The 55567-nt window shown below is 60.1% G+C and carries 60 protein-coding genes (2 of these 60 only partly in view); 31 read left to right on the top strand and 29 right to left on the bottom strand.

What is annotated here, in order from left to right; translation table 11 throughout:
• A protein-coding gene (locus C2846_RS12425) for a DNA-3-methyladenine glycosylase I (protein WP_373279476.1) crosses the window boundary here: on the bottom strand, nt 1-61 show its 5' end (the start). 524 nt of this gene lie to the left of the window's left edge; 61 of the gene's 585 nt are visible here — the first part of the coding sequence; it begins with the start codon at nt 59-61; its stop codon lies beyond the left edge, outside the window.
• A 71-nt stretch (nt 62-132) separates the two neighbouring features.
• On the bottom strand, nt 133-687 hold the full coding sequence (locus tag C2846_RS12420) for a YfaZ family outer membrane protein (protein ID WP_119701570.1): 555 nt from the start codon (nt 685-687) through the stop codon (nt 133-135).
• Between the two features lie 201 nt (nt 688-888).
• Between C2846_RS12420 and glyQ the strand changes: the two genes are divergently transcribed.
• The 5 genes from glyQ to C2846_RS12395 all read left to right on the top strand — a co-directional run bounded on the left by glyQ (nt 889) and on the right by C2846_RS12395 (nt 6448).
• Nucleotides 889-1836 carry a glycine--tRNA ligase subunit alpha gene (gene glyQ / locus C2846_RS12415; RefSeq protein ID WP_119701569.1) on the top strand — a complete coding sequence of 316 codons (948 nt, stop codon included), beginning with the start codon at nt 889-891 and terminating at the stop codon, nt 1834-1836.
• A complete protein-coding gene (gene glyS, locus C2846_RS12410) occupies nt 1836-3890 on the top strand; it encodes a glycine--tRNA ligase subunit beta (protein WP_119701568.1) in 2055 nt (684 codons plus the stop codon). Before glyQ ends, glyS begins: the two co-directional genes overlap by 1 nt.
• Before the next feature lie 106 nt (nt 3891-3996).
• Nucleotides 3997-4533, top strand: coding sequence for a D-glycero-beta-D-manno-heptose 1,7-bisphosphate 7-phosphatase (gene gmhB, locus C2846_RS12405; RefSeq protein ID WP_240638200.1), 537 nt, complete (start codon nt 3997-3999; stop codon nt 4531-4533).
• Between the two features lies 1 nt (nt 4534).
• Complete coding sequence (locus C2846_RS12400) at nt 4535-5281, top strand: lysophospholipid acyltransferase family protein (RefSeq protein ID WP_119701566.1); 747 nt, start codon at nt 4535-4537, stop codon at nt 5279-5281.
• Between the two features lie 12 nt (nt 5282-5293).
• Nucleotides 5294-6448: a PilT/PilU family type 4a pilus ATPase gene (locus C2846_RS12395; protein WP_119701565.1), complete on the top strand. Its 1155-nt coding sequence runs from the start codon at nt 5294-5296 to the stop codon at nt 6446-6448.
• A gap of 189 nt (nt 6449-6637) precedes the next feature.
• On the opposite strand, the gene C2846_RS12390 is transcribed toward C2846_RS12395, so the two are convergent.
• The 5 genes from C2846_RS12390 to dnaA are packed head-to-tail and all read right to left on the bottom strand — an operon-like array spanning nt 6638 to nt 13183.
• Nucleotides 6638-6988, bottom strand: a complete 351-nt coding sequence (locus tag C2846_RS12390) for a hypothetical protein (protein WP_080048946.1) — start codon at nt 6986-6988, stop codon at nt 6638-6640.
• Between the two features lie 15 nt (nt 6989-7003).
• The gene (gyrB, locus tag C2846_RS12385; RefSeq protein WP_080048947.1) at nt 7004-9418 is read right to left on the bottom strand and encodes a DNA topoisomerase (ATP-hydrolyzing) subunit B; all 2415 of its coding nucleotides are present in this window, start codon (nt 9416-9418) and stop codon (nt 7004-7006) included.
• A gap of 16 nt (nt 9419-9434) precedes the next feature.
• A complete protein-coding gene (gene recF, locus C2846_RS12380; RefSeq protein ID WP_119701564.1) occupies nt 9435-10529 on the bottom strand; it encodes a DNA replication/repair protein RecF in 1095 nt (364 codons plus the stop codon).
• Nucleotides 10530-10536: 7 nt separating this feature from the next.
• Nucleotides 10537-11640 carry a DNA polymerase III subunit beta gene (gene dnaN / locus C2846_RS12375; protein WP_080048949.1) on the bottom strand — a complete coding sequence of 368 codons (1104 nt, stop codon included), beginning with the start codon at nt 11638-11640 and terminating at the stop codon, nt 10537-10539.
• Nucleotides 11641-11686: 46 nt separating this feature from the next.
• A complete protein-coding gene (gene dnaA / locus C2846_RS12370) occupies nt 11687-13183 on the bottom strand; it encodes a chromosomal replication initiator protein DnaA (RefSeq protein WP_080048950.1) in 1497 nt (498 codons plus the stop codon).
• Nucleotides 13184-13773: 590 nt separating this feature from the next.
• Here dnaA and rpmH point away from each other — a divergent pair.
• From rpmH to mnmE, 5 genes are all read left to right on the top strand, one after another.
• A complete protein-coding gene (gene rpmH, locus C2846_RS12365; RefSeq protein WP_080048951.1) occupies nt 13774-13908 on the top strand; it encodes a 50S ribosomal protein L34 in 135 nt (44 codons plus the stop codon).
• Between the two features lie 15 nt (nt 13909-13923).
• Nucleotides 13924-14322 (top strand): ribonuclease P protein component, encoded by a 399-nt coding sequence (gene rnpA / locus C2846_RS12360; RefSeq protein ID WP_080048952.1) that lies wholly within the window; start codon nt 13924-13926, stop codon nt 14320-14322.
• The gene (gene yidD, locus C2846_RS12355) at nt 14315-14566 is read left to right on the top strand and encodes a membrane protein insertion efficiency factor YidD (RefSeq protein ID WP_080048953.1); all 252 of its coding nucleotides are present in this window, start codon (nt 14315-14317) and stop codon (nt 14564-14566) included. Before rnpA ends, yidD begins: the two co-directional genes overlap by 8 nt.
• Nucleotides 14563-16242 (top strand): membrane protein insertase YidC, encoded by a 1680-nt coding sequence (gene yidC, locus C2846_RS12350; RefSeq protein ID WP_080048954.1) that lies wholly within the window; start codon nt 14563-14565, stop codon nt 16240-16242. Before yidD ends, yidC begins: the two co-directional genes overlap by 4 nt.
• 69 nt (nt 16243-16311) lie before the next feature.
• Nucleotides 16312-17679: a tRNA uridine-5-carboxymethylaminomethyl(34) synthesis GTPase MnmE gene (gene mnmE / locus C2846_RS12345; protein WP_119701563.1), complete on the top strand. Its 1368-nt coding sequence runs from the start codon at nt 16312-16314 to the stop codon at nt 17677-17679.
• Between the two features lie 3 nt (nt 17680-17682).
• Here the strand turns inward: mnmE and codA are convergent, their stop codons facing one another.
• The 3 genes from codA to codB are packed head-to-tail and all read right to left on the bottom strand — an operon-like array spanning nt 17683 to nt 20973.
• Nucleotides 17683-18939, bottom strand: coding sequence for a cytosine deaminase (gene codA, locus C2846_RS12340; protein WP_080048956.1), 1257 nt, complete (start codon nt 18937-18939; stop codon nt 17683-17685).
• Nucleotides 18923-19690 (bottom strand): PucR family transcriptional regulator, encoded by a 768-nt coding sequence (locus C2846_RS12335; RefSeq protein ID WP_205890201.1) that lies wholly within the window; start codon nt 19688-19690, stop codon nt 18923-18925. The genes codA and C2846_RS12335 overlap by 17 nt, the downstream gene beginning before the upstream one ends.
• Nucleotides 19687-20973, bottom strand: a complete 1287-nt coding sequence (gene codB, locus C2846_RS12330) for a cytosine permease (RefSeq protein WP_080048958.1) — start codon at nt 20971-20973, stop codon at nt 19687-19689. Before codB ends, C2846_RS12335 begins: the two co-directional genes overlap by 4 nt.
• Before the next feature lie 609 nt (nt 20974-21582).
• Here codB and mnmG point away from each other — a divergent pair.
• From mnmG to C2846_RS12250, 16 genes are all read left to right on the top strand, one after another.
• Nucleotides 21583-23481, top strand: a complete 1899-nt coding sequence (mnmG, locus tag C2846_RS12325) for a tRNA uridine-5-carboxymethylaminomethyl(34) synthesis enzyme MnmG (protein WP_080048959.1) — start codon at nt 21583-21585, stop codon at nt 23479-23481.
• A 5-nt stretch (nt 23482-23486) separates the two neighbouring features.
• Nucleotides 23487-24131 (top strand): 16S rRNA (guanine(527)-N(7))-methyltransferase RsmG, encoded by a 645-nt coding sequence (gene rsmG, locus C2846_RS12320; RefSeq protein WP_080048960.1) that lies wholly within the window; start codon nt 23487-23489, stop codon nt 24129-24131.
• A gap of 9 nt (nt 24132-24140) precedes the next feature.
• Nucleotides 24141-24938, top strand: coding sequence for a ParA family protein (locus C2846_RS12315; protein ID WP_080048961.1), 798 nt, complete (start codon nt 24141-24143; stop codon nt 24936-24938).
• A gap of 27 nt (nt 24939-24965) precedes the next feature.
• Complete coding sequence (locus tag C2846_RS12310) at nt 24966-25829, top strand: ParB/RepB/Spo0J family partition protein (RefSeq protein ID WP_080048962.1); 864 nt, start codon at nt 24966-24968, stop codon at nt 25827-25829.
• A gap of 206 nt (nt 25830-26035) precedes the next feature.
• On the top strand, nt 26036-26440 hold the full coding sequence (locus tag C2846_RS12305) for a F0F1 ATP synthase subunit I (RefSeq protein ID WP_080048963.1): 405 nt from the start codon (nt 26036-26038) through the stop codon (nt 26438-26440).
• A gap of 14 nt (nt 26441-26454) precedes the next feature.
• Nucleotides 26455-27333, top strand: a complete 879-nt coding sequence (gene atpB / locus C2846_RS12300; RefSeq protein WP_080048964.1) for a F0F1 ATP synthase subunit A — start codon at nt 26455-26457, stop codon at nt 27331-27333.
• Nucleotides 27334-27401: 68 nt separating this feature from the next.
• Nucleotides 27402-27641: a F0F1 ATP synthase subunit C gene (gene atpE / locus C2846_RS12295; protein WP_080048965.1), complete on the top strand. Its 240-nt coding sequence runs from the start codon at nt 27402-27404 to the stop codon at nt 27639-27641.
• A 91-nt stretch (nt 27642-27732) separates the two neighbouring features.
• Nucleotides 27733-28203: a F0F1 ATP synthase subunit B gene (locus C2846_RS12290; protein WP_080048966.1), complete on the top strand. Its 471-nt coding sequence runs from the start codon at nt 27733-27735 to the stop codon at nt 28201-28203.
• Between the two features lie 12 nt (nt 28204-28215).
• Nucleotides 28216-28752, top strand: coding sequence for a F0F1 ATP synthase subunit delta (locus C2846_RS12285; protein WP_080048967.1), 537 nt, complete (start codon nt 28216-28218; stop codon nt 28750-28752).
• A 17-nt stretch (nt 28753-28769) separates the two neighbouring features.
• Nucleotides 28770-30314 carry a F0F1 ATP synthase subunit alpha gene (gene atpA / locus C2846_RS12280; RefSeq protein ID WP_080048968.1) on the top strand — a complete coding sequence of 515 codons (1545 nt, stop codon included), beginning with the start codon at nt 28770-28772 and terminating at the stop codon, nt 30312-30314.
• A 71-nt stretch (nt 30315-30385) separates the two neighbouring features.
• On the top strand, nt 30386-31246 hold the full coding sequence (gene atpG / locus C2846_RS12275; protein ID WP_080048969.1) for a F0F1 ATP synthase subunit gamma: 861 nt from the start codon (nt 30386-30388) through the stop codon (nt 31244-31246).
• Nucleotides 31247-31279: 33 nt separating this feature from the next.
• The gene (gene atpD, locus C2846_RS12270; RefSeq protein ID WP_080048970.1) at nt 31280-32659 is read left to right on the top strand and encodes a F0F1 ATP synthase subunit beta; all 1380 of its coding nucleotides are present in this window, start codon (nt 31280-31282) and stop codon (nt 32657-32659) included.
• A 43-nt stretch (nt 32660-32702) separates the two neighbouring features.
• On the top strand, nt 32703-33146 hold the full coding sequence (locus C2846_RS12265; protein ID WP_080048971.1) for a F0F1 ATP synthase subunit epsilon: 444 nt from the start codon (nt 32703-32705) through the stop codon (nt 33144-33146).
• Nucleotides 33147-33273: 127 nt separating this feature from the next.
• Complete coding sequence (gene glmU, locus C2846_RS12260) at nt 33274-34638, top strand: bifunctional UDP-N-acetylglucosamine diphosphorylase/glucosamine-1-phosphate N-acetyltransferase GlmU (RefSeq protein WP_080048972.1); 1365 nt, start codon at nt 33274-33276, stop codon at nt 34636-34638.
• Between the two features lie 116 nt (nt 34639-34754).
• Entirely contained in the window at nt 34755-35939 is a 1185-nt protein-coding gene (gene cfaB / locus C2846_RS12255) for a C17 cyclopropane fatty acid synthase CfaB (RefSeq protein WP_080048973.1), read from the top strand.
• A 49-nt stretch (nt 35940-35988) separates the two neighbouring features.
• Nucleotides 35989-36453 carry a DUF192 domain-containing protein gene (locus tag C2846_RS12250; protein WP_165443816.1) on the top strand — a complete coding sequence of 155 codons (465 nt, stop codon included), beginning with the start codon at nt 35989-35991 and terminating at the stop codon, nt 36451-36453.
• 64 nt (nt 36454-36517) lie between these two features.
• Here C2846_RS12250 and C2846_RS12245 read toward each other — a convergent pair whose 3' ends face one another.
• Nucleotides 36518-36880 (bottom strand): hypothetical protein, encoded by a 363-nt coding sequence (locus C2846_RS12245; RefSeq protein WP_080048974.1) that lies wholly within the window; start codon nt 36878-36880, stop codon nt 36518-36520.
• Between the two features lie 27 nt (nt 36881-36907).
• Nucleotides 36908-37858 (bottom strand): CobW family GTP-binding protein, encoded by a 951-nt coding sequence (locus C2846_RS12240; protein ID WP_119701562.1) that lies wholly within the window; start codon nt 37856-37858, stop codon nt 36908-36910.
• Between the two features lie 96 nt (nt 37859-37954).
• On the opposite strand from C2846_RS12240, the gene folE2 reads away from it, so the two are divergent.
• On the top strand, nt 37955-38851 hold the full coding sequence (folE2, locus tag C2846_RS12235) for a GTP cyclohydrolase FolE2 (protein ID WP_080048976.1): 897 nt from the start codon (nt 37955-37957) through the stop codon (nt 38849-38851).
• 3 nt (nt 38852-38854) lie between these two features.
• Here the strand turns inward: folE2 and C2846_RS12230 are convergent, their stop codons facing one another.
• The 12 genes from C2846_RS12230 to C2846_RS12175 all read right to left on the bottom strand — a co-directional run bounded on the left by C2846_RS12230 (nt 38855) and on the right by C2846_RS12175 (nt 49031).
• Complete coding sequence (locus tag C2846_RS12230; RefSeq protein WP_119701561.1) at nt 38855-39202, bottom strand: MmcQ/YjbR family DNA-binding protein; 348 nt, start codon at nt 39200-39202, stop codon at nt 38855-38857.
• Nucleotides 39199-39570, bottom strand: coding sequence for a DUF3301 domain-containing protein (locus C2846_RS12225; RefSeq protein WP_119701560.1), 372 nt, complete (start codon nt 39568-39570; stop codon nt 39199-39201). The genes C2846_RS12230 and C2846_RS12225 overlap by 4 nt, the downstream gene beginning before the upstream one ends.
• A gap of 96 nt (nt 39571-39666) precedes the next feature.
• On the bottom strand, nt 39667-40359 hold the full coding sequence (gene tsaA, locus C2846_RS12220; RefSeq protein ID WP_080048979.1) for a tRNA (N6-threonylcarbamoyladenosine(37)-N6)-methyltransferase TrmO: 693 nt from the start codon (nt 40357-40359) through the stop codon (nt 39667-39669).
• A complete protein-coding gene (locus C2846_RS12215) occupies nt 40356-41285 on the bottom strand; it encodes an alpha/beta hydrolase (RefSeq protein WP_119701559.1) in 930 nt (309 codons plus the stop codon). The genes tsaA and C2846_RS12215 overlap by 4 nt, the downstream gene beginning before the upstream one ends.
• A gap of 84 nt (nt 41286-41369) precedes the next feature.
• Nucleotides 41370-41894, bottom strand: coding sequence for a DUF3299 domain-containing protein (locus C2846_RS12210; RefSeq protein WP_080048981.1), 525 nt, complete (start codon nt 41892-41894; stop codon nt 41370-41372).
• A 90-nt stretch (nt 41895-41984) separates the two neighbouring features.
• Entirely contained in the window at nt 41985-43070 is a 1086-nt protein-coding gene (locus C2846_RS12205) for a 5-(carboxyamino)imidazole ribonucleotide synthase (RefSeq protein WP_119701558.1), read from the bottom strand.
• Nucleotides 43071-43080: 10 nt separating this feature from the next.
• Nucleotides 43081-43572 carry a 5-(carboxyamino)imidazole ribonucleotide mutase gene (purE, locus tag C2846_RS12200; protein WP_080048983.1) on the bottom strand — a complete coding sequence of 164 codons (492 nt, stop codon included), beginning with the start codon at nt 43570-43572 and terminating at the stop codon, nt 43081-43083.
• A 98-nt stretch (nt 43573-43670) separates the two neighbouring features.
• Nucleotides 43671-43973 (bottom strand): P-II family nitrogen regulator, encoded by a 303-nt coding sequence (locus C2846_RS12195; RefSeq protein ID WP_080048984.1) that lies wholly within the window; start codon nt 43971-43973, stop codon nt 43671-43673.
• 10 nt (nt 43974-43983) lie between these two features.
• On the bottom strand, nt 43984-44916 hold the full coding sequence (locus tag C2846_RS12190) for a sodium-dependent bicarbonate transport family permease (RefSeq protein ID WP_080048985.1): 933 nt from the start codon (nt 44914-44916) through the stop codon (nt 43984-43986).
• A 58-nt stretch (nt 44917-44974) separates the two neighbouring features.
• Nucleotides 44975-45682 carry a carbonic anhydrase gene (locus tag C2846_RS12185; RefSeq protein WP_119701557.1) on the bottom strand — a complete coding sequence of 236 codons (708 nt, stop codon included), beginning with the start codon at nt 45680-45682 and terminating at the stop codon, nt 44975-44977.
• A gap of 33 nt (nt 45683-45715) precedes the next feature.
• Nucleotides 45716-47518, bottom strand: coding sequence for a sodium-extruding oxaloacetate decarboxylase subunit alpha (gene oadA, locus C2846_RS12180; protein ID WP_119701586.1), 1803 nt, complete (start codon nt 47516-47518; stop codon nt 45716-45718).
• Between the two features lie 97 nt (nt 47519-47615).
• Nucleotides 47616-49031 (bottom strand): acetyl-CoA carboxylase biotin carboxylase subunit, encoded by a 1416-nt coding sequence (locus C2846_RS12175; RefSeq protein ID WP_080048987.1) that lies wholly within the window; start codon nt 49029-49031, stop codon nt 47616-47618.
• A gap of 139 nt (nt 49032-49170) precedes the next feature.
• Between C2846_RS12175 and C2846_RS12170 the strand changes: the two genes are divergently transcribed.
• Nucleotides 49171-50109, top strand: a complete 939-nt coding sequence (locus tag C2846_RS12170) for a LysR family transcriptional regulator (protein WP_119701556.1) — start codon at nt 49171-49173, stop codon at nt 50107-50109.
• An 8-nt stretch (nt 50110-50117) separates the two neighbouring features.
• Here C2846_RS12170 and C2846_RS12165 read toward each other — a convergent pair whose 3' ends face one another.
• Nucleotides 50118-50315 (bottom strand): hypothetical protein, encoded by a 198-nt coding sequence (locus tag C2846_RS12165; RefSeq protein WP_080048989.1) that lies wholly within the window; start codon nt 50313-50315, stop codon nt 50118-50120.
• Between the two features lie 115 nt (nt 50316-50430).
• Between C2846_RS12165 and C2846_RS12160 the strand changes: the two genes are divergently transcribed.
• The 3 genes from C2846_RS12160 to C2846_RS12150 all read left to right on the top strand — a co-directional run bounded on the left by C2846_RS12160 (nt 50431) and on the right by C2846_RS12150 (nt 54209).
• Nucleotides 50431-51522 carry a sugar diacid recognition domain-containing protein gene (locus C2846_RS12160; RefSeq protein ID WP_119701555.1) on the top strand — a complete coding sequence of 364 codons (1092 nt, stop codon included), beginning with the start codon at nt 50431-50433 and terminating at the stop codon, nt 51520-51522.
• 189 nt (nt 51523-51711) lie between these two features.
• On the top strand, nt 51712-53070 hold the full coding sequence (locus C2846_RS12155) for a GntP family permease (protein WP_080048991.1): 1359 nt from the start codon (nt 51712-51714) through the stop codon (nt 53068-53070).
• Between the two features lie 5 nt (nt 53071-53075).
• A complete protein-coding gene (locus C2846_RS12150) occupies nt 53076-54209 on the top strand; it encodes a glycerate kinase (protein ID WP_080051623.1) in 1134 nt (377 codons plus the stop codon).
• Nucleotides 54210-54212: 3 nt separating this feature from the next.
• Here the strand turns inward: C2846_RS12150 and dksA are convergent, their stop codons facing one another.
• The 4 genes in view from dksA to cobN are tightly spaced (at most 24 nt apart) and all read right to left on the bottom strand, a layout consistent with a single transcriptional unit that may run on beyond the window.
• Nucleotides 54213-54632, bottom strand: coding sequence for an RNA polymerase-binding protein DksA (dksA, locus tag C2846_RS12145; RefSeq protein WP_080048992.1), 420 nt, complete (start codon nt 54630-54632; stop codon nt 54213-54215).
• Nucleotides 54633-54638: 6 nt separating this feature from the next.
• Nucleotides 54639-54944, bottom strand: a complete 306-nt coding sequence (locus C2846_RS12140) for a DUF2149 domain-containing protein (RefSeq protein WP_080048993.1) — start codon at nt 54942-54944, stop codon at nt 54639-54641.
• On the bottom strand, nt 54944-55447 hold the full coding sequence (locus C2846_RS12135; protein WP_080048994.1) for a MotA/TolQ/ExbB proton channel family protein: 504 nt from the start codon (nt 55445-55447) through the stop codon (nt 54944-54946). The genes C2846_RS12140 and C2846_RS12135 overlap by 1 nt, the downstream gene beginning before the upstream one ends.
• A gap of 24 nt (nt 55448-55471) precedes the next feature.
• Nucleotides 55472-55567: the final stretch of a cobaltochelatase subunit CobN gene (gene cobN, locus C2846_RS12130; protein ID WP_119701554.1), read on the bottom strand. 3780 nt of this gene lie beyond the right edge of the window; the window shows 96 of its 3876 coding nt (coding positions 3781-3876); its start codon lies off the right edge, out of view — the gene reads right to left on this strand; it ends in the stop codon at nt 55472-55474.

Below are 55567 nucleotides of genomic sequence, written 5' to 3'. Positions count from 1 at the left end.
TCGGGTCACTCGAACACCAACGGCAACGAACCGGCAAATCAACAGCCTGTGACGCGGACATGGGGCCTCCTGGCTAATGGTTACAGGTCCACCAGCCTAGCCCGAAGGCCCCGTTTTGTCTTGCCCGATCGCTCAGAAGCCGACACTCACACCCAGCACCGGACCGCTGTCCAGGGTACGGTTACCTCGCCGATCGAAGTCGGTACGCAGATAGCGATAACCGGCGTAGGCATAGCTCTGAGCAAACAGCTTGGCCCGAACCTGAGCACCGTATTCGTAACTCTCGTTGACATTGCCATGGGTCAGGCCTTCTGGCGTGTAGAAGCCATAACCACCCAGTGACACTCGCGGTAGCGGGGTATCGACGAACAACGAGCCCCCCAGCCCCAGGCCACCGCCGTTACCGTAATCGGTATCCTGGTACTGGTAACGGCCACCGACACTGAGATCCACCAGCGGGGTAGGCAATGAAATCATCAGTGAGCCGCTGTAGAGGCGGGCGTCGCGGCCGCTGTCATCGGTCTTCAGATAGCCAACACCGGCACGTACACCAGGCACCAACGTCTGGGTGGCCTCCAGGCCATACGAATTGCTGCTGGCGCTGGCTCCCAGGCTTAGCGCCTGGGCTTGGGTAGCGCCTAGGGCCAGCACGGTGGACAGGGCCAAAACGCCACAGGACTTGTTCATGATCAGGGTTACTCCTTGCAACAGATCTGGAAAAGAAAGAGGTATTGGGCAATGTTCCCTCCCGGTTCTGACCCCGTAAAACCCCAAGAGTGCCGGAGCAACATCCTGCAACCTTGTGCTTGTGCGACGGCTCAGCCTGTATGTCCCCCTTATCTGACGGTATACTCCGGCTTTTATTTTCAGCCTGACCGGGTGAACCACGTGACACAAACTACGCCAGACGTGCGCACATTCCAGGGCCTGATCCTGGCCCTGCAAAGTTACTGGGCCGAGCAGGGCTGTGTGATCCTGCAACCCTATGACATGGAAATGGGTGCCGGAACCTTCCATACCGCCACCTTCCTGCGCGCCATCGGCCCGGAAACCTGGAATGCCGCCTACGTGCAACCCTCGCGCCGCCCGGCCGACGGTCGCTACGGCGAAAACCCCAATCGTCTGCAGCATTACTATCAGTTCCAGGTAGTGCTCAAGCCCAACCCGGACAATATCCAGGAGCTGTACCTGGACTCGCTGCGGCATATCGGCGTCGACCCGCTGGTACACGATATCCGCTTTGTTGAGGACAACTGGGAATCGCCAACCCTGGGCGCCTGGGGGTTGGGCTGGGAAGTCTGGCTCAACGGCATGGAAGTCACCCAGTTCACCTACTTCCAGCAGGTCGGCGGGGTCGAGTGCTATCCGGTGACCGGCGAGATCACCTATGGTCTGGAACGTCTGGCGATGTACTTGCAGGGCGTCGACTCGGTCTACGACCTGGTTTACTCCGACGGCCCGTTCGGCACGGTGACCTATGGCGATGTGTTCCACCAAAACGAAGTGGAGCAGTCGACCTACAACTTCGAGCACGCCAACGTCGACAAGCTGTTCGAACTGTTCGACCACTACGAGGGCGAAGCCAACCGGCTGATGGAGCTGCAACTGCCGCTGCCCGCCTACGAAATGGTGATCAAGGCCTCGCACAGCTTTAACCTGCTCGACGCCCGTCGGGCAATTTCGGTGACCGAGCGTCAACGCTACATCCTGCGGGTGCGGGCCCTGGCGCGCAACATTGCCCAGAGCTATCTGCTGGCCCGCGCCCGTCTTGGCTTCCCGATGGCCAGCCCCGAATTGCGTGATGAAGTACTGGCCAAACTGAAGGAGGCCGAATAATGCAGGCGCAGGATTTTCTGGTTGAACTTGGCACTGAAGAGCTGCCTCCCAAGGCCCTCAAGCGTCTGGCGGAAGCCTTCCTGGAAGGTGTTGAAAAGGGCCTGGCTGACGCTGGGCTGAGCTATCAGGCCGCCCGTTACTACGCCGCGCCCCGACGCCTGGCCGTGCTGGTTGAACAACTGAGCACCCAGCAGCCGGACCGCAGCAGCCAGATCGACGGCCCGCCGCTGCAGGCTGCCTTCGACAAAGACGGCAACCCGACCCAGGCCGCCCTGGGTTTTGCCCGCAAGTGCGGGGTTGAACTGACCGAGATCGATCAAAGCGGGCCCAAGCTGCGCTTCGTTAAATCCGAGCCAGGCCAGCCGGCCACCAGTCTGCTGCCTGGCATCGTCGATGCCGCTCTGGCGCAGCTGCCGATTCCCAAGCGCATGCGCTGGGGTGCGCACAAGACCGAATTCGTCCGCCCGACCCAGTGGCTGGTGATGCTGCTCGGCGATCAGTTGGTGCCCTGCGAGATTCTCGCCCAGAGCGCTGGCAACCAGTCGCGCGGCCATCGATTCCACCACCCGGATCAGTTGACCATCAGTGCCCCGGCCGAATACGCCGACCGCCTGCGCCAGGCTTTTGTGGTCGCCGATTTCAGCGAACGCCGGGAACTGATTCGCCAACGGGTCGAGCAACTGGCCGCCGAGCAGCAGGGCAGTGCGATCATTCCCGATGACTTGCTCGATGAAGTGACCGCTCTGGTCGAATGGCCGGTGCCGCTGGTCTGCTCGTTCGAGGAACGCTTCCTCGAAGTGCCGCAGGAAGCCCTGATCAGTACCATGCAGGACAACCAGAAGTACTTCTGCCTGCTCGATGCCAACGGCAAGCTGCTGCCGCGCTTTATCACCGTAGCCAACATCGACAGTGAAGACCCGGCGCAGATCATCAGCGGCAACGAGAAGGTGGTGCGCCCGCGACTGACCGACGCCGAATTCTTCTTCAACCAGGACAAGAAACAGCCACTGGAAACCCGCAACGAACGACTGGCCAAGGTGGTGTTCCAGGCCCAGCTCGGCAGCGTGCTGGACAAGGCCGAGCGGGTTTCCAGCCTGGCCGCCTTCATCGCCGCACAGATCGGTGGCGACACCAGTCACGCCGCCCGCGCCGGACTGCTGTCCAAGTGCGACCTGGCCACCGAAATGGTCGGCGAGTTCCCGGAACTGCAAGGCATTGCCGGCTACTATTACGCCCGCCATGACGGCGAGCCCGAGGACGTGGCGCTGGCACTGAACGAGCAGTACATGCCGCGCGGTGCCGGCGCCGAGTTGCCTAGCACTTTGACTGGTGCCGCCGTGGCGCTGGCCGACAAGCTCGACACCCTGGTTGGCATTTTCGGCATCGGCATGCTGCCGACCGGCAGCAAGGACCCCTATGCCCTGCGCCGCGCTGCGCTGGGCGTGCTGCGGATTCTGATCGACAAGCGCCTGGAGCTGGATTTGACCAGCGCCCTGACCAGCGCGATCGCCCAGTATGGCGACAAGATCAAGGCCGAGGGGCTACTGGCTCAGGTTCAGGACTTCATCTTCGACCGCCTGCGCGCCCGTTACGAGGACGAAGGCATCGACGTTGCCGTATACCAGTCGGTACGGGCGCTGAACCCGGCCTCACCGCTGGACTTCGATCAGCGCGTGCAGGCGGTGCAGGCCTTCCGCCGGCTGCCCGAAGCTGACGCCCTGGCCGCCGCCAACAAGCGGGTGTCAAACATTCTGGCCAAGGCCGAGGGTGAAGTCAGCACCGTGGTCAACACCAGCCTGCTGCGGGACGCCGCCGAACAGGCCCTGGCCAGCGCCATCGACAGTGCCGAGCAGGACAACGCTCCGCTGGCCGCCAGCCGCGATTACCAGCGCAGCCTGGAGCAGCTGGCCAGCCTGCGGACCCCGGTTGATGCGTTCTTCGATCAGGTACTGGTCAACGCCGAAGACCCGGCCGTGCGCGCCAACCGCTACGCTCTGCTGGCGCGGCTGCGTGGACTGTTCCTGGGCGTGGCGGATATTTCACTGCTGGGTTGATGCTCTGGCACCGATACAGGCCATGAAGCCTCTAACCAACCAGCCCAACGGCAGGTTAGTCAGAGGCTTATCGGGGCTGGCACTGGGTTTATCTGGGAATACTGACGTGAAACTGATCATCCTCGACCGTGACGGCGTCATCAACGAAGACTCCGACGCCTACATCAAGTCACTCGACGAGTGGATTCCGCTGCCAGGATCGATCGAGGCCATGGCCCGCCTCAGCAAGGCTGGCTGGCGCATTGCTGTGGCCACCAACCAGTCAGGTCTGGCACGCGGTTATTTCACCCAGGAAATACTCGAAGCCATGCACGCCAGACTGGCCGAACTGGTGGCCGAGCAGGGCGGTCAGGTCGAGCTGATTCGTTACTGCCCACACGGCCCTGACGACGGCTGTGACTGCCGCAAGCCACGTCCCGGGTTGTACCGCCAGATTGCCGATTACTTTGGCCTGGACAGTCTCTCAGGAGTACCCACTGTAGGCGACAGCCTGCGTGATCTGGAGGCCGGCGTTGCCGTCGGTTGCAAACCCTATCTGGTACGCACCGGCAAGGGCAACAAAACCGCCAATCAGGCGTTGCCCACCGGCACACTGATTTTTGACAACCTGGCCGCTGTGGTCGACTCATTGCTGGAACCCTGACATGCGCCTGCTCATGCCTCTGCGGATCACCCTGTTCTACCTGTTGCTGGCCTCCAGCGCCTGCCTGTGGAGCATCCTGATGCTTGTGCTGGCACCGCTGTTGCCGTTCCGCTGGCGCTTCGGCCTGGTGGTCGAATGCTGGACCCGTTTCGCCATCTGGCTATGCAAGGTCATGGTTGGCATTCGCTATGAAGTCAGCGGTCTGGAAAATATTCCGGACCAGGCCGGGGTCATTCTGGCCAACCATCAGAGCACCTGGGAAACCTTTTTCCTGCAGCAGATCTTCCGTCCGCAGAGCCAACTGCTGAAAAAGGAACTGCTGTATGTACCCTTCTTCGGCTGGGCTCTGGCCTTAATGAAACCGATCGCCATCGATCGCAGCAAGGCCCGCGATTCGCTCCAGCAACTGACCCGCATCGGCGGCCAGCGCCTGCGTGACGGAATGTGGATTCTGGTATTTCCCGAAGGTACCCGCAAAGCCCCCGGTACTCCAATCAAGTTCAGCCGTGGCGGCGCGGCCCTGGCGGTCAGCACTCAGGTACCCGTGGTACCGGTTGCCCACAATGCCGGTGAACACTGGCCCCGGCATGGCTGGAACAAACACCCTGGTACCATCAAGGTCATGATCGGCCCTGCGATCTATCCCAAGGGTTCAGACCCGCGCGCCATCATTGAGGTCAATCGCGAGGCCGAGGCCTGGGTCAATCAGGCCCTGAGCGCCATCAACCCGGGCAGTTCCGGGCACTGACAAGGAACGGATATGGATATTCACGACTACTTGCGTACGCTGGCCGAGCAACAGGGTTCTGACCTGTTTTTCAGCGTGGGGGCACCGGTCACGCTCAAGCGCGAAGGTGAGTTCGTCCGCCTTAACGAGACTCAGGTACTGGAGAAAGGGCAGGTCAAAACCCTGGCTTACGCCCTGATGAGCGCCAAGCAGATCGAGGAATTTGAAACCCAGCTGGAAATGAACCTTGCCCTGGGGATTGCCGGGGTAGGGCGCTTTCGGGTCAACGTTTACTGGCAGCGCGGTGAAGTGACCATGGTCGTGCGCTTTATCAGTGACCGGATCGCCAGCTTTGCCGAACTTGGGCTACCGCGGGTGCTGGAAAAACTGTCACTGCTTGATCGTGGTCTGATTCTGGTAACCGGGGCCACCGGGTGCGGAAAATCAACAACCCTGGCAGCGATGATCGATTACCGCAACCGCTGCCGCTCGGGTCATATTGTCTGCATTGAGGATCCGATCGAGTTTCTGCATCACCATCAATGCTCGATCGTCGATCAGCGCGAGGTCGGCCTGGACACCCACAGTTTCAAGGCCGCGCTGCACAATGTCCTGCGTGAATCCCCAGACGTGATCATGATTGGTGAAATTCGCGACCGGGAAACCATGCAGCATGCCCTACATTACAGTGAAACCGGGCACCTGGTACTGGCCACTCTGCATGCAACCAATACCGTGCAGGCAGTGGAGCGCATCGCCAACCTGTTTCCGGAAGAGGCGCGGGCTCAGGTACTCAATGACATCTCCATGAATATGGTGGCTATTATCGGCCAACGCCTGGCAAATGGCGTAAAAAAGCAGCGATTGCCGGTTGTTGAAATGCTCTTGCGCACACCCTATATCGTCAACCTGATCGCCCGCGATGAGCTTCACGATATCAAGGCAGTGATGAGTCGCGGTACCGATGACAAGGCTCTGCAGACCTACGATCAACATCTGTTCCGACTGCTCAAGGCCCGGGAAATTACTCTCAAGGAAGCCCTGCGCCTGGCCGATTCACGCAACGACCTGATGCTACGCGCCAAGCTGGAAGACCAGGCCAAGGACAATAGCGAGTCAGCAGCACCGGCTGAGCCGACCAGCGACGCGGCAGGGTTTGATAGTGACCTGACTGAAGACTTTCGTTAAGGAAGCACTGATTATATCCGTTCAGCGTTAGCCCAATTGTCGCTGACCTGTTCTGGACACGCCGTGAACCCATCCCTGGGGGCTTGACGATGCCCGTCCAGGGCATCGACAGTCCAGAACAGGTCAGCGCCAACCGGGCAACCGGGCTTACGTGCAATTAATCAGTACTTCCTTAAGCGTTTACCACACTCAGTTGAGAATCGACCAACGGCCATCCTTAAGCCGGACAAACTCCATCTGCGTGACCTCGCTCTTGCGCCCGATCATCGGCCGCGTAGCGTCGATTTCCAGATCACAGCGATATACGTTCTGGCGTACTTCCTCGCAGCCGATTACATGAACACTGTGCACTTCAGGGGTGATCGCCCGTGCCAGATCACCGCCAAAGGCCCCACCCAGCGCTTCCATTTGCTGGGTGATATTCTCACTTTCGGCCCTGATCAAGGCCTCAACATCCGCACTTGAAGGCCCCTTGGAGCAGCCGGCCAGCACCAGCGCCAGTGCCGCAGCGCCCAACAGCTTAAAGCTCACCACGCTCATCTCAGGGCCTCCGAATCAGACGTCGAGGTTGGATACCGCCAGGGCATTGCTTTCGATGAACTCGCGACGCGGCTCGACGTGATCACCCATCAGGGTGTTGAAGATCTGGTCGGCAGCAATAGCATCCTCGATATTGACCCGCAGCATCCGTCGGCTTTGCGGATCCATGGTGGTCTCCCACAACTGCTCGGGGTTCATCTCACCCAGCCCCTTATAGCGCTGAATGCTGTGCCGGCGTGCAGTCTCATTCATCATCCACTCCAGCGCTTCCTTGAAGGTGCTGATCAGCCTCTTCTTCTCGCCGCGCTGAATATAGGCGCCGTCTTCGAGCAGGCTTTGCAGCTTTTCACCCAGCTCGGCCATGGTCCGGTAATCGTTACTGGCAAACAGGTCGCGGTTGAAGGTGAAGTAGCTCGACAGACCGTGACTGATCGACTCGACTTCCGGCAACCACAAATGCCGCTCGCGGTCTTCACGCAGGTTGACCCGGTATTCCTGACCCGATTTCTCACCCTGTTTGACCCGCTGTTCGAAGCCAACCAGCCAGTTTTCCATGAACGGCTTGTCGGCCAGGTTGTCCAGACTCAGACGCGGCAGGTAGATGAAGTGCTCCATCAACTCTTCCGGATACAGGCGCGACAGGCGCTTGAGGGTCTTCATTACCGAGCGGAATTCCTGCACGATTTTTTCCAGACCTTCACCGGTAATACCCGGGGCATGTTCGTTGACGAACAGGTAAGAGTCTTCCAGTGCCGACTGGGTCAGATACTCTTCCAGCGCCTCATCATCCTTCAGGTACTGCTCCTGCTTGCCTTTCTTGATCTTGTACAGCGGCGGCTGGGCAATATAGATGTAACCCTTTTCGATCAGTTCCGGCATCTGCCGGAAGAAGAAGGTCAGCAGCAGGGTACGAATGTGCGAACCGTCGACGTCAGCATCGGTCATGATGATGATGTTGTGGTAACGCAGCTTGTCGATATTGAATTCTTCCCGACCGATACCGCAGCCCAGGGCGGTGATCAGCGTGCCGACCTCAGCCGAGGACAACATCTTGTCGAAGCGGGCCTTCTCGACGTTGAGGATCTTGCCCTTGAGCGGAAGAATGGCCTGGGTTCTGCGGTTGCGGCCCTGTTTCGCCGAGCCACCCGCAGAGTCACCCTCCACTATGTAGAGTTCGGACAGGGCAGGATCCTTTTCCTGACAGTCAGCCAGTTTGCCCGGCAACCCGGCAATATCCAGTGCACCCTTGCGCCGGGTCATTTCCCGGGCCTTGCGTGCCGCTTCACGGGCGCGAGCGGCATCAATCATCTTACCAACCACTGCCTTGGCCTCACCGGGGCTTTCCAGCAGATAATCGGCGAAATATTTGTTCATTTCCTGCTCGACCGCAGTCTTCACCTCAGACGAGACCAGCTTGTCCTTGGTTTGCGAGGAGAACTTGGGATCCGGCACCTTGACCGAAATGATCGCGGTCAGGCCTTCACGGGCGTCATCACCGGAGGTGTTGACTTTCATCTTCTTCAACAACCCTTCCTGCTCGATATAGGCGTTCAGCGAGCGGGTCAGGGCGCTGCGGAAACCGGCCAGGTGGGTGCCGCCATCGCGTTGGGGAATGTTGTTGGTGAAACACAGGATGTTTTCGTTGAAGCTGTCGTTCCACTGCAGCGCCACCTCAACACCGATTCCATCCTCACGCTGGAGGTCGAAGTGGAACACGCTGTTGACCGCACTCTTGTTCTGGTTCAGGTATTCGACAAAGGCCCGCAAACCACCTTCGTACTTGAAGGTTTCAACCTTGCCACTGCGCTCATCTCGCAGGTTGATGCCGACCCCGGAATTGAGGAACGACAGCTCGCGCAAGCGTTTGGCGAGAATATCCCAGCTGAAACTGATACTGCTGAAGGTCTCGGCCGAGGGCTTGAAATGGATCTGGGTGCCGGTGGTCTCGGTGTCGCCTACGGCCTTCAGCGGCTCCTGAGGGACGCCATGACGGTACTCCTGCTCCCAGACCTTGCCCTGGCGACGAATGGTCAGGGTAAGCACCTCTGACAGGGCGTTGACTACCGAGACCCCGACACCGTGCAAACCGCCGGATACCTTGTAGCTGTTGTCGTCAAACTTACCGCCGGCATGCAGGACGGTCATGATCACTTCAGCAGCAGACACTCCTTCCTCGTGGATATCCACAGGAATACCACGGCCGTTGTCGCGTACAGTGATCGATTCGTCGGTATGAATGATGATATCGATGTCGCTACAGTGGCCGGCGAGTGCCTCGTCAATGGAGTTATCGACCACTTCGAACACCATATGGTGCAGGCCGGTACCATCATCCGTATCACCGATATACATACCGGGGCGTTTACGGACCGCATCCAGGCCCTTCAAGACCTTGATACTGGATGAATCATAGGCATTGTTGTCGGTCATTTCGTCACTCCAGACATTAACCAGTCTGCACAATTCGGCCATGTTCCACGTGGAACATGGACACCGGTGTTTCAGTTTTCCAGCTACCAGCCAACTGCTCAGCCTCAACACAGCTAATGAACACTTGGCAATTCAATCCTTCAAGCAGGCGACACAGAGCTTCGCGGTGCCGGCCATCCAGTTCAGAGGGCAGGTCATCGACCAGGAAAACACAGTCCTGTTGCCGTCCACTGGCCTTGAGCAAATGCCCTTGGGCGATTTTCAAGGCGCATACCACCAGCTTCTGCTGGCCACGGGACAATACGTCGACAGCATTCATACCGCGTACTCGCAAACGCAGGTCAGCACGCTGCGGCCCGGACTGGGTATGGCCCAATTGACAATCTCGCTCGAACTGCTGATCAAGCACTTCAGCCAGCCCACGCTCTTTGTCCCAGCCGCGGTAATAGCTCAGGCTGAGTTCATCAAGGGTTATCAACTGACCCAGCACCGTTTCAAACTCGGGCTTGAGCTGCTGTATATAGCCGCGCCGATAGTGGTCAATGCGTTCCCCCATTTGTACCAGCTCGGTTTCCCACGGGGCGAGCATGGAACGTTCCATTCTACCACGACGCAGCAGTGAATTCCGTTGCTTGAGGCTTTTTTGCAGTCGCTGCCAACTGGGCAGAAATTGATGTTCCACGTGGAACACACCCCAATCAAGAAATTGCCGGCGCTGCTTCGGTGCTCCCTCAAGCAAACGAAAACTCTCGGGGTTAATCAACTGCAGTGGCAGGGTTTCGGCCAATTGCGCCGTGCTGCGCACGCTCTGGCCATCAATCCGAATCTGATAATCCGCCTCTTTGCCCCGGGTAATGCCCATCGAGCGTTGAGCACCGGCATGCAAATTCAGGTCAGCAAAAACCGTGCACTGTTGCTGTTCATACTGAATCACTGGATTGAGGCGAGTACTGCGGAACGAACGGGCCAGGCCCAAAATATGAATGGCTTCGAGCAAACTGGTTTTGCCGCTGCCGTTGGCGCCGGAAATGATGTTGATGCGTGGGGAGGGATGGAGAGTCACCGGGTGCAGATTACGCACCGCGGTGACTGACAGACGCTTTAATGGCATCGAGCGTTCAGAGACGCATAGGCATGACAACGTAGAGGCTGTCGTCAGACTCGGACTCCTGGATCAGGGCACTGCTATTGGCATCGGACAGGATCATCTTGATCTGCTCGTTGCTCAGGACGTTCATTACGTCCAGCAGGTAGCTGACGTTGAAACCGATCTCCAGCGAATTACCGCTGTAGTCGACCACGATATCTTCTTCAGCCTCTTCCTGCTCCGGGTTGTTGGCCTGGATTTTCAGCTGCGCTTCGCTGAGCATCAGACGAATACCACGGTACTTTTCGTTGGACAGAATCGCCGTACGGCTGAAAGCATTACGCAGCGTCTGGCGATCAGCCAGGATAATCTTGTCGCCACCGCGCGGCAGGACCCGCTCGTAATCAGGGAATTTGCCATCGACCAGCTTCGAGGTGAAAGTGAAGTCGCCGGTAGTGGCGCGGATATGATGGGTACCCAACACGATATTGACCAGATCGTCAGCCTCACCGAGCAGCCGCGCCAGTTCAAGAATCCCCTTGCGCGGAACGATCAGTTGATAACGTTCCTGGTAGTCGATACCAGCATCGACAGTACACATGGCCATCCGGTGACCATCAGTTGCTACTGCGCGCAGTTGGCCCTTGTTGATTTCCAGCAACATGCCGTTGAGGTAATAACGCACGTCCTGCTGGGCCATGGCGAAACTGGTCCGCTCAATCAGCCGACGCAGTTTGCTTTGACCAATGGCAAAGCTCATGGCCCCCGGGCCGTCTTCAACATTGGGGAAATCGCTGGCAGGCAGGGTAGCCAGGGTAAAGCGGCTGCGCCCGGCCTTGATCAGGGCCTTGTTGTCTTCAACCTTAAGAGTCAGTACAGAGTCATCAGGTAGCGACTTGCAGATATCCATCAGCTTGCGCGCCGGCACGGTGATTTCGCCGTCGACTGCTGCCTCTTCCAGATTGATGCGGCCAACCAGTTCGACTTCCAGATCGGTCCCGGTCATCGACAGGGTATTGCCGTCAACCACCAGCAAAACATTGGACAACACGGGCAGGGTCTGTCTGCGTTCGACAACACCGGCCACCAGTTGCAGGGGCTTCAACAGGGCTTCGCGCGGGATGGTGAATTGCATAGTCTTCCTTCGACCTCGTGCAGGTTAGCAGGTTGCCGACGTGACCTCAGGTGGTCAGCGTCCTCAGCAAGTTCTTGTAATCTTCGCGGATATCAGCATCGGTTTCACGCAGCTCGGCAATCTTGCGCGTGGCGTGCAGCACAGTGGTGTGATCCCGCCCACCAAAAGCATCACCGATTTCCGGCAGGCTGTGGTTGGTCAGTTCCTTGGACAGAGCCATGGCTACCTGACGCGGCCGCGCCACCGAGCGCGAACGGCGCTTGGAGAGAATATCGGCGATCTTGATCTTGTAGTACTCAGCCACAGTGCGCTGGATATTGTCGATACTCACCAGCTTGTCCTGCAGCGCCAGCAAATCCTTGAGCGACTCACGAATCAGCTCGATGGTGATATCGCGCCCCATGAAATGGGCACTGGCAATCACCCGCTTGAGCGCACCTTCCAGTTCGCGGACATTCGAGCGAATGCGCTGGGCAATGAAGAAGGCGGCATCATGCGGCAGATCGATCCGCGACTGCTCGGCCTTCTTCATCAGAATAGCGACCCGGGTTTCCAGCTCCGGCGGCTCAACCGCTACCGTCAGGCCCCAGCCGAAACGCGACTTTAGCCGCTCTTCCAGGCCGTCAATTTCCTTGGGATAACGGTCACTGGTCAAAATCACTTGCTGCCCACCTTCAAGCAGAGCATTGAAGGTATGAAAGAACTCTTCCTGCGAGCGTTCCTTCTTAGCGAAAAACTGAATGTCGTCGATCAGCAGGGCATCGACCGAACGGTAGTAGCGCTTGAAGTCATTGATCGCATTCATCTGCAGCGCCTTGACCATATCTGCCACGAAGCGCTCAGAATGCAGGTAGACGATCTTGGCTGCCGGGTTCTTTTTCAACAGGTGGTTGCCAACCGCATGCATCAAGTGGGTTTTACCCAGGCCCACCCCGCCATACAGGAACAACGGGTTGTAACCATGCTTGGGGTTATCGGCGACCTGCCAGGCTGCCGCCCGAGCCAGTTGGTTCGACTTACCCTCGACAAAGTTTTCGAACGTGAAGCTGCGGTTCAGGTAACTGGTGTGCTTGATCAAAGCCGGCGCGGAGTTGTCACTGGCCTGACCAGGCAAGGGCGTGGCCACTTCGGCATCGGACAATGGTGCGCCTTCTGGCTCAAAGCCCTGGGCACTGACCTGGGCCCGAGGGCGCACTGGTTCAGCTATCCGTTCCGGGGCTGGGGCGCTGGGGGCCGGTGTGGCCGCGGGCACTGGCGCTGGTTGAGTCCTGACAGGGGCCTGGACCGCCGCCGCGCTCCTGCGACTGCCAATCAGCAATGAAACCAATGGGGCCTGGCCCTGGGACAAATCATCGAGCAACTCCTGAATACGATTCAGGTACTTGTCATTGACCCAGTCCAGCACGAAACGGTTGGGCGCGTACAAACGCAGCTCGGTCTGATCCCCATCAACCTGCAGAGGGCGAATCCAGGTATTGAACTGTTGAGATGGTAGCTCATCACGCAAGAAGTCGATGCATTGCTGCCAGAGTGCAACAGACACAATATCCCCCGGTACTTGACCTTATACAACACGTTTCTGGGAGACGGAGGCGGCACATCGTGTGCGGCGTTTCTCGTCCTGACAAGCCACCCATTCTAGCGGTTCACCTCCGACTTATCCACACCAATCAAGCATTTACTGTAATTGGGCCAGAGCGTCGCAACACCACTTCGATAATCGTTCAATGCATCTGTGAACCACGAAATACGGGGCTCTTAAACCCTGTGGAAAACCCTTGATCAAGCCTGTGCCAATTTCCTTGAAGGGTTGTGCACAAAACCGCCCTGTGGATATCAGTCGCATTTATCCACAGAACAGTCACAAGCATCCAACCCGTGCCCCAACACCCTATCAACAACCTTATCCCTTGCCCTAAACCTGCATCCCCCCTGAGCCAGGGCAATCTATCCACAGTTCTAGCAGCTACTAAGAACAATATTTATATTCATCTTTTAAACACATAGATTTTCTATTCTTTTTCTTTACTCACAACCACCGAATGAAATTGACCTGGGCGGGCGAATTCTCTAGAATTGCCGGTCCCTTGAAAGGGCTCATTGGCTCTTGTTGAACCACTCAGGTATCTGAAGATGAAAAGAACTTTCCAACCCAGCGTTTTGAAGCGCAAGCGTAACCACGGTTTCCGTGCTCGTATGGCCACCAAAAACGGTCGCCAGGTTCTGGCCCGTCGTCGTGCCAAAGGCCGCAAGCGTCTGTCAGCCTAAGACCCGGTTATCCAGGTGGATCTCGGGTTTGGCCCTGAATACAGGTTATTGACGCCTGGCCAGTTCAAGGCCGTTTTCGATGGAGCCACCTGCAAAGCCTCAGGACCCAGTCTGTTGTTGCTCGCTCGATTCAATGAGCAAGAGCATGCACGGCTGGGTTTGGTCATAGCCAAAAAAAATGTCCGGCGTGCCGTAGACCGTAACAAGGTCAAACGCGTGGCACGTGAGTCCTTCAGGCATCACCGTGCTGAACTGGGCAATCTGGATATTGTCGTTCTGGCCCGCCGCGGCCTGGGCGACCTTGACAGTCAGGCGCTGCACGCCCTGTTTCGGGACATGTGGCGCCGACTGATCAAATCGGCTGACAAGCACAAACGAACTCGCGAATCTGGACCCCCGTCATCCCATGCGTAGAGTCGCGCTCGGACTGATCAAGGTTTACCGCTACGCTATCAGTCCGCTGATGGCCAATCATTGCCGTTTCTACCCAAGCTGCTCCTGTTATGCCCAGGAAGCCATCGAACAACATGGCTTGCTCAAGGGCAGTCTGCTCAGCGCCCGTCGCCTGAGCCGTTGCCACCCCTGGAATCCCGGTGGCTACGATCCTGTTCCACCAGCGTCTGACAACCCTTCTTCCCAGATGGCCAACAAACCATGAACATGCAACGAAATATCCTTATTGCTGCCTTGCTCGTGATCACCTACCTCATGGTTTTGCAGTGGAACAAGGACTACGGTCAACCCGAACTGCCGCCGGCCGAAGCCGCTACCAGCCCGCTGCAGGGCAACGACCTGCCGGATCTGGCCACGGCTCAGGTTGATGGCGACGTACCCGAAGTCATCGAGCCCTCCGCCAACGAAGTGCCCAGCACCCCGGCAGTGCCTGTAGCCACCAGCAACGAATTGATCCAGGTACGCACCGACAGCATGCTGGTCAGCATCGACCCGCGCGGCGGTGATATCGTCGCCGTGGCCTTGCCGCAATACCCGCAGCGCAAGGACCGGCCCGACCTGCCGTTCCAATTGCTGGAGCAGAGCAGTGCCCGCACCTATGTCGCCCAGAGTGGCCTGATTGGCCCCAACGGCCTGGACGCCCGTGCCTCTGGCCGACCGCAGTTCAGCAGTGCCCAGACCCAGTACGAACTGGGCGACGCCGAAACCCTGGTGGTTGACCTCAACTATCAAGAGGGTGAGGTCAGCTACATCAAGCGCTTCACCTTCACCCGTGGCGACTATCTGGTCGGCGTCGAATACCTGATCGACAACCAGAGCGATGCAACCTGGACCGGCAACCTCTACGGTCAGATCAAGCGTGACCAGAGTGGTGATCCCTCCAGCACCGGTGCCACCGGCATGGCCACCTACCTGGGCGGAGCCTATTGGAGTGCTGACCGTTCCTATACCAAAGTCAGCTTCAAGGACATGGACAAGTCGCGGCTGAGCGAAACCGTTACCGGCGGCTGGGCAGCCTGGCTGCAGCACTACTTTGTCAGCGCCTGGATTCCCAGTGCTGAGCAGAACAATGTCTACCAGACCCGCAAGGATAGCCAGGGCAACTACATCATCGGCTTTATCAGCCCGGCCACCAGTATTGCCGCAGGCGAGCAAGCCAGCCTGAAAGCCGATTTCTACGCCGGCCCGAAAATCCAGGACCGCCTGGGGGAAATTTCCCAGGGCCTGGAACTGACCGTCGACTATGGCTTCCTGTGGTGGATTGCCCAGCCGCTGTTCTGGGTGCTGAGCATCATCCATGGCTTCGTCGGCAACTGGGGCTGGAGCATTATCCTGCTGACCATTCTGATCAAACTGGTGTTCTTCCCGCTGTCAGCCACCAGTTACCGTTCGATGGCCAACATGCGCCGGGTGTCGCCGAAGCTGCAGGCGCTGCGCGAGCAGCATGGCGATGACCGGCAGAAAATGTCCCAGGCGATGATGGAGCTGTACAAGAAGGAAAAGATCAACCCGCTGGGTGGCTGTTTGCCGATTCTGGTGCAGATGCCGGTGTTCATCGCCCTGTACTGGGTACTGATGGAAAGCGTGGAAATGCGTCAGGCCGAGTGGCTGGGCTGGATTGGTGATCTGTCGCTGAAGGACCCCTACTTCATCCTGCCGATCCTGATGGGTGTGACCATGTACATCCAGCAGTTGCTCAATCCGACTCCGCCGGATCCGATGCAGGCCAAGGTGATGAAGATGCTGCCGATCATCTTCACCTTCTTCTTCCTCTGGTTCCCGGCCGGTCTGGTGCTGTACTGGGTGGTCAACAACATCCTGTCGATCGCGCAACAGTGGTACATTACCCGGCAGATCGAGGGGGCGGCCGAGAAGGCCTGAAGCTGAACCCCGCGCCACGCAAACGCCCCGATCCCGGGGCGTTTTGCTTTGAGTCGCACAGAGGATGCCATGAGCCGTTACCATGCCGATACCATTGCCGCCATCGCCACTCCGCCGGGGCAGGGCGGCGTCGGCATCATCCGCCTGTCCGGCCCGGCGGCACTTACGGTCGCCCGGCAACTCAGCCGGATCGAGCCCAAACCCCGCTATGCCCACTACGGCCCGTTCTGGCATCAGGACCTGGTGCTCGATCAGGGGCTGACCCTGTTCTTTCCCGGGCCACACTCATTTACCGGCGAAGATGTGCTGGAGCTGCATGGCCACGGTGGCCCGGTGGTCATGGATATGCTGCTCAAGGCCTGCCTGGATTGTGGCGCGCGGCTGGCCCGCCCGGGCGAGTTCAGTGAACGGGCCTTTCTCAACGACAAGCTTGACCTGGCCCAGGCCGAAGCCATCGCCGATCTGATCGAAGCCAGCTCCGAGCAAGCCGCGCGCAATGCCGTGCAATCGCTGCAGGGGGCCTTCTCCCGGCGGGTAGATGAGCTGACCGAAGCACTGATCCAGTTGCGCATCTATGTCGAGGCGGCGATCGACTTTCCCGAAGAGGAAATCGATTTTCTCGCCGATGGTCACGTACTCGGCCAGCTACACGCGATCCAGAACCAACTGACCCAGGTCCAGCGCGAAGCCGGGCAGGGAGCCTTGCTGCGCGATGGCATGACTGTAGTGATCGCCGGTCGACCCAATGCCGGCAAGTCCAGCTTGCTCAATGCCCTGGCCGGCAAGGACAGCGCGATTGTCACCGACATAGCCGGCACCACCCGCGACATCCTGCGTGAACATATCCACATTGACGGCATGCCGCTACATATCATTGATACTGCCGGCCTGCGCGCCACTGATGATGTTGTCGAGCGGATCGGGGTGGAACGGGCGATGAACGCGATTGCCGAAGCCGACCGCATTCTGCTGGTGGTCGATGCCAGTCAGCCGGAAGCCGGCAACCCGGACAGTCTGTGGCCGGAGTTTCTTGACCAGCACCCGGACCCGGCGAAAATCACCCTGATCTACAACAAGGTGGATATCAGCGGTGAACCGGTTGGCCTGCAGAGCGCCGATGACGGTAGCGTAAGCCTGCGTCTGAGCGCCCGCAACGGCGAAGGGATCGAGTTGCTGCGCGAGCACCTGAAAAGCTGCATGGGCTTTGAGCAGACCGCCGAAAGCTTGTTCAGCGCCCGCCGCCGACACCTGCAGGCACTGGAACAGGCGGCCGAATTCCTCAGCCATGGCCACCAGCAACTGACCGTCCTGGGCGCCGGCGAACTGCTGGCTGAAGACCTGCGCATGGCGCAACAGGCACTGGGCGAGATCACCGGCCAGTTCAGTGCCGATGATCTGCTGGGGCGGATTTTTTCCAGTTTCTGTATTGGCAAGTAAGCCTTACTCCCAACCAGCCACTGCCGGCTGGCTGATCTGCCGCTGAACCAGGCAGCGACCATCACGCACCGAGGCCAGCACCGGCGACTGGTTGAGCAGCACCTGGTAGGGGTTGTGGCCATGGAGCACCATGCAACGGGCCGGCCGGCCAACGGCAATGCCATAGTCACTCAGGTTAAGCGCCGCTGCGCCGTTATCGGTCACCAGCTCAAGCGCGCTTTCGATTCGTTCTATGCCCAGCATGTGACAGGCATGCAGACCAACATCCAGAGTGCGCAGCAGGTTGCCATTGCCCATCGGGTACCAGGGGTCGCGGATCGAGTCCTGGCCAAAGCAGACCTTGAGTCCGGCATCCAGCAGCTCCGGCACCCGGGTGATGCCCCGGCGCTTTGGATAACCATCGAAGCGTCCTTGCAGATGCAGGTTCTCGGTCGGCAGCGCGACAAACCGCAACCCGGCCTTCTGCAGCAGGCGGAATAGGCGGCTGCAATAGGCCTGGTCATAGGAGTGCATGGCGCAGGTGTGGCTGGCGGTGACCCGGCTACCGTAATCACGGCTCAGGGCTTCGGCTGCCAGCACTTCGAGAAAGCGCGATTGCGGGTCGTCGATTTCGTCGCAGTGCACATCTACCAGACAATCGTGGGCCTGGGCCAAATCCATCAACAGCTTGACCGACTCGACCCCATAATCACGGGTAAACTCGAAGTGCGGGATTCCACCGATCACATCGGCGCCCAGCTCCAGCGCACGGCTCATCAGTTCCGGGCCCTTGGGAAAGGACAGAATGCCTTCCTGGGGAAAGGCCACAATCTGCAGATCGACGAAATCCCGGACGCGCTCGCGCACCTCGACCATGGCCTGTAGGGCCGTCAGTTGCGGGTCGGTGACATCGACATGGGTGCGTACATACTGAATGCCATGCGCAGCGAACAGTTTGAGGGTCTGCTCGGCACGCCCTATCACGTCCTCACGGCTGAGCAGCGCCTTGCGCTCAGCCCAGCATTCGATACCTTCGAACAGCGTACCACTGCGGTTCCAGCGCGGCTCACCAGCGGTCAGCGCCGCATCCAGATGAATATGCGGCTCAACAAAGGGCGCACTGACCAGATTGCCCCTGGCGTCCAGTTGCTCTGCACTGGCGTTCAGCTCGCCAACCTGGGATTCGATGGCGCTGAAACGGCCGGAGGCCATGCGCAGGGTATACAGGCCGTCGGCACCAACCAGACGGGCATTGACGATGGCTTCAAGATGCGGGGTCATGCGGGGTCTCCAGATTCAGGCGTGGTGACGCCGGCTCGCGCAGCAGAGCCAGAGCCAGCGTCAGGGTGTAGATATCATCGATATTGCCGGGCTCAAGCCCGGTCAGGGTAAACAGCTTGTCCAGCCGATAGCGCAGCGAGTTGCGGTGACAACCTAAGGCATCGGCCGCCGCCGTCAGGTTGCCCTGGTGCGCCAACCAGGCTTCCAGACTGCTGGCCAGTTGTTTCAGCAACTCCAGATGCTGGCCAATAAAAGGGTCGATCAGGGCCAGGCGCTCCTCAGGCTCGCCCACCCGCAACTGCAACCGCTCGAGCAACGAGCCGGCCTGCTGCTCGGCCAGACGCCGGGCCTGCTGTTCGCGCTGCACGATTGCCCGGCTGATGGCTTCGGTCACAGTCACCATGGGCAGCGAGTATGGCTGCTCCAACAGCGGCATCTGCAACTGATCGGCCAGGCGCAACAAAGCCAGCGGCAACTGGCCGATATAGACATCACCGGTCAGAATCACCAGGCCTGCGATCTCGGTACGCGCCGCCTCATACAGCAGCTCAAACAGGTTGCTCTGATTGTGGTGCCGACCAATCCCGGTAATGAATACCAGTTCCCCTCCTTTGATCCAGGGGCCAAAGGAGCGATTCTCGGCAACATAGGGCCAGCGTACCAGCCGCTCGCTGCCGGCAGCCCCAGCGCGCAGGCGGATCCCCCCTAGGCCAGGCAACTGCGACACTTCACGACAGCGCAGACCCATCATCCGGCACTGCGCAGCAACGCGGCACGACGTTCACGCACCCCGGCCACTGCCAGTTCGATCAGGACATAAGACAACGCCGCAACCAGCACCCCAACCAGTGGCGCGATCCAGGCTGAAGCATAGGCAACCAACGAACCCAACGCATAGGCTGTCAGCCCGACCAGATTGAAGGCCGGCAATCGGGCTGTGCCAATCTCCGGATAGCGCCCCCGCCAGGACACGAAATAATTGGCCATGATTACCCCACCGACCGGCGGAATGAAGGTGCCGAGCAGAATCAGAAAGGGAATCAGCCAGGCGTACATCCCCAGCACCGCCAGCAGAGTACCGATAGCCGCACCGACCAGGGTAATGGTTCTGCGCCGCTCGGTACGCAACAGATTGCAGCCGGCCACGGCAAAGTTGTAGACGGTATTGTCCTGCGTGGTCCACAGATTGAGAAACAGCATCAGGATCCCCAGCGTTGCCAGCCCCTGGGCCACCAGAATATCGACGATATCAGCCTGTTGATAGACCAGTGCGCCAAAGGCCCCCACCAGCGTCATCAAGCCATTGCCCAGGAAAAAGGCAGCCAGGGTTGCCAGTACCGCGGACTTGCCCGAACGGGCGAACCGGGTCCAGTTGGTAGCCTGGGTACCGCCGCTGACGAAGGTACCGAACACCAGGGTAATGGCGGCAGCCACACTCATCTCGGTACTGGGGATCACACTGCTAAGCCCTGACAGCCCGCCAGCATCGGAGGCAGCAATCGTCAGACTGACGGCAACCAGAATGATCATCGCCGGCACGGCAAAACGCGATAGCAGGTCCAGGCCCCGGTAACCAACAAAGGCACTGACACAGAATCCAAACCCGAACAACACCATCAACGGCAGGGTCAGCCCCTCAGGCAAACCGGTCATCTTGACCAGCAGCAAGGCCATGGTAGCGGTCCCCCAGGCATACCAACCGATCTGGGTGAAACCAAGAAGCACATCAGACAACTTGCTGCCCAGTTCGCCAAAGGCGAACCGGCTCATCAAGGCGGTGTTCAACCCAGAGCGGGCGGCAATATAGCCCAGCACCGCCGCGTAACAACCCAGCAACAGGTTGCCGATCAGCAGAATCCACAACATGGTGGAAAAGTCGAAGGCCGTGCCAATACTGCCGCCAGCCCACATGGTGGCGGTAAAGAAGGTAAAGCCCAGCAGCACAAAGCCCATCGACCACAGGCTTTTTCTGGCCTGAGCCGGCACAGGCTCCAAGGGGTAGTCCTGGTCTGCAGTCACATGCGTATCAGTCATCACGGTATCTCCCTATTCTAAAAGGGGCATGGGTTGCGTCAGCGCCCCGCCACGGTTCAGTCCCTTGGGCATTTGCAATGGCTGTGCCACGGGCCAGTTTAGGTTGCCCTCACGCCGTTGGCTGAACCAATGAGCTGTGCAAACTGCACAAATAGCCATAACCCTCCCGCCTGTATAGGTTAATAACGCCCCAAAATGATGCGGATTGGTCGAATAAACCCTGTGGAAAACCCACCCTGAGCCAGGTCGATAACCCTGTGCATGGACTGAGGGCAAACCCGCCTGTGGATAAGCCAACTGGTTACCCACAGCTTTACCCAAGGATTCACCCCTGTCTGTCCCCCTATCGCCAACAACCTTATGCTTTCTCTAACCGAATGAAGATATTGGATTTTTTATGCTTATCCACAGAAAATGGGCTGATCATATACAGTCATATAAACTAAGTTTTTAAACATGTTTTCCTTTTCTCTATGTAATTTCCTTCACCTTCTTGGCTTACCCCGGTTGATCAAAAAACGTTCAACCGCTGGCTGCAATTTTTTCGCTCTGGGCCTATAATCAGCCCCTTTTCCCAAAATCAGCCTGAACCGGGCAATGAGGTGAGCGGTGGACTATCCAAGTCGTTTTGACGTGATCGTGGTAGGTGGCGGCCATGCCGGTACCGAGGCCGCGCTGGCGGCTGCACGCATGGGTGTGAAGACTCTGCTGCTCAGCCACAACGTCGAAACCCTGGGACAGATGAGCTGCAACCCGGCCATTGGCGGGATTGGCAAGAGTCACCTGGTCAAGGAAATCGATGCGCTGGGTGGTGCCATGGCTCGGGCGACCGACCAGGCCGGGATCCAGTTCCGGATTCTCAATAGCCGCAAGGGCCCGGCGGTGCGTGCCACCCGCGCTCAGGCCGACCGGGTGCTGTACAAGGCGGCGATCCGCCAGATGCTGGAGAACCAGCCGAACCTGTGGATCTTCCAGCAGGCCTGCGATGACCTGATCGTCGAACAGGAGCAGGTACGCGGTGTCGTGACCCAGATGGGCCTGCGCTTTCTCGCCGACAACGTGGTGCTGACTGCCGGTACCTTCCTTGGCGGGCGCATTCACATTGGTCTGGACAACTATTCCGGTGGCCGCGCAGGCGACCCGCCGGCGATTGCCCTGGCCCAGCGCCTGCGCGAACTGCCGCTGCGGGTCGACCGGCTGAAAACCGGCACCCCGCCGCGGATCGACGGCAAGAGTGTGGATTTTTCCCAGATGACCCCGCAGCCCGGCGATACCCCGTTGCCGGTCATGTCGTTCATGGGCTCGGTCGACGAGCACCCCGAGCAGGTCAACTGCTGGATCACTCACACCAACGAGCGTACCCACGAGATCATCCGCAACAACCTCGACCGCTCGCCGATGTACACCGGGGTGATCGAGGGCATTGGCCCGCGCTACTGCCCGTCGATCGAGGACAAGATTCATCGCTTTGCCGACAAGAACAGCCATCAGGTGTTCATCGAGCCGGAAGGCCTGACCACCCATGAGCTGTATCCCAACGGCATTTCCACCTCGCTGCCGTTTGACGTGCAGCTGGAGCTCGTGCGCTCGATCAAGGGCATGGAAAATGCCCATATCCTGCGTCCGGGGTATGCCATCGAATACGACTACTTCAACCCGCAGGATCTGAAGTATTCGCTGGAAACCAAGGTCATCGGCGGGCTGTTCTTCGCCGGGCAGATCAACGGCACCACCGGTTACGAAGAGGCCGGCGCCCAGGGGTTGCTGGCCGGCCTCAACGCCGCCCGCCGCGCCCAGGGCCAGGACGCCTGGTGCCCGCGCCGTGACGAAGCCTACATCGGCGTGCTGGTCGACGACCTGATTACTTTGGGCACCCAGGAGCCCTATCGGATGTTCACCTCGCGGGCCGAATACCGTCTGGTACTGCGTGAAGACAACGCCGACCTGCGCCTGACCGAACAGGGCCGTGCCCTGGGTCTGATCGACGACGCCCGCTGGGCCGCGTTCAACGCCAAGCGCGAAGCCATCGAGCTGGAAAACCAGCGCTTGCGCAGCACCTGGGTACAGCCTGGCAGTGCCCAGGCCGAAGCCTTTGCCAGCCGTTACGGCGTGCCGCTGACACGCGAATACAACCTGCTGGATCTGCTGCGTCGCCCAGAAGTCGACTACGCTGGCCTGTGTGACACTACCGGTGAGCAGAGCATCGATCCGGCCGTGGCCGAACAGGTCGAAATCCAGACCAAGTATGCCGGCTATATCGAGCGTCAGCAGGAGGAAATCGACCGTCTGCGTCAGCATGAGGCCACCCGGTTGCCGGCTGACCTCGACTATCAGGCGCTCAGCGGCCTGTCCAACGAGATCAAGCACAAGCTCGATGCCGCCCGCCCGGAAACCTTGGGTCAGGCCTCGCGGATTCCCGGCGTGACGCCGGCGGCGGTCAGCCTGTTGCTGATCCATCTGAAAAAACGCAACGCCCTGGGTGGCAGTCAACTGGCCCGGGAGGCGTAAGGCGGATGCAGGACAAGGCACAGGAACTGGCGGCCGGCGCCGCGCAACTGGATATCGCCCTCAGCCCTCAGCAGAGCTCGCTGCTGCTCGGCTATCTGGCATTGCTGATCAAGTGGAACAAGGCCTACAACCTCACGGCGGTACGTAATCCCGATGAAATGGTCAGCCGCCACCTGCTCGACAGCCTGAGCGTGCTGCCGTTCGTCACCCCTGGCCGCTGGCTGGATGTGGGTAGCGGTGGTGGCATGCCCGGGGTGATCCTGGCGATCATGCGTCCGGACTGTCAGTTCACCCTGCTTGACAGCAACGGCAAGAAAACCCGCTTTCTCACCCAGGTTCGGCTCGAGCTGGGGCTGGGCAATCTGGAGGTGGTCAACAGCCGGGTTGAAGCTTTTGCTCCGAAGCAGCCGTTTGATGGTGTGGTCTCGCGGGCCTTCAGCGCGGCCAATGACTTCGTCGCACTGACCCGGCATCTGGGAACGGTGAAAACCCGCTGGCTGGCGATGAAAGGCCAGTATCCTGAAGAAGAGCTGGCAGCCCTGCCGCTCGACTTCCGGGTTGAACAAAGCACGCAATTGTCAGTTCCCGGTTGCCAGGGCAGCCGTCATCTGCTGATACTGCGTCGGGTGACTTCGGCGGATAACGGATAGGAGGTGTCAGTGGGTAAGGTACTGGCTATTGCCAACCAGAAAGGCGGTGTCGGCAAGACTACCACCTGTATCAACCTCGCCGCCTCGCTGGCCGCTACCAAGCGCAAGGTGCTGCTGATCGACCTCGACCCCCAGGGCAATGCGACCATGGGCAGCGGGATCGACAAGGCGGAACTGGACAACTCGGTGTACGAACTGCTGACCGGCCGCTGTGAACTGGATCAGGCCCTGCAACGTTCCGAACATGGCGGTTATGACTTGCTGCCGGCCAACGGCGACCTGACCGCTGCCGAAGTCGAACTGCTTGATATCAAGATGAAAGAGAGCCGGCTGCGCTACGCCTTGACGAATGTCCGGGGCAAATACGATTTCATCCTGATCGACTGCCCGCCGTCGCTGAACATGCTGACGGTCAACGGACTGGTTGCCGCCGATGGTGTGGTTATTCCGATGCAGTGCGAATACTACGCGCTGGAGGGGTTGTCGGCGCTGGTCGACACTATCAGCCGGATTGCCGCGGTACTTAACCCCAATCTGCAGATCGAAGGTCTGCTGCGGACCATGTACGATCCGCGCAACAGCCTGACTCTGGATGTGTCGGCCCAGCTCTCCAGCCATTTTGGCGACAAGCTCTATCAGACCGTGATTCCACGCAATGTGCGTCTGGCCGAGGCGCCGAGTTTCGGCATGCCGGCACTGGCCTACGACAAGCAGTCGCGCGGCGCAGTGGCGTATCTGGCGCTGGCCGGTGAACTGGTACGGCGCAGCAAGCAGGCGGCCAAGGCCGCGGCAGCAGCAACCGAATAATCTAACCGGAAGAAGGACAGCACAGGCATGGCGGCGAAAAAGCGCGGCTTGGGACGAGGACTGGATGCACTGCTTGGGCAGGCCAACGCCGCCCGGCAACCGGTGGAAGACAGTCAGGATCAGCAGCTCAAGGAGCTGCCGGTCGATCTGATTCAGCGCGGCAAATATCAACCGCGGCGGGACATGGACCCCCAGGCCCTTGAGGAACTGGCAGAGTCGATCAAGGCCCAGGGCGTGATGCAGCCGATCGTAGTGCGGCCGATCGATGGGCAGCGCTACGAAATCATTGCCGGTGAGCGGCGCTGGCGGGCGACCCAACTGGCCGGGCTGGACTCCATTCCGGCGGTAATCCGCGAGGTTCCGGACGAAGCCGCGATCGCCATGGCGCTGATCGAGAACATCCAGCGTGAAGACCTTAATCCGATCGAAGAAGCCATGGCCCTGCAGCGCCTGCAGCAGGAATTCGAGCTGACCCAGCAGGAAGTGGCCAACGCAGTCGGCAAGTCGCGAGTCACAGTCACCAATCTACTGCGTCTGATGGCCCTGCCCGATGACGTCAAACTGCTGCTCGAGCGTGGCGATATCGAGATGGGCCATGCCCGGGCTCTGCTCGGCCTGCCCCTGGAGCAGCAAACTCAGGCCGCCCGTCAGGTCGTGGCCAAGGGGTTGACCGTCCGCCAGACCGAAGCGCTGGTTCGCCAATGGCTGAATCCGCGCCGTGAGTCAGCCCAGGTTCGCAGCAATCCGGATATCGACCGGCTGCAACTGGATCTGTCCGAGCGACTCGGCGCCGAGGTGAAAATTCAGCACGGCAACAAGGGCAAAGGCAAGCTGGTCATCAGCTACAGTTCACTGGATGAACTGGACGGCGTTTTGATGCACATCAAGTGACAGCCGGGCCGCTACTTTGGTCGTGAACCCACCTGCCAAGGTGGCAATAGCGGCGAAAATCGACCGGATTTCGGGCGGTTTCGGTTGAACCTGCTGGTTATTCAACCTATACTCCCTCGCGCTGTTTTGGCTGGTGAATGCACCAGTTTGTTGCAAGCAAACAACCGGAATGCGCCCGGAAGAGGCCGTATCACAGGTTAGGGTAAATGGACGCAAGAACGCCCAACAGAACCCCCTTCCATCGGCTCCCCGCTTTCCCGGTGTTGCTGCTGCAATGCCTCGTTATGCTCGGGGTTGCCGCGATCCTGTGGTTTTTCCAGGGACCGGTTGCCGGTTATTCCGGCTTGTTGGGAGGGCTGATCGCACTGGTCCCCAACGCTTATTTTGCCTACCGGGTGTACCGCTATAGCGGTGCCCGGTCGGCGCGCGCCATCGTCCGGGAACTGTATTCCGGCGAGGCAGGCAAACTGATTTTGACCGCCGCACTGTTTGTGCTGGTGTGGGTGGGCGTGAAACCGCTGGAGGTCGCCGCAGTGTTCGGTGGGTACCTCGCGGTGCTGGCTGTAGGTGCCAGCGCATTGCTCATCGTCAGAGGCTTTCCAAAGCATTAGCGTTTGAGGCGAATATGGCGAGTACATCAGTAGAGTATATTCAGCACCATTTGCAGAATCTGACCTTCGGCAAACTGCCGGCCGGTTATGAGCGTTATGATGGTTCTGTGTTGCAGGAAGCTACCTGGACCGTGGCCAAGAGTGGCAGTGAAGCCGCTGACATGGGCTTCATGGCATTCCACCTGGATACCCTGGGCTGGTCGATCCTGATGGGGATCATCTTCCTTGGGCTGTTCCGTTTTGTTGCTACCCGCGTCACCGTCGATACCCCCAATGGGCTGCAGAACCTGGTCGAAATGACTGTCGAGTTCGTGCAGAACATGGTCAAGGATACCTTCCACGGCCGTAATCCACTGATCGCCCCGCTGGCCCTGACCATCTTCGTCTGGGTCCTGCTGATGAACTCGCTGAAGTGGATTCCGGTCGACTACATACCGCAGCTGGCGGTGCTGTTCGGTCAGTACGTCCTGGGCATGGACCCGCATGACGTCTACTTCAAGATTGTTCCGACCACCGATCCCAATGCCACCTTCGGCATGTCCATCGGGGTGTTCGCGCTGATCATTTTCTACAGCTTCAAGGTCAAGGGCACCGGCGGATTCATGAAGGAGCTGTCCTTCACCCCGTTCAACCACTGGGCCCTGATTCCGGTCAACCTGTTCCTGGAAATTCTCGGTCTGCTGACCAAGCCGCTGAGCCTTGCGCTGCGTCTGTTCGGCAATATGTATGCCGGTGAAGTGGTGTTCATCCTGATCGCGCTGCTGCCGTTCTACCTGCAGTGGGTACTGAACGTGCCGTGGGCGATCTTCCACATCCTGGTCATTCCGCTGCAGGCCTTCATCTTCATGGTGCTCACCATTGTGTATCTGAGCGCTGCCCATGAGGACCATTGACGCAGTCAGAACCTGTTCAACCAACGACAACCTTGCACTACAACCTTGAAACTTAGTTAGGAGTAATTATGGAACTCGTAATCATCGCTGCCGCTATCATGATCGGTCTGGGCGCTCTGGGTACTGGTATCGGCTTCGCCCTGCTGGGCGGCAAGCTGCTGGAGTCCACTGCTCGTCAGCCTGAACTGGGCCCGCAGCTGCAGACCAAGACCTTCCTGATGGCCGGTCTGCTCGACGCCGTGCCGATGATCGGCGTTGGTATCGCGATGTACCTGATCTTCGTTGTTGCCCCTGGTCTGGCTGGTTGATCGATCGACTCCGATAACTGGCAGGGCGCAGGCCCTGTCAGATCGATCGTCACACCCCAGGTATCAACGAAATAGCACGAGGTAAATCGCTGTGAACATTAATCTGACGCTGTTTGGTCAAACGATTGCCTTCGCTATTTTTGTCTGGTTTTGCATGAAGTTCGTCTGGCCGCCGATCACGGCAGCCATGGCCGAACGCCAGAAAAAAATCGCCGAAGGCCTGGATGCGGCTGGCCGCGCCCAGCGTGACCTGAGCCTCGCTCAGGAAAAAGCTTCCCAGACCCTGCGTGAGACCAAGGAACAGGCTACTCAGATCATCGAGCAAGCCAACAAGAGTGCCAACCTCATTATTGAGGAAGCCAAGCAGCAGGCACGTTCCGAAGGTGAGCGCCTGATTGCGGCCGCCAAAGCCGAAATCGAACAAGAAGTGAATCGCGCCAAGGATCAACTGCGTGCCCAGGTTGCCACTCTGGCAGTCAAGGGTGCTGAACAGATCCTGCAGTCCGAGGTGGATTCCAAGGCCCACAGTGAGCTGGTCGAAAAACTGGCCTCACAACTCTAAGCGAGGCGAGCGATGGCTACTATCAACACGCTAGCTCGGCCTTACGCCAAAGCCGCTTTCGAGCACGCGTCGACAGCCAATCAGCTGGATGCCTGGTCAGGCATGCTGGCTCTGGCTGGCGCTGCGATCAACGAAGCGGTTTTTGCCGATAGAGTGCGCAACCCGGGTCTGACCCGTGAGCGCAAGGCCGAGGACCTGCTCATGGTGTGTGAAGGTCAGATCGACGAGGCGTTCGGAAATTTCATCCGGACCCTGGCCGAAAATGACCGTCTGCCCCTGATCCCGGTAATCGCCGAGCTCTATGAGCAACACAAGGCGGAGCACGATCGGAGCGTCGCAGTCGAAGTCGAAAGCGCCTTCGAGCTGAGCGAAGATCAACTGAAAACGCTGGCAACCGCACTATCCAAGCGGTTGGACCGGACAGTGACCCCTCAAGTCACCATCAATCCCGCCCTGATCGGCGGTGTGCTGGTACGTGCGGGTGACCTGGTCATCGATGGTTCGGTCCGCGGCAAGCTTGCAAAGCTCGCCGAGGCGTTGAAATCCTGATTTGAGGGACATGGCACATGCAGCAACTGAATCCTTCCGAAATTAGCGAAATTATCAAGAAGCGCATCGAGAAACTCGATGTCAGCTCCCAGGCCCGCAATGTCGGCACCATCGTCAGCGTTTCCGACGGTATCGTGCGCATCCATGGCCTGGCCGATGTAATGTACGGCGAAATGATCGAGTTCCCCGGTGGCGTCTATGGTATGGCGCTGAACCTGGAGCAGGACTCTGTCGGTGCGGTGGTTCTGGGTGAATACCTGAGCCTGGCCGAGGGCATGACTGCCCAGTGCACCGGCCGCATCCTTGAAGTACCGGTTGGTCCGGAACTGCTGGGTCGCGTCGTTGACGCGCTGGGCAATCCGATCGACGGTAAGGGTGCGATTGATGCCAAGGCTACCGACGCGGTCGAAAAGGTCGCCCCGGGCGTGATCTGGCGTAAGTCGGTCGACCAGCCGGTGCAAACCGGTTACAAGTCGGTTGACGCGATGATTCCGATCGGCCGTGGCCAGCGTGAGCTGATCATCGGTGACCGTCAGACTGGTAAGACCGCCATGGCGGTTGATGCGATCATTAACCAGAAAGGCTCCGGCATCAAATGTATCTACGTAGCCGTTGGTCAGAAGCAGTCGACCATCGCCAACGTGGTACGCAAGCTGGAAGAGCACGACGCTCTGGCGCACACCGTGGTAGTTGCCGCATCGGCTTCCGACCCGGCTGCCCTGCAGTTCCTGGCGCCCTACGCCGGCTGCACCATGGGTGAGTACTTCCGTGACCGTGGCGAAGACGCACTGATCATCTATGATGATCTGTCCAAGCAGGCTGTGGCTTACCGCCAGATCTCCCTGCTGCTGCGTCGTCCGCCGGGCCGTGAAGCCTACCCGGGTGACGTGTTCTATCTCCACAGCCGTCTGCTCGAGCGTGCCTCGCGCGTCTCTGAAGAGTACGTTGAGAAGTTCACCAACGGTGAAGTGAAAGGCCAGACCGGTTCCTTGACCGCGCTGCCGATCATCGAAACCCAGGCCGGTGACGTATCGGCGTTCGTTCCGACCAACGTGATCTCGATCACCGACGGTCAGATCTTCCTCGAGTCCAACCTGTTCAACTCGGGTATCCGTCCGGCGGTTAACGCCGGTATCTCGGTATCGCGTGTTGGTGGTGCGGCCCAGACCAAGATCATCAAGAAGCTGTCCGGTGGTATTCGTACCGCGCTGGCCCAGTTCCGTGAGCTGGCAGCCTTTGCCCAGTTCGCCTCCGATCTGGACGAAGCGACCCGCAAGCAGCTCGAGCACGGTCAGCGTGTTACCGAGCTGATGAAGCAGGACCAGTATACGCCGATGTCGATCGCCGAAATGGCCATCAGCATCTATGCCGCCGAGAAGGGCTTCCTGAACGATGTCGAACTCAACAAGGTCGGCGCCTTCGAGAAGGCCATGCTCGCCTACTTCAAGCGTGACAAGGCCGATCTGCTGGCCAAGATCAACGAGAAGGGCGATTACAACGACGAGATCGAAGCCGGTATCAAGTCTGGCATCGAGAACTTCAAGGCGACCCAAAGCTGGTAAGCCGAGCGCGGGGCATGGCGACATGTCCCGCTTCGTGCGACCCGGCCAAGGGCTAACCTGAAAGGTGTGACATGGCAGGCGCAAAAGAGATTCGCACCAAGATTGCGAGTATTAAAAGTACGCAGAAGATCACCAGCGCCATGGAAAAGGTGGCGGTCAGCAAAATGCGCAAGGCACAGCAGCGCATGGCCGCCAGCCGCCCCTACGCTGAGCGGATCCGTCAGGTAATTGGTCATCTGGCCAATGCCAACCCGGAATACCGCCACCCGTTCATGCAAGAGCGTGAAGTCAAGCGGGTGGGGTATATCGTGGTCAGCACGGACCGTGGTCTCTGCGGTGGCTTGAACACCAACCTGTTCAAGGCACTGGTTCAAAACATGAAGGAATGGCGTGATCGCAACGTTGAAACCGACCTGTGCGTGATCGGTAGCAAGGGCGCCAGCTTCTTCCGCAGCTTCGGCGGTAACGTCGTGGCCGCCATCAGCCACCTGGGTGAAGCGCCGTCGGTCAATGACCTGATCGGCAGCGTCAAGGTGATGCTTGATGGTTATCACGAAGGCCGTATCGACCGTCTGTACCTGGTATCCAATACCTTCATCAACACCATGGTGCAACAGCCCACGGTGGAGCAGATGATTCCGCTGGTGGCGTCGGAAAGCGACGAACTCCAGGAACGCTGGGATTACCTGTATGAGCCGGATGCCCAGGGCCTGCTGGATGGCCTGCTGACTCGTTACATCGAGTCCCAGGTGTACCAGTCGGTGGTCGAGAACAATGCTTGCGAACAAGCGGCCCGGATGATCGCGATGAAGAGCGCGACTGACAACGCCGGTGAGCTCATCAGCAATTTGCAGCTCATCTACAACAAGGCCCGTCAGGCAGCGATCACCCAGGAAATTTCGGAAATCGTCGGCGGCGCCGCCGCGGTTTGACGACAGGGTTTCAAACTTTTAGAGGAACCAACAATGAGTAGCGGACGTATCGTTCAAATCATCGGCGCGGTCATCGACGTGGAATTCCCGCGTGCTGACGTGCCGAAGGTGTATGACGCGCTGCAAGTTCCGGAGCACGACAACCTGACTCTGGAAGTTCAGCAGCAGCTGGGTGACGGCATCGTACGTGCCATCGCCATGGGTACCACCGAAGGTCTCAAGCGGGGCCTGAGCGTGAACAATACCGGTGCAGCCATCCAGGTTCCAGTCGGGGTCAAGACCCTGGGCCGGATCATGGACGTACTGGGTAACCCGATTGATGAGGCTGGTCCCATCGGTGAAGAAGAGCGCTGGGGTATTCACCGCAAGGCTCCGTCCTATGCCGAGCAATCTGGCTCCAACGAGCTGTTGGAAACCGGCATCAAGGTAATCGACCTGATGTGTCCGTTCGCCAAGGGCGGTAAGGTTGGTCTGTTCGGTGGCGCCGGTGTGGGCAAGACCGTAAACATGATGGAGCTGATCCGTAACATCGCCATCGAGCACAGCGGTTACTCGGTATTCGCCGGTGTGGGTGAGCGGACTCGTGAAGGTAACGACTTCTATCACGAGATGAAGGACTCCAACGTACTGGACAAGGTAGCCCTGGTTTACGGCCAGATGAACGAGCCGCCGGGTAACCGTCTGCGCGTGGCCCTGACTGGTCTGACCATGGCCGAGAAGTTCCGTGACGAAGGTCGTGACGTACTGTTGTTCATTGACAACATCTACCGTTACACCCTGGCCGGTACCGAAGTATCCGCACTGCTGGGCCGTATGCCGTCGGCGGTAGGTTATCAGCCGACCCTGGCCGAAGAGATGGGTGTTCTGCAGGAACGCATCACCTCGACCAAGACCGGTTCGATCACCTCGATCCAGGCGGTATACGTACCTGCGGACGACTTGACCGACCCGTCGCCGGCTACCACCTTCGCCCACTTGGACGCGACCGTGGTACTGTCCCGTGACATCGCTTCTCTGGGTATCTACCCGGCGGTTGACCCGCTCGATTCCACCAGCCGTCAGCTCGACCCGCTGGTGATCGGTCAGGAGCACTACGACACCGCCCGTGGCGTTCAGTATGTTCTGCAGCGTTACAAGGAGCTGAAGGACATCATCGCCATTCTGGGTATGGACGAACTGTCCGAGGAAGACAAGCAGCTGGTGGCCCGTGCCCGTAAGATGCAGCGCTTCCTGTCCCAGCCGTTCTTCGTGGCCGAGGTCTTCACCGGTGCTCCGGGCAAATACGTTGCCCTCAAGGAAACCATCCGGGCCTTCAAAGGCATCCTCAATGGTGACTACGACCACCTGCCGGAGCAGGCGTTCTACATGGTCGGTACCATTGACGAAGCCATCGAGAAAGCGAAGAAAATGTAATGGGTAGCGCCCGCGCAAGCGGGCGCAGAACCGAGGCAAAACAATGGCTATGACAGTGCACTGCGATATCGTAAGCGCGGAAGAAGAGCTGTTCTCAGGCCTGGTCGAAATGGTCGTGGCCCATGGCAACATGGGTGATCTGGGTATTCTGCCGGGTCACACTCCACTGCTGACCGACCTTAAGCCGGGCCCGGTTCGGGTGATCAAGCAGGATGGCAGCGAAGAGGTGTACTACATCTCTGGCGGCTACCTGGAAGTTCAGCCGAGCATGGTCAAGGTGCTCGCCGACACGGCTATCCGTGCTGGCGACATTGATGAAGCAGCCGCTCTGGAAGCGAAGAAGGCCGCAGAAAAGGCTCTTAACGAGAAAGGCGCCGAGTTTGACTACGGTTCGGCCTCCGCCCGTCTCGCTGAAGCCGCCGCCCAGCTTCGTACCGTGCAGGAAATGCGCAAGAAATACGGTGGACCGGCGCTTAACAACCGCTAACCCCGTCAAAAAAGGCAGCTTCGGCTGCCTTTTTTGTTGAAGCGGCAAAGACCGCGGGCCTCCAGCCCCCGAGTACTTTTTTGTTATGATCCGCCCCTGTCTTCGTTATCCGTAAAAGGACCCGCCGATGAATCTGCACGTCGTCATTCTGGCCGCCGGCCAAGGCACCCGTATGCGCTCTGCCCTGCCGAAGGTTCTGCACCCGGTAGCCGGCAAGCCGATGCTGGGCCATGCGATCGACTGTGCCCGGGCGCTGGCGCCGCAAAAGATTCATGTGGTGATTGGCCATGGTGCCGAACTGGTTCGCGAACGGCTGGATGCCGAGGATATCAACTGGGTATTGCAGGCCGAACAACTGGGCACGGGTCATGCGGTAGCGCAGGCCTTGCCGCAGATCGAGGCGGCCGAGCAGATTCTGGTCCTGTACGGCGATGTGCCGCTGCTGCGGGTCGAGACTCTGCAGGCGCTCAGCATCCAGGCCGGCACCGAGGCCTTGGGACTGCTGACCGTGCAGATGGCCGATCCGACCGGCTATGGGCGTATCGTGCGCAATGCTGCTGGCCAGGTCCAGGCGATTGTCGAGCAGAAGGACGCCAGTGCTGAGCAACTGCAAATCAGTGAAGGCAATACCGGAATCATGGCGTTGCCCGGACGCTACGCCGCTGAATGGCTCACCAGCCTGTCCAACGACAATGCCCAGGGCGAGTATTACTTGACCGATGTAGTGGCTCTGGCAGTCAGCCAGCAAGTACCGGTCCAGGTAGCCCAGCCCCAGGATGAAGACGAGGTGATGGGTGCCAATAACCGTCAGCAACTGGCGGTGCTGGAGCGGGTCTATCAGCGCCGTCAGGCCGAACGGCTAATGGTCCAGGGGGTAACCCTGCTGGATCCGGCACGACTCGATGTACGCGGTGACATTCAGGTCGGACGGGACATTCTGATCGATATCAACGTGGTGCTTGAAGGCCGGGTGGTGATTGAGGACAACGTTGAGATCGGTCCCAATTGCGTGCTCAAGGACTGTGTGATTGGCGCTGGCAGTGTGATCAAGGCCTTCAGCCATCTCGAAGGCGCTGAGGTTGGCCCGCTCTGCGATGTTGGCCCCTATGCCCGGTTACGGCCCGGCACCCGCCTGGCGGCCAAGGCCAAAATTGGTAATTTCGTCGAGACCAAGAAAGCCGAGATCGGTGCCGGGGCCAAGATCAATCACCTGTCCTACGTCGGTGATGCCGAAGTGGGAGCCGGCGCTAATATCGGTGCTGGTACCATCACCTGCAACTACGACGGGGTCAACAAGTTCAAGACCCGGATTGGTGAGGGAGCTTTCATTGGCTCCAATACTGCGTTGGTTGCCCCGGTCTCGATTGGTGATGGCGCCACGACCGGTGCTGGCTCCACCATTACCCAGGATGTTCCGGCCGGTGATCTGGGGGTGGGCCGGGCCAAGCAGCGCAATATTGGTGGCTGGAAACGCCCGCAGAAACAGGGCTGAGCTGCGGCCTCTGATCGGCCTGGGCTAAGGGCACCATACAAAAACGCAATCACTCCTGTGCCGCGACCCTGTTCTATAGTTAAAGGGGTATGGCCGACGGACACAGGAGAATCCGTATGCTGGTGAAGCTTTCCCCTAGCTTGCGCAACCTGCAGCTGCCGCTGCGATTGACCCTCAAGGGTGGACCGACCCTCGATCTGGGCCCCCACCCACGGGTGACCCTGGAGATTCAGGATCTTAGTCTGCTTGAGGAGCTGACCGAACCGAGTCTGGACAAGCTGGGCGAAGCCTACATTTCCAGACGGATGGAAATTCATGGCCCGATCATGGATGTGATTGAAGTGGCCGATATGCTCAGCAAGGGGTTGCTGGGCGATGATCCCGGTCCAGCGCCCCAGCGCCAGGCACATGACAAGCACACCGATGCGGCAGCGGTTTCCTACCATTACGACCTTTCCAACGAGTTCTACGGCCTGTGGCTGGATCCGGAAATGGTCTATTCCTGTGCCTATTTTCACTCGGTCAATGACAGTCTGGCCCAGGCTCAACAACAGAAGCTGGATCACCTGTGTCGCAAGTTGCGGCTGCAGCCGGGGGAGCGCTTGCTGGATGTCGGCTGTGGCTGGGGCGGTCTTGCCCGGCATGCCGCCAGGCACTATGGCGTCGAGGTGTATGGCATTACCCTGAGTCAGGCGCAGTTGGAGCTGGCCAGGCAGAAGAACGCTGAAGCCGGGCTCGACCAGCATATTCAGCTGGAGCTGCAGGACTACCGCGACCTGACCGGTCAGGAGCAGTTCGACAAGGTGGTCAGCGTTGGCATGTTCGAGCACGTTGGCCATGCCAATCTGGATGCCTACTTCAAGGTTCTCCACGACCAGGTCAAGCCCGGTGGGCTGGTGATGAACCATGGCATCACCTCCAAGCACACCGACGGTCGTCAGGTGGGGCGTGGTGCCGGAGACTTCATCGGCCGCTACGTGTTCCCCCATGGCGAGCTACCGCATCTGGCCATGGCGGTGTCGAGCATGAGCGAGCAGGGGCTGGAAGTGGTCGATGTCGAGAGCCTGCGCCTGCACTATGCCCGAACCCTGGAGTGCTGGAGCGACAATCTTGAACGACAGCTTGAGCGAGCCAGGACGTTGATCGACGACAAGGCCCTGCGGATCTGGCGGATCTATCTGGCCGGATGTGCCTATGGCTTTCGCCGCAATTGGATGAATATTCACCAGATACTGGCGGTCAAACCGCATGCCGACGGCAGTCATGACTTGCCATGGACCCGGGCTGATCTGTACCGTTAGGCAGCCGCACCGGGCGGTAGCAGGGTATTGGACAGCTGGGGGAAGGGTTATGCGCACGGTTTTGGCGCTGATGATTGCAGGTTGGCTGACAACCGTCAGTAGCTGGGTGGCGGCCGAGCTGCCACGGTTGGCCCTGCCCTTGGGCGACGAGTTGTTTCAACTGGAACTGGTCGATGATCCGATCAGCCGACAGCAGGGCCTGATGGGCCGTGAGGCACTGGATACCAATGGCGGCATGCTGTTCGATTTTCCCGCCGGCACCCGGCCGGCGATCTGGATGCGCAACATGCTCATCAGCCTGGATCTGCTGTTTGTTGATGATCAGGGGCAATTGGTGCAGATCTTCGAACAGGTGCCGCCGTGCCAGGCCATGCCCTGCCCGATTTACCGCGCCGAGCAGCCGCTGCGTTTTGTCATCGAACTGGCTGCCGGCAGCGCCGAGCGTCTGGGCCTGCAACCCGGCGCTCAGCTCGAGCTGGGTGAATTGACCCTGCGTCCGGCCCCACCCCAGTAAATGCTCTTGCTCTGGCGCGCGACCTACCAGAGCCACACAGACCTCTGGGCATGCCCCCAGGTATTCAGGGATTTTCTATCCAACGGCCCTGGCTGATCTGCTCACAGTAAGCCTGCAATACCGGCGCATCGTCCGGATCGCTGTAATAGTGGATCGATTGCTGATAGGCCACCCCTTCGCTGCGCGCGCCCTGACAAATACCATAGGCGCCCTCTGGACACTGTTCGAGCATCTGTACCTGGAAACTGCGGTCAGGAATCTGCGGCTGACAGAAGCTGTCACTGAACAGTTGCGCCGGGATGGTCAGGTTTTGCTGACACATACGAATCGGTAACTGGTCGTCATTGGATTCGATCAGGCAGGCCTCAGCCATAGCCAGAGTCGAAAGCAGACACAGGGGAAACAAGCTCAACAGGCGCAGCGACATTGATTTCAATCCGGGCAAAACCCTACCTTACTGGCTGTGCAGCAGCCGCCGCAAGCCGGACTCCAGCTCTTGGCGCTCAAGGGGCACGGTACTGATCAACTCCAGGCGGTTGTCATTGCGCCAGTCACTGACGCGCCAGTGCAAAGGTTCGGGCGCCAGGCAGTTGAAACTCATCCAGCCGGCCTCGGTATTGAAAATGCCCTTGGCCCGCAGCCAGTGTTGTTCAGCCAGCCATTGTGCCAGCGCTTGGCGTTGGACCCTGAGCTGGGGATGCAGCCGCCAGCCGATGCTGTGAAAACCGTCCTGCTGACGCTGTAGGCAGTGCCAGTCATCCTGGGTTTGCCACAATGGCAGCGGCGCCGGGCTGGCGTTCAATACAGGCGGTGGCTCGGCCCCAGGCTTTTTCTCGGCGGTTTGTGGCAGGCAGGCCAGCGCCAGAGCGCCGTGATCACAGTTCACCTGTTCAATACCGCTCAACTCGCCAGGCAACTGAGGTGGCTGTGAGCAGTCACTGATCCGGTTCAATACCAGCAGCCCAGCTTGCGGCAGTGCGCTGGCCTGCGCCGGGGACAGCTTCAGAGGCTGGCGGGCATCGAGCACCATGATCAGCGGTTGCAGCTGCAGAACCCTGTCCCAGGGCGGCTGCTGCAATTGCTGCTGGAGCGTGGCGGGGTGACCCAGGCCGGAACACTCGATCAACAGCCGGTCAGGCCGGGCTCGGCGCAGCAGACGACTGAGACCGACTTGAAACGGTACGCCATTGACGCAGCATAGACAGCCGCCGGCGATATCGGCGATCTGCACGCCGCTCTCGGGTTGCTCCAGCAGCGCCGCATCAATGCCTAACTCACCGAACTCGTTGATCAACAGGGCCCAGCGCTCGTTCTCCGGACGCTGGCCGAGCAGATGGCGCAACAGGCTGGTCTTGCCTGCACCGAGCGGGCCGGCGATCAAGTGAGTGGGGATGGCGTTGAGCATGGGGCTGATCCGTAGTGATAGCCAACAGCATACCTCAGTGCGCAGCTTGGGCTGAAATAATAAAAGTGTTATAACATAACCTTTTATGAGGTCGCCATGAATGCCAACACCCTGCCCGATATCGCTGCGCAACGGACCCAGATCGCGGCAACGCTCGACTGGGTCGGTATGGAGGCCGTTGCCGCCCGGGTAGTACTGGGTGACGATGTTGCTCCGTTGCTGATGAAGGCCGATGTCGGGGTTAATCTGCGCCAGGCTGAGGCCAAGGGGATCCACATGTCGCGTCTGTACCTGGCGCTCGACAGACTGGATCGCCAGCCGCTGACCGGGGCGTTCCTGGAGCAGCTCCTGCAGGAGTTTCTGGACAGCCACAGCGCCCTGGCTGATCAGGCGACACTAAGCCTGCATGGCGAACTGCCCCTGCGTAGGCCAGCGCTGGTCAGCCCGCTGGCTGGCTGGAAGGCTTACCCGCTGGTTGTGCATGGTCGACTGGGGCCGCAGGGGTTCCACGTGGAACTAGGGTTACAGGTGGCCTATTCATCGACCTGTCCGTGCTCGGCCGCTCTGGCTCGGCAACTGATCCAGCAGCGTTTTGCCGAGGACTTCAGCAGCCGTGAGCTGAACCATGCCGCTGTGCTTGACTGGCTGGGCAGCCCACAGGGCATTGTCGCCACACCACACAGCCAGCGTAGCCAAGCTCATGTACAGGTCCGGCTGCCTGCACGTTTCGAGCGCTTGCCTATGGTGGAACTGGTTGAGCGGATCGAACAGGCGCTGGGTACTGCGGTGCAGACTGCGGTCAAGCGCGCCGACGAGCAGGCCTTCGCCTTGGCCAATGGTCAGAATCTGATGTTCTGCGAAGATGCCGCCAGGCGGCTGCATGCCAGTCTGCGGGATTGGTCGTTGATTGAGGGCTTCACGTTACGGGTGGTGCATGCTGAAAGTCTGCATGACCACGATGCGGTGGCCAGGGCCAGCTCTAACTGGCGCTGACGGTCAGTCGAGCAGCAGGCCGACCTGGCGACGCTTGGGCAGCTTGCGTACCACCAGTTGATGGGCTTCCTTAAGCCGCTGGCGTAACTCGGCTTCAGGTAGCGGATAGGGATAGCTCAAGGTAACCCAGTGAGCCCGGGCCAGGTAGGGGGCCGGGCTGACGCCAGGGCGATCGCAATAGCCCAGAAACAGGTCATCGGCTACCTTGAGCGAGCAACTGTGATCATGCACATCAATCAGCGCGAACATCTTGTTGTCCGCGACCGAGAACACCCGGTAATTGCCCCATTTGATATCCTCGCGTACGCCCGGCAGATGCAGGCACAGCGCGGCAAGCTCACTGTCGGTCATCGCAGCGGTCGCACATTGTCGTGATAGTTGTGGGGCGGTGGGTTGTCGTCCCCAGGGAAAGGATGGGGTGCCAGTTCGATATGCTGGAGCTGGTTACCATGCAACTCGATGTGGCCGTTGTAGCGCCGTTCGCCGGTAACTGTGAACTCGAACCCGTAGCGCTGCACCCAGCCCCAGCGTCCGTGTCGATTGCGCCCCAGGCGCAGCCGGGTCAGGGCGATGCTTTCGTCCAGCAGTTGCACATCGGTTTTGGCACAATGCTGGCGTACCAGCCCCAGCGCCCGGTCGCGCAAGCCCAGGCCACGCCATAGCCAGGTGCCGATCACGGCCGCCAGCAGTAACAGGGCGACATGGCCCAGATCGAACATGGAAACCCCTTTCGTTGTGGTAAAGATCAGACTCTATCCTACAACTGAGCACTCGGGGATGCACTTGCACTTGATCGGTACTTGGTTATAGAAAGCTCAGACCGGCGTGACCGACAGCACCCGGATGCGCCCAGGCTCAGGGTAGTGCCAACGCACATTGATATCCCAGAAGCGCACCCCGTAGACCCGCTCCGGGCCAGGCTGCTGATAGGCAGGTTTGGGGTCTTGGGTCAGGCACTGCTCGATCAACTCCTGGACTGGCTGGTGCAAGCGACTGGCCTCGACATCGGCCTGGACCAGAGCCTCGGGACTCCAGCTCACAGGAATCAGGGCTGGCGGTTGCTCGGCCAGGTGATTGTAGGCCGGTGCAACGCTATCGGCATAGGGTACATAGGGCTTGATATCCAGAACCGGGGTGCCATCAAGCAGGTCGATTCCAGAGAGCAGCAGACGGCCGGGCTCAATGGCTTCGAGCTTGACCACCGATTGACCGATCGGGTTGGGCCTATGGGTCGAGCGGCTGGCGAACACACCGATGCGCTGATTGCCACCCAGGCGCGGTGGGCGCACCCGCAGATGCTCAGGACCGCTGGCAGCGGCGTGAAATACGAACAGCAGCCACAGATGACTGATCCCTTCCAGCCCTTGCAGCGCCTCTGGCTGGTCAAACGGCGGGTATAGCTCGAGGACAGCGCGGGCAGCCGGCGCCAGGCTCGGCTGGCGCGGGATCGCGAATTTCTCAGCGAAGCAGGAGTGCACTACGCCGATAGGTTCGAAACAGTAGCTCATGCTGGCAGCGGCGGGATACTGTCAGGGTGATCTGGTGTCACGAAGTGACTACCCCCTTCCACTTCGATGACCTGGAGATTTTCGGCCTGACGGGCACTGGCCAGCATGGCCGCTGGTTGCAGAACCCGGTCATGTCCCGGGACCAGGATTGCGCCGCTTTTGACATGGGCAAACAGTTCACTGCCGTGCTCTTCCATCCAGTTGGCCATATCCTTGAGATTGGCCACCATGGTGCGGCAGCGTTTGGGGTTGAAGGGCACCCCCATGATCAGCTCACGCTTGCGCGGGTTGTCCAGCGGACCCCAAATTTTGCGGTTGCGCTCGGAGATCGGCTGCTGTTGCCAGAGCAGCAGCAGATAGGGCATCAACCACAGTGCTGGGCCTGGAATCCGAGTATAAGGTTGGCCCTGGGGCAGTACCGGCGCTTCGAGCAGTACCTCGACCTGCTCGAACAGATCAGGGCGCTGGCGAGCCGCTTCGAGCGTCACGGCGCCGCCGCGTGAGTGCCCATGGACGCGGATCAGATCAGTGCTGACCAGATGCGCCAGGGCCTGATTCAGTACGCTGGCGTCGTAGGCAATGGTGCCGAGAGGGTATTGCGGTGTACTGGCCCAGGAAGCCTGCTGGAAGCGCGGATCATTGACCGGCACATGGTAGTCGCCGCTGGTCAGCATGATCAGCTCGATCTCAGGATCCTGATAGAACTCGGTGAAATACAGGAAGTTTTCCATGAAGCCTGGCATCACTATCACGCTGCAGCGCGGATTGGCCGAGCGTCGGCGGGCAATCACCGCTTCGCCAACCTGATACAGCTCGCCGTCGAAGTCCATGGCCTGCTGCTGCGGAATTTCCTTGTCCAGCAACCAGCGGCGCAGATACACGACGATCAATATGGTCAGGCCGATCAGTCCAAGCAGTATGTCCATTGGGGCTCCCGAAACGGTGATTGTAGAGTGACAGCATAATGGATCACCGGCACTGGGCTGGTCACCCATGCGGGGGATGGTCGGTCATTCGCCGTCGTAAATCCAGACCCGTTCGGCGTCGAAGCGGTAACTGGCATCGGCCAGCTCGTTGCTGCTTTGCTCGACATGCAGTGTGCCGCTGATCCAGAAGGCATCGTAAAGATCGTCGATGGCAATGCCCCTGGGGTAGTCAACCAGAATGATCTGGTTGGGTGGCGGTGGTGGTACATGGATACAGGCGCCGGCATAGGGGACCAGGAAAAAACTGGTGAAAAGCCCGCGTTCGTTGGTTTGCAGCGGTACCGGAAAGCCGGCGATTCGTGCCTGCTGGCCGTCCAGTTCGGCCACTACCCGGGTCGAATACATCACCTCGGGCAGGCTGTCATCGCGCTGGCGCAGGCTTTCGCTAAAGGTACCCGGCGCCTCTTCGGTCCAGTCGTGATCGATCTCCGGCATATCCAGCAGCGCCTGATAATCCTCTTCCGGCAACAGGTCGAGCCAGTCGAGGGTTTTCGGGGTGGCCTGGGCCAGCAAGGGCAGGCAGATCAGCAAGAACAACCAATGGCGCATAGGGTCGGCTCGGTGTCAGTGGGTGTGGAAACTGAGACATAGAATCAGGGTCGCAGTTTCACTGATCACAGCCGGCTTGACCAGTACGACTTAGCCCTTGTCGATCAACTGCATCACTTCATCAATGCGGGCCTGCAACACGGCTGAATCGCTGCAGCGCAGGGTTGCGTGACCAACCTTGCGGCCGGCCTTGAAGGCCTTGCCGTAGTGGTGCAGGTGGCAGTCGGCGAGAGCGGTGACTTGCTCGACCGGCGGCACGCTGCCGATGAAGTTGATCATCGCGCTTTCTCCGACCTTGGCAGTCGAGCCCAGCGGCAGGCCGGCGATGGCGCGCAGGTGGTTCTCGAACTGGCTGCACTCGGCGCCTTCAATGGTCCAGTGTCCGGAGTTGTGGACCCGGGGCGCGATTTCATTGGCTTTCAGGCCGCCGTCGACTTCGAAAAACTCGAAGGCCAGCACGCCGACATAATTGAGCTTGTCCAGCACCCGGCTGGCATAGTCTTCGGCCAGGCTTTGCAGCGGGTGGTTGGTGCTGGCCACCGACAGCCGCAGGATGCCCTGTTCGTGACTGTTGTGGACCAGCGGGTAGCAGCAGGTCTGGCCATCGCGGCCACGTACGGCGATCAGCGACACCTCGCCGGTGAAAGGTACGAAGCCTTCAAGAATGCAGGGGACGCTGCCCAGCTCGGCAAAGGCGCCGTCAACGTCCTCGGGGTGACGCAGGACTTTCTGGCCCTTGCCGTCATAGCCCAGGGTGCGGGTCTTGAGTACGGCTGGCAGGCCGATGCGTTTGACCGCGGCATCCAGATTGTCCTGCGACTGGATATCGGCGAACTCCGGGGTCGGTACCCCCAGATCCTGGAACATCGACTTTTCAAACCAGCGATCACGGGCGATGCGCAGGGCTTCGGCGCTGGGATAAACCGGCACGAACTGGGACAGAAAGGCGACGGTTTCGGCTGGTACGCTTTCGAACTCGAAGGTCACCAGATCGACTTCATCGGCCAGTTGGCGCAGATGGTCACGATCACCGTAGTCGGCCCGAATATGCTCACCTAGGGCCTGGGCGCAGGCATCCGGGGCAGGGTCGAGAAAGGCGAATTGCTGGCCCAGCGGGGTGCCAGCCAGGGCCAGCATGCGTCCGAGTTGTCCACCACCAATAACGCCGATCTTCATGGTTCTTTCCTCAGGCCTGACGCGGGTCGGGATTGTCCAGCACGGTTTCGGTCTGGCGGGCGCGGAACTGCTTCAGCGCCTGGTGAAATTGCGGATGCTTGGCGCCGAGGATACTTGCTGACAGCAGCGCGGCGTTGATCGCCCCGGCCTTGCCGATCGCCAGGGTAGCCACCGGTACGCCGGCTGGCATCTGCACGATCGACAGCAGCGAGTCGACCCCGGACAGCATCGACGACTGCACCGGTACGCCGAGTACCGGCAGATGGGTCTTGGCCGCACACATGCCAGGCAGATGCGCGGCGCCGCCAGCACCGGCGATGATCACCTCGATGCCGCGCTCTTCGGCCTGTTCGGCGTACTGGAACAGCAGATCCGGAGTGCGGTGGGCCGAGACTACTTTGACCTCGTAGGGGATGCCCAGTTGTTCCAGCATGTCGGCCGTATGGCTCAGGGTCGACCAGTCGGATTTGGAGCCCATGATCACGCCAACCAGTGCGGTCATCGTTCGCTGCCTCGCTCAAAGGCCCGCCAGGCGGCGGACGGAAATGAAAAGCCGGACATTATACGCGAACAATGATACTAAACCACATAAGCCGGTGGTCAGAACTTCTCCGCCCTCAGCACCTCGACCTGGCTCAGCCAGCAAACCATGGCGAAGTTATCGTAGTAGCGCTCTTGCAGGTGGCGGGCGATGTGTTCGGCCAGCTCGCGGTTGCAAATCACTTCCAGGCGAATATTGCCATCGGTGTCCCAGTCGGCGCTGCGGATGCCGCGGGTGCCGCTGCCGCGGGCGTCGGACAACGTCCAGCCGGGAGCGCCGAGCTGTTCCAGATCCCTGATCAGGCGATTTTCCAGGGCCGCTTCACAGATCAGGGTTAGCAGGGTACGGGTTGGCAGTTCCATGTCGAACTCCTCAGGCGGCCAGCCATTCGGCCAGCGACAGATACAGGGGGATGCCCACCAGTATATTGAATGGGAAGGTGATACCCAGCGAAGCGGTCAGTGACAGCGCCGGGTTGGCTTCCGGCAGAGCCAGACGCATGGCCGCCGGTACCGCGATATAGGAGCCGCTGGCGCCGAGAGTGGCGAGCACGGTCATGCCGCCAACCGACAGTCCCATGGCGTGGCCGAGCAGGGCGCCAAGCAGGGCGCCGAGCAGCGGGAACAGCAAGGCGAAGATGATCAGGCGCACGCCAGTCGTGCGCAGGCTGCCCAGATGGCGTGAAGCGATCAGGCCCATTTCCAGCAGGAAGAACGCCAATACCGGTTTGAACATGCTGGTATACAGTGGCTCCAGTGGCTTGATGCCTTCCTTGCCAGCCAGCAGGCCGATCACCAGGCCGCCGAGCAGCAGCATGATGCTCTTGCCTAGAAAGACTTCATGGCCGAGGGCTTTCCAGTCAGTATCGCGGCTGACGCCTTTGGCCAGCAGGATACCGACGATGATCGCCGGCACTTCCAGCACCGCGACGAACAGCGGCATGTAGCTTTCAAAGACGATCTCGCGGGCCAGCAAGTAGGCGATTACCACCGCGAAGGTCCCGGCGCTGACTGAGCCATAGTGGGCGGCGATACTGGCGGCATCGGTACGGCCGAAACGCAGTGCGCGCAGCAGTGGGAAAGCCAGTAAAGGCAGCACTATACCGAAGGCCAGTACCGCCAGGGTCTGGCCGAGCAGCGCCGGACTGGCTTGAGCGGCCAGCTCGACCCCGCCGTGCAGACCGATGGCCAGCAGCAGGATGATTGACAGGGTTTCGTATAGTGCCGGTGGCAGTTTCAGTTCGCTCTTCACCAGTCCGGCTACCAGGCCGAAGACGAAGAACAGGACAACGGGATCCCAACCCATGGGGTAACTCCTGTTAGGGCTGCAAGGCTAAGGTCTGCAAGGTCAGTGTAGTCATGCTTCAGCGCTGCTGCGGATACCGGGCCCGGGGCGTGGCCATGGGCAGCGATTCATCGTCCAGCGGGCGGAACTCGCCGCGCTCGGCATCGTAGGCGCGGATACGACAGGTCTCGATATCGTAAACCCAGCCATGGATGAACAACTCGCCGCTGGCCAGTCGGGCGGCGACCGAGGGGTGGGTGCTCAGGTGATTGAGCTGGGCCACCACATTTTCCTCAGTCAGCAGTTCAAGCATCGAGTCGGCCGAACAGCAGGCGCAGTTTTGCTGAACCACCTCTTTGGCGACCTCGGCGTGACGCAGCCAGGCTTTTACCGTGGGCATGCGCTCCAGCTCGGCAGGGTTGAGCACGGCCTTCATCGCGCCGCAGTCAGAATGGCCGCAGACGATGATGTGATGTACTCCCAGGGCCATGACCGCGAACTCGATGGCGGTCGAGACCCCACCCATCATCTGCCCGTAGGCCGGGACCACGTTGCCGACGTTGCGGGTGACGAACAGATCGCCGGGAGCGCTTTGGGTGATCAGTTCCGGCACTACCCGCGAGTCGGCGCAGGTGATGAACATGACCTTGGGTGCCTGCTCGTGGGCCAGTTTGTGGAACAGTTCCCGCTGCTCTGGGTACACCTGATCGTGAAAGTACTTGTGGCCGTCGACGATCTTGCGCAGTGACAATGCTGCCGGTTCTGGCAGATCCTCAAGTTTGTTCATTCAGCCTCCCGTCTGCTGTGCCCGTGCGTCGGCTTATTCGATCTCGATCAGAATCTCGCCCGGATTGACCCGGTCACCCTTGGCCACGTGTACGGCCTTGACTGTTCCGGCAATCGCTGCCTGGATCTCGCTTTCCATCTTCATCGCCTCGCTGACCAGTACTGCCTGGCCGGCTTTGACCGTGTCGCCGACCGCGACCAGTACCTCAACGACGTTGCCGGGCATGCTGGTGGTCACATGGCCGGGCTGGCTGGCTTGCTTGCGCTGGTTGCCGGAGCTGCCGGTGAAGGAGTTGAGTGGCTCGAACACCGCCTCTTCGGGCATGCCGTCCAGGCTCAGATAGAAATGCCGCTTGCCATCGCCCTTGACGCTGACCCCGGTGATGTCGACCCGGTAGCTTTCACCATGCACATCAATGATGAATTCGGTCGGCACCCCTTCCTGGGCCACCGGCTTGCCCGCCGCGCCGGGTGGCGGCAACAGGGCTTCGGGCTTGAGGCTGCCGGCTGCGCGCTCTTCGAGGAACTTGCGCCCGATGTCGGGGAACATGGCGTAGGTCAGCACGTCCTCCTCGCTCTGGGCCAGGCTGCCGACGTCACTGCGCAGCTTGTCCATTTCCGGCTTGAGCAGGTCGGCCGGGCGCACATCGATCACCTCCTCGTTGCCGATGGCACTGCGCCGCAAGGTTTCGTTGATCGGCCCTGGGGCCTGGCCGTAGCGGCCCTGCAGGTAGAGTTTGACCTCATTGGTGATGGTCTTGTAGCGCTCTTCGGCCAGGACATTGAATACCGCCTGGGTGCCGACAATCTGTGAGGTCGGTGTCACCAGCGGGGGGTAGCCGAGGTCGGCGCGCACTCGGGGGATTTCCTCGAACACCTCCTGAATACGGTTGAGCGCCCCCTGTTCCTTGAGCTGGTTGGCCAGGTTGGACATCATCCCGCCCGGCACCTGATTGACTTGCACTCGGGTGTCGACCCCGGTGAATTCGCTCTCGAACTGGTGGTACTTCTTGCGCACTTCATGGAAGTACATGCTGATTTCCTGGATCAGCTCCAGATCCAGGCCGGTGTCGTAGGGGGTGCCCTTGAGCGCGGCGACCATGGATTCGGTGCCGGCGTGGCTGGTGCCCCAGGCCATGGCGCCGATCGCAGTATCGATATGATCAGCGCCGGCCTCGATAGCCTTGAGCTGGCACATGCTGGCCAGACCGGCGGTGTCGTGCGAATGGACGAACACCGGCAGGGTCAGTTCGGCCTTGAGTGCGCTGACCAGTTCGGCGGTGGCGTAGGGGGTGAGCAGGCCAGCCATGTCCTTGATCGCGATCGACTCCACACCCATCGCCGCCATGGCCTTGGCCTGCTCGACGAAGGCCTTGACCGTGTGCACCGGGCTGGTGGTGTAAGCGATTGTGCCCTGGGCGTGCTTGCCTGCAGTCTTGACCGCCTCAATCGCGGTTTTCAGGTTGCGTACATCGTTCATCGCATCGAAGATGCGGAACACGTCGATACCGTTTTCGGCGGCCTTGGCGACGAACGCGCGTACTACGTCGTCACTGTAATGCCGATAGCCAAGCAGGTTTTGACCACGCAGCAGCATCTGCAGGCGGGTGTTGGGCAGTGCTTCGCGCAATTGGCGCAGGCGCTCCCAGGGGTCTTCCTTGAGGAAGCGGATGCAGGCGTCGAAGGTTGCGCCGCCCCAGACTTCCAGTGACCAGTAACCGACCTGATCCAGTTTCGGGCAGATCGGCAGCATGTCTTCGGTGCGCAGCCGGGTGGCCAGCAGCGACTGGTGGGCGTCGCGCAGGATGGTGTCGGTGACGGTGATGCGTTTGGTCATGGCTCTCATCTCCAGGTAACGCGGAAGCTTGAAGCTGAACGCTGCAGGCAGGATCCGCATGAGCGGCCTGCAGCGTCAGTTTCCAGCTTCAAGCTGTTCATAGTCCGGCGTGGGCGGCGATCGCGGTGGCAATCGCCAGCGCCAGCTCTTCCGGTTTGCGTTTGATCGAATACTGGGTCAGTTCCGGATGGTTCTCGACGAAACTGGTGTTGAACACCCCGCTGCGAAACTCCGGATTGCGCAGAATTTCCTGATAGTAGGCGGTGGTGGTCTTGACCCCCTGCAGACGCATGTCGTCCAGCGCACGCAGGCCGCGGTCCAGGGCTTCGTCCCAGCTCAGGGCCCAAACGATCAGCTTCAGACACATCGAATCGTAGTGGGGTGGAATGGTGTAGCCGGTATAAATCGCGGTATCGACCCGGACCCCGGGGCCGCCCGGGGCGTAATAGCGGGTGATCTTGCCGAAGCTGGGCAGGAAGTTGTTCTTCGGGTCCTCGGCGTTGATCCGGAACTGGATGGCGTAACCCAGGTGCTGGATATCGCTCTGCTTGATCGATAGCGGCAGGCCGGAGGCGATGCGGATCTGTTCGCGAACGATATCGATGCCGGTGATTTGCTCGGTAATGGTGTGCTCGACCTGGACCCGGGTATTCATTTCCATGAAGTACACCTCGCCATCGGCGAGCAGGAACTCCACAGTGCCGGCGTTCTCATAGCCGACCGCCTGGGCCGCGCGTACCGCCAGATCGCCAATATAGGCGCGCTGCTCGGGAGTCAGTTGCGGGCTGGGTGCGATCTCTATCAGTTTCTGGTTGCGCCGCTGGATCGAGCAGTCACGTTCGAACAGGTGCACGGTATTGCCGTGGCTGTCGGCCAGAATCTGCGCTTCAATGTGCTTGGGATTGACGATGCACTTTTCCAGAAATACGTCGGCTGAGCCAAACGCCTTGGTTGCTTCGGAAATCACCCGTGGCCAGGCCTGTTCCAGTTCGTCGCGCGAGTTGCAGCGACGGATGCCCCGGCCACCGCCGCCGGAGGTGGCCTTGAGCATGACTGGATAGCCGATGCGCTCGGCTTCGCTCAAAGCTTCGCCGAGGTTGGCCAGATTGCCTTCGGTACCGGGGGTGACCGGTACTCCGGCGGCGATCATGCTGCGCCGGGCTTCGGTCTTGTCACCCATGCGGCTGATGACCTCAGCGCTTGGGCCAATGAACTTGATCCCGCGTTCGGCGCAGATCTTTGCCAGTTCAGCGTTTTCCGACAGGAAGCCATAGCCTGGGTGCAGAGCATCACAGCCGGTTTCAACCGCCAGATTGACCAGTTGCCGGGGGTTCAGGTAACCGGCCAACGGGTCGCTGCCGATGTTGTAGGACTCATCGGCCCGTTTGACGTGCAGGGCATAACGGTCGGCGTCGGAGTACACCGCGACCGAGCGAATGCCCATCTCCGCGCAGGCGCGGACAATACGTACGGCAATTTCGCCCCGGTTGGCGATCAGGATTTTCTTGATCACGGCCGTTTCCTCGTGGTGGTGATCGGGTACAACCAAGCTACGCCTGGCGACCCATCAAGTGAAATGAATAATTATTGGATCAGATATAAGCTATTGCTTATGAATACTCATTTCATTCATCTCTAAAGGTTAGACCATCATGCGCAAGTCCTTGCTCCGCATGACCCTGCGGCAGTTGCAGGTGTTCCAGGCGGTGTGCTCCAGTCAGTCCTACAGCCGGGCGGCCGAGGACATGGCGCTGACCCAGCCTGCGGTCAGCCAGCAGATCCGTCAGTTGGAAGAGCAGGTCGGCGCACCACTGTTTGAATATGTTGGCAAAAAGCTTTATCTGACCGAGGCGGCCGTTAGCCTGCTGGCGGCCAGCGAGGATATCTTCAATCGTCTGGATAGCCTCGACATGCAGTTGTCGAGCCTGCAGGGCAGCCTGCGCGGTGAGCTGCGGCTGGCGGTGGTCAGCAGTATCCAGTACCTGACACCGCATCTGCTGGCGGCCTTTCGCCAACGTTATCCGGAGGTGGTTTTTCGTCTGGAGGTGACCCGCCGATCGCAGGTGATCCAGCGCTTGCAGGACAATCGCGATGATGTGGTGCTGATGGCGCTGGTGCCGGAAGACCGGGCGCTGGAGTTCTTTCCGTTTCTGAACAACCCGATCATCGCCGTGGCCCATCCCGGCCATCCACTGGCCGGGCAGGCGGAGTTGGCGTTGACGGCACTGGAACAGCAGGTGGTGCTCGAGCGTGAGCCGGGCTCAGGGACGCGCAAGGCGGTCGATGAATTTTTCCAGCAGAAACGAGTGCATCTGCAGCAATTAATGCAGATGGGTTCGGGCGAAAGCATGGTACACGGCGCACTGGCCGGCCTGGGAGTGGCGCTGGTCAGTGAGCACGCGGCGGCGCCTTACCTGCGCAGTGGCGAACTGGTCCGGCTGGACTTCAGCGAGTTGCCGCTGTACCGCAGCTGGTGCGCGGTGCATGCCCGCGGCAAGCGGCTGAGCCCGGTGGCTGAGGCCTTCCTGGCATTCCTGCGCGAAGAGCGGGTCCAGGTGCGGACCCTGGCCGAGCGCTTTGTTGCTGGCTGAGTAGCGTCTTAGACGTTCAGCCAGCGCTCGCGCTGCCTGCTCATCAGCTCCGGATAGTCGCAGACCTGGGCGTGCAGAGCCTGGCTGTCGCGGTAGTCCTCAATGGCGCGGCGATAGGCCATGCGCTTTTTGTCTTCTTCGCGCCGGCGCTCCCTGCGCAGGTTGCTGGTACTGGTGTCACTACGGTAATCAGGATCAAAAGCCATGCTGGCATCCTCCCGGGGTGGCTGTCGGGCAGTACCCGAACACTGTGCCGCAAGGCGATGACGGACTGATGACAGCGGGGCCTGGTATGCTCAATTCAATTCGTGGAGAGCCCTGATGATCGAACTCGACGCCGGCCTGGCCCAGGATATTGTTGACCGGGCCATGGCTATCCTGCCTTACAACATCAACGTGATGGATACGCGTGGGCTGATTATTGGCAGCGGAGATCGCCAGCGCCTGCATACCCGTCACGAGGGCGCCCAACTGGTACTCAGCAACCAGCGCGTGGTAGAGCTCGATGCCCAGGCTGCCGCCTGCCTGCAGGGGGTGCGGCCCGGCGTCAACCTGCCGCTGTTCAACGCCGGGCAACTGGTGGGCGTGCTCGGGATTACCGGTGATCCCGAGGAAGTTCGACCGTTCGCCGAACTGGTGCGCATGACGGCGGAAATGCTGGTGGAGCAGCGTGCCTTGCAGGCCGAACGACAGTGGCAAGAGCAGCAATTGCAGCGCTGGCTGTCTGAATTGCTGGACAGCGATTACCCGCTACCGGCGTTGGCCAGTGAACTGGAGCGCCTGGAACTGACCTTGCACTGGCCGTTGCAGGCCGCACTGATCTGTCTGGATGGGCGTGCTGACGCCGCCCATCTGTTGCGTGAGCGGACCGGGCCACTGCTGTTGCCGCTGGGTCGTCATCAGTTGCTGTGGTTGCGTTCGCCCCAGGAACCTGAGGCCGATCAGGCCTGGCTGGCGCAGGCCGAACGACGCGCTTGGCCGGTAACCCGGCTGTTGGTCGCCGAGCCGGTCGAACGACTGGCCGAATTGCGCGAAGCCTGTCAGGCGCTCGGTACTCTGCGCGACTATGCTGACGTGGCACAGGCTGCGCGGCTGCTTTATCTGGCCGACCAACAGGTGCTGGTACTGCTTTATGCCCAGCGTCGCAGTTGGTTGGTTCAGCGTTTGCTGGCGCCGGTGCGGGCGCTGCGCCAGGTCGATGGTCAGGGCGTGCTGGAAGCGACCCTGCGTGATTGGCTTGAATGCGGCGCCCAGAGCCAACTGTGCGCCCAACGTCTGGGGATTCATCGCAACACCCTGCGCTACCGGCTGGAGCGCATCAGTCGGGTGACCGGGCTGGAGCTGTTTCAGGCCGAGCCACGTCAGCGCCTGAGCCTGGCGCTGGCCTTGTTGCAGGGGATGGATCATGACTGAATTGTGCGTATGCACAATTTTTACTTCGATTTGACCCATGGATACCGTGCCTGTGTCCGAGGATTTTGTGCTGATGCTGGGCGACAATGAACGGCTGGCCGAGGGAGCTTCGCATACACCGCCGTTGCTGTGAGTGTGCGGGAGCCCTGGCATCATCGACGGACAAGACAATAAGAAAGGAGGCCATCCATGGGCCTGGTTCTGATTCTGGTCGTACTGATCGCGTTCATTGTTCTGGCGACGACTCGCCTCAAGCTGCACCCTTTCCTTGCCCTGCTCGGCGCCGCGCTGCTGGCCGGTTTTGCCTATCAGGTGCCGGCGGTGGATATCGTCAAGCACATCACCAGCGGTTTTGGCGGCATTCTCGGTTACATCGGTATCGTCATTGCTCTGGGAACTATCATCGGGGTGATCCTTGAGCGCAGCGGTGCGGCGATCACCATGGCTGAAACCGTGATCCGCTTGCTGGGTGAGCGCTTTCCAACCCTGACCATGTCGATCATCGGCTATCTGGTCTCGGTGCCGGTGTTCTGCGACTCCGGCTATGTGATTCTCAACTCGCTGAAGAACGCTCTGGCCGCGCGGATGAAAATCTCGGTGATCGCCATGAGCGTCGCGCTGGCCACCGGGCTGTACGCCACCCACACCTTTGTTCCGCCGACCCCGGGGCCGATTGCGGCCGCCGGCAATCTGGGCCTGGAGTCCAGCCTCGGGCTGGTGATTCTGGTTGGTCTGCTGGTGTCCTTCATTACCGCTCTGGCCGGGATGTGGTGGGCCAACCGCTTTATTGGCAAGGACATTGCGCTGGAAGACGACGGTGCGCCACTGCTGGCCAGCGAGGATTACGAACAGATGCGCGCCCGCTACGGCACCCTGCCCAGCGCCACCCAGGCCTTTGCACCGATCTTCGTGCCGATTGCCCTGATCTGTCTGGGGACTATCGCCGGTCTGCCGGGCAAGCCCTTTGGCGAAGGCTGGCTGTTCACTGTGCTGAGTTTCCTCGGCCAGCCGGTCATGGCGCTCGCAGTGGGCCTGGGGCTGGCCTGCAGCTTATTGAAAGCGGACAACAAGCGTCAGGAGTTCCATGACCGGGTGGTTGAAGGCATTCAGTCTGCCGCGCCGATCCTGCTGATCACCGGTGCGGGTGGCGCCTTTGGTGCGGTCCTGCGGGCCACGCCGCTGGGTGACTATCTGGGAGAAACCCTATCGACCCTGGGGATTGGTCTGTTCATGCCGTTCCTGGTGGCGGCCGCGCTGAAGTCGGCTCAGGGCTCGACCACGGTGGCGCTGGTCACCACCTCGGCGCTGGTGGCGCCGCTGCTTGGCCAGCTCGGGCTGGACAGCGATATGGGGCGGGTTCTGACAGTGATGGCCATTGGTGCAGGCTCGATGACCGTGTCGCACGCCAATGACAGCTTCTTCTGGGTGGTTACCCAGTTCAGCCGCATGAATGTGGCTACCGCCTACAAGGCCCAGACCATGGCCACGCTGGTCCAGGGGCTGGCTGGTATCCTTACTGTCTGGCTGTTGAGTCTGGTACTGCTGTAATGAACATGAAACTGGTTATCGCCCCCGATTCATTCAAGGAAAGCCTCAGCGCCCCACAGGTGGCCAAGGCCATCGCTGCCGGCTGGCGCGAGGTTTATCCCCAGGCCGACATTCGCCTGTGTCCGATGGCCGACGGTGGCGAAGGCACGGTTGACGCGCTGCTGGCCGCCAGCGGTGGCGAACGCCGCAGTGTGACTGTTCAGGGGCCGCTGGGTGAGCCGGTAGAGGCTCATTGGGGCTGGCTGGGCGATGGCCGGGCCGTGATCGAAATGGCTGCCGCCAGTGGTTTGCACTGGGTGCCGCTGGCGCGTCGCGATGCTACCCGCACCAGCAGTTTTGGCACCGGTGAACTAATAGGCGCAGCGCTGGATGCCGGGGCGACGCGGATTATCCTGGGGCTGGGTGGCAGTGCCACCAATGATGCCGGGGCCGGCCTGCTCCAGGCTCTGGGCGCACGGCTGCTGGATGCCGCCGGCCGATCACTGGCGCCGGGTGGTGCGGCGCTGGCCAACGTGCAGCGGATTGATCTGAGTGGCCTGGATCCGCGTCTGGCCACTGCGCGCATCGAAGTGGCTGCCGATGTCGATAATCCCCTGTGCGGACCGCGGGGGGCTTCGCAGGTGTTCGGCCCGCAAAAAGGTGCGATTGCCGCTCAGGTCGAGCTGCTTGACCGGGCGCTGGGGCATTTTGCCGACGTCATGGCCCAGACTCTGGGCCGTGATGAGCGCGATGTACCGGGGGTAGGCGCGGCAGGTGGCTTGGGGTTTGCCGCACGGGCGGTTCTGGCAGCCAGCTTCCGCCCGGGGGTTGAACTGGTTGCCGAGTTGTCCGGTCTGGCCGAAGCGGTGCAGGGCGCCGATCTGGTGATCACCGGCGAAGGCCGGCTCGATGGCCAGACCCTGCACGGCAAGACCCCGGCCGGGGTGGCCAGGATCGCGCGTGCTGCCGGGGTTCCGGTGATCGCCCTGGCCGGCAGTCTCGGTGAAGGTTATCAGCGCCTGTACGAGATTGGCATCGATGCCGCCTTCAGCCTGACTCCGGGGCCCATGGCGCTGGAGAACGCGCTGGACGCTGCGGCGCAGCAACTTCAGGCCCGGAGTGTGGATATTGCCCGGCTGTGGCGGTTGGCCAGGCGCTGACGCTCAGCGCTCGCGCTGATGCTTTTCCCTGAGCTCCTGCCGCTCCTTGGCTTCAATGCACAGGGTGGCGGTGGGGCGCAGTAGCAAGCGCTGCAGGCCAATGGGTTCACCGGTTTCCTCGCACCAGCCGTACTCACCCCGAGCCAGGCGCTCAAGCGCCTGGTCAATCTTGTCCAGCAGCTTCTTTTCCCGCTCCAGCATGCGCAACTGCCACTGGCGCTGTTCTTCGCTACTGCCGATATCGGCCGGATCACTTTCCGGCTGGTATTCGCGCAGGTCGCGGAATTCGTTGTCGATCCTTTCCTGCAGCTCATATTTTTGGCTTAGCAGCAATTCCCGGAAGAAGCTTTGCTGGGCTTCATTCATGTAGTTCTGCGCGGGCTCGCGCAGCAGTGTTTCGGCGGTAAGGGGGGTGTTTTTCATGGTTGCTCAGCTCTCCGGCACATAGATCATGCGGCCGTCATCTAGACGGTAGGTTACCCCCGCGCGGGCGCCCTGGCCCTGGCCGACTTCGCCGCTGGATTCATAGCGGGTCAGTTCCTGGCCATCCTTGATGGTAATGCGCATGTCGCTTTCACCCGGGTTTTCGATAACGACTACGCGGTCCTGGGTGAAAGGGTTCAGGGGGTTCTGGGCGATCACTATCAGCAGAATGCCGATAATGACCAGAAAAAGGTCTATCAGGTTGACGACCGACAGCATAGGGTCGTTGTCTTCATCGTCGAGAAAGCGCATCAGAGCCTGCCCCCGTCCTGGCGCTGGCGTTCGATCTGGCGCAGATCCTCAAGCAGCCAGCGACGTTTCACGGTGAGGATGAAGAAGCAGATGCTGGCCGCCAGCAACGCCAGGATCACGGCTGAGAAGGCAGCGACCATGTTGCGACCGACAGCTCCGGCATCGTTGTTGCCCAGAGCCAGCAGAGCCGGTCCCATCGGGATCATGGTGGCGATCAAACCAAGCATGGGGGCGGTACGCGACACGATACGCAGCCATTCCAGGCGCTGCATGATCCACAGCTCAAGATCGTCACTGGCCAGCCAGGTGCCGTTGCCTTTCCGGGCATGAACAAACAGTGCATGGCCATGCGTGCCTTGGCGTCGTTGCCAGGCCTCCACGGCAAAAGCACCCAGCACCACCAGGGCATAGGCCAGAGCCAGAGCGATCAGCAGCATTACCGGGGCCAGAAACAGGCGGGATACGGCGTATAGCAGCGTTTCAATTTCAGTAAATACGGTCATGGGGCTCTCGGTTTTCCCGTGTAGTCATGGGGTGGGTTGAGTGGTTTGGCGCAGCTGCCGGAGAGCGCCGCCGCTGATCAGCAACAGCATCAGTGCCAGAACCCAGAGCTGGCGGCTGAG

Origin of the sequence: Pseudomonas jilinensis (assembly GCF_003586265.1) — a bacterium.
Classification (GTDB): domain Bacteria; phylum Pseudomonadota; class Gammaproteobacteria; order Pseudomonadales; family Pseudomonadaceae; genus Halopseudomonas; species Halopseudomonas phragmitis.
Note: the sequence above shows the minus strand (reverse complement) of the source record. Positions and strands in the feature narration are given on the sequence as shown.

What these genes read in the sequence shown, in the direction of transcription:
- C2846_RS12420 (WP_119701570.1), bottom strand. Translation starts at nt 687, where the DNA reads ATGAACAAGTCCTGTGGCGTTTTGGCCCTGTCCACCGTGCTGGCCCTA.
- glyS (WP_119701568.1), top strand. Translation starts at nt 1,836, where the DNA reads ATGCAGGCGCAGGATTTTCTGGTTGAACTTGGCACTGAAGAGCTGCCT.
- C2846_RS12400 (WP_119701566.1), top strand. Translation starts at nt 4,535, where the DNA reads ATGCGCCTGCTCATGCCTCTGCGGATCACCCTGTTCTACCTGTTGCTG.
- C2846_RS12395 (WP_119701565.1), top strand. Translation starts at nt 5,294, where the DNA reads ATGGATATTCACGACTACTTGCGTACGCTGGCCGAGCAACAGGGTTCT.
- C2846_RS12390 (WP_080048946.1), bottom strand. Translation starts at nt 6,988, where the DNA reads ATGAGCGTGGTGAGCTTTAAGCTGTTGGGCGCTGCGGCACTGGCGCTG.
- gyrB (WP_080048947.1), bottom strand. Translation starts at nt 9,418, where the DNA reads ATGACCGACAACAATGCCTATGATTCATCCAGTATCAAGGTCTTGAAG.
- recF (WP_119701564.1), bottom strand. Translation starts at nt 10,529, where the DNA reads ATGCCATTAAAGCGTCTGTCAGTCACCGCGGTGCGTAATCTGCACCCG.
- dnaN (WP_080048949.1), bottom strand. Translation starts at nt 11,640, where the DNA reads ATGCAATTCACCATCCCGCGCGAAGCCCTGTTGAAGCCCCTGCAACTG.
- rpmH (WP_080048951.1), top strand. Translation starts at nt 13,774, where the DNA reads ATGAAAAGAACTTTCCAACCCAGCGTTTTGAAGCGCAAGCGTAACCAC.
- yidD (WP_080048953.1), top strand. Translation starts at nt 14,315, where the DNA reads ATGCGTAGAGTCGCGCTCGGACTGATCAAGGTTTACCGCTACGCTATC.
- yidC (WP_080048954.1), top strand. Translation starts at nt 14,563, where the DNA reads ATGAACATGCAACGAAATATCCTTATTGCTGCCTTGCTCGTGATCACC.
- mnmE (WP_119701563.1), top strand. Translation starts at nt 16,312, where the DNA reads ATGAGCCGTTACCATGCCGATACCATTGCCGCCATCGCCACTCCGCCG.
- codA (WP_080048956.1), bottom strand. Translation starts at nt 18,939, where the DNA reads ATGACCCCGCATCTTGAAGCCATCGTCAATGCCCGTCTGGTTGGTGCC.
- C2846_RS12335 (WP_205890201.1), bottom strand. Translation starts at nt 19,690, where the DNA reads ATGATGGGTCTGCGCTGTCGTGAAGTGTCGCAGTTGCCTGGCCTAGGG.
- codB (WP_080048958.1), bottom strand. Translation starts at nt 20,973, where the DNA reads ATGACTGATACGCATGTGACTGCAGACCAGGACTACCCCTTGGAGCCT.
- rsmG (WP_080048960.1), top strand. Translation starts at nt 23,487, where the DNA reads ATGCAGGACAAGGCACAGGAACTGGCGGCCGGCGCCGCGCAACTGGAT.
- C2846_RS12310 (WP_080048962.1), top strand. Translation starts at nt 24,966, where the DNA reads ATGGCGGCGAAAAAGCGCGGCTTGGGACGAGGACTGGATGCACTGCTT.
- C2846_RS12305 (WP_080048963.1), top strand. Translation starts at nt 26,036, where the DNA reads ATGGACGCAAGAACGCCCAACAGAACCCCCTTCCATCGGCTCCCCGCT.
- atpB (WP_080048964.1), top strand. Translation starts at nt 26,455, where the DNA reads ATGGCGAGTACATCAGTAGAGTATATTCAGCACCATTTGCAGAATCTG.
- atpE (WP_080048965.1), top strand. Translation starts at nt 27,402, where the DNA reads ATGGAACTCGTAATCATCGCTGCCGCTATCATGATCGGTCTGGGCGCT.
- C2846_RS12285 (WP_080048967.1), top strand. Translation starts at nt 28,216, where the DNA reads ATGGCTACTATCAACACGCTAGCTCGGCCTTACGCCAAAGCCGCTTTC.
- atpA (WP_080048968.1), top strand. Translation starts at nt 28,770, where the DNA reads ATGCAGCAACTGAATCCTTCCGAAATTAGCGAAATTATCAAGAAGCGC.
- atpG (WP_080048969.1), top strand. Translation starts at nt 30,386, where the DNA reads ATGGCAGGCGCAAAAGAGATTCGCACCAAGATTGCGAGTATTAAAAGT.
- atpD (WP_080048970.1), top strand. Translation starts at nt 31,280, where the DNA reads ATGAGTAGCGGACGTATCGTTCAAATCATCGGCGCGGTCATCGACGTG.
- C2846_RS12265 (WP_080048971.1), top strand. Translation starts at nt 32,703, where the DNA reads ATGGCTATGACAGTGCACTGCGATATCGTAAGCGCGGAAGAAGAGCTG.
- glmU (WP_080048972.1), top strand. Translation starts at nt 33,274, where the DNA reads ATGAATCTGCACGTCGTCATTCTGGCCGCCGGCCAAGGCACCCGTATG.
- cfaB (WP_080048973.1), top strand. Translation starts at nt 34,755, where the DNA reads ATGCTGGTGAAGCTTTCCCCTAGCTTGCGCAACCTGCAGCTGCCGCTG.
- C2846_RS12250 (WP_165443816.1), top strand. Translation starts at nt 35,989, where the DNA reads ATGCGCACGGTTTTGGCGCTGATGATTGCAGGTTGGCTGACAACCGTC.
- C2846_RS12245 (WP_080048974.1), bottom strand. Translation starts at nt 36,880, where the DNA reads ATGTCGCTGCGCCTGTTGAGCTTGTTTCCCCTGTGTCTGCTTTCGACT.
- C2846_RS12240 (WP_119701562.1), bottom strand. Translation starts at nt 37,858, where the DNA reads ATGCTCAACGCCATCCCCACTCACTTGATCGCCGGCCCGCTCGGTGCA.
- folE2 (WP_080048976.1), top strand. Translation starts at nt 37,955, where the DNA reads ATGAATGCCAACACCCTGCCCGATATCGCTGCGCAACGGACCCAGATC.
- C2846_RS12230 (WP_119701561.1), bottom strand. Translation starts at nt 39,202, where the DNA reads ATGACCGACAGTGAGCTTGCCGCGCTGTGCCTGCATCTGCCGGGCGTA.
- C2846_RS12225 (WP_119701560.1), bottom strand. Translation starts at nt 39,570, where the DNA reads ATGTTCGATCTGGGCCATGTCGCCCTGTTACTGCTGGCGGCCGTGATC.
- tsaA (WP_080048979.1), bottom strand. Translation starts at nt 40,359, where the DNA reads ATGAGCTACTGTTTCGAACCTATCGGCGTAGTGCACTCCTGCTTCGCT.
- C2846_RS12215 (WP_119701559.1), bottom strand. Translation starts at nt 41,285, where the DNA reads ATGGACATACTGCTTGGACTGATCGGCCTGACCATATTGATCGTCGTG.
- C2846_RS12210 (WP_080048981.1), bottom strand. Translation starts at nt 41,894, where the DNA reads ATGCGCCATTGGTTGTTCTTGCTGATCTGCCTGCCCTTGCTGGCCCAG.
- C2846_RS12205 (WP_119701558.1), bottom strand. Translation starts at nt 43,070, where the DNA reads ATGAAGATCGGCGTTATTGGTGGTGGACAACTCGGACGCATGCTGGCC.
- purE (WP_080048983.1), bottom strand. Translation starts at nt 43,572, where the DNA reads ATGACCGCACTGGTTGGCGTGATCATGGGCTCCAAATCCGACTGGTCG.
- C2846_RS12195 (WP_080048984.1), bottom strand. Translation starts at nt 43,973, where the DNA reads ATGGAACTGCCAACCCGTACCCTGCTAACCCTGATCTGTGAAGCGGCC.
- C2846_RS12190 (WP_080048985.1), bottom strand. Translation starts at nt 44,916, where the DNA reads ATGGGTTGGGATCCCGTTGTCCTGTTCTTCGTCTTCGGCCTGGTAGCC.
- C2846_RS12185 (WP_119701557.1), bottom strand. Translation starts at nt 45,682, where the DNA reads ATGAACAAACTTGAGGATCTGCCAGAACCGGCAGCATTGTCACTGCGC.
- oadA (WP_119701586.1), bottom strand. Translation starts at nt 47,518, where the DNA reads ATGACCAAACGCATCACCGTCACCGACACCATCCTGCGCGACGCCCAC.
- C2846_RS12170 (WP_119701556.1), top strand. Translation starts at nt 49,171, where the DNA reads ATGCGCAAGTCCTTGCTCCGCATGACCCTGCGGCAGTTGCAGGTGTTC.
- C2846_RS12165 (WP_080048989.1), bottom strand. Translation starts at nt 50,315, where the DNA reads ATGGCTTTTGATCCTGATTACCGTAGTGACACCAGTACCAGCAACCTG.
- C2846_RS12160 (WP_119701555.1), top strand. Translation starts at nt 50,431, where the DNA reads ATGATCGAACTCGACGCCGGCCTGGCCCAGGATATTGTTGACCGGGCC.
- C2846_RS12155 (WP_080048991.1), top strand. Translation starts at nt 51,712, where the DNA reads ATGGGCCTGGTTCTGATTCTGGTCGTACTGATCGCGTTCATTGTTCTG.
- C2846_RS12150 (WP_080051623.1), top strand. Translation starts at nt 53,076, where the DNA reads ATGAAACTGGTTATCGCCCCCGATTCATTCAAGGAAAGCCTCAGCGCC.
- dksA (WP_080048992.1), bottom strand. Translation starts at nt 54,632, where the DNA reads ATGAAAAACACCCCCCTTACCGCCGAAACACTGCTGCGCGAGCCCGCG.
- C2846_RS12140 (WP_080048993.1), bottom strand. Translation starts at nt 54,944, where the DNA reads ATGCGCTTTCTCGACGATGAAGACAACGACCCTATGCTGTCGGTCGTC.
- C2846_RS12135 (WP_080048994.1), bottom strand. Translation starts at nt 55,447, where the DNA reads ATGACCGTATTTACTGAAATTGAAACGCTGCTATACGCCGTATCCCGC.